We start from the raw sequence: 57,671 nt of genomic DNA, 5'->3' as shown, positions 1-57,671 counted from the left end.
CGCGGAACATCCATCAATTCGACAATTTGCCCAGCCCGGCAGCTGGCCAGCAGCGGGACCATGTCAACGCTGGATGACAATGCCGTCATCATAACCGGCGGAAGTTTCGGCATCGGGCAGGGCGGCGGTGCCAGGGGTGACCAGCCAGGTGATCGCCGTCGACGGCGGCCTTGGGCTCACGTGAGCGGCTGACTGAACACCTCTAACCAGAACTTTTGCTCTATTCGTCCGTGCCGGCCGGTTCGGTCTCCTGGCCGTTTCGCCCGTCGCTGGCCGCGCGCCCATGGTCAGGCATGCTAAACCCCGTCGGACGACGCGGGGATCGGCTCATGCCACAGTCCTCGCCCCGCCGGCCACGCGCATCGGCGCGGGCAGAGTTTCCCATGCCCGGATCAACTCACCGATGGAAGCGGCCTCCATCTTGCGCATGACGTTGCCGCGGTGCAGCTTTACCGTCACTTCACTAATGCCGAGGTCGAAGGCGATCTGCTTGTTGAGGCGCCCGCGCGCCACCTGATGCAAAACCTCGCGCTCGCGTGGCGTCAGCGTGTCAAAGCGTTCGACATTGCGCTTGACGACCGCAGCTTCCGCCCGCCGCGCGGCATCCATCGCAATGCCCGCAATAACAGCGTCAAGCAGCGTTTGGTCCCGCACCGGCTTGGTGAGAAAATCCACAGCCCCGGCCTTCATCGCCTGGACGGTCATCGGAATGTCGCCATGCCCGGTCAGGAAAATGACTGGCTTGGGATTGCCGCTTTGGGCCAGATGCCGCTGCAGATCGAGACCGCTCGCTCCCGGCATGCGCACATCGAGGATCAGACAACCGGCGCTATCCAGTACGTCGGCATCGAGCAATTCGCGGGTCGAGCTGAAACAGACATGCTGGAACCCGGCGGAGAGTATCAATTCGGACAGCGCCTCCTGAACAGACGCATCGTCATCCACAATGATTACGAGTGGCTGCTCCGCGTCGCTCCTCCGCTGCGATGACGACGGCGCCGATCTCCGTGAGTGCGGCAGCTGCTCAACTCTCATGTTCACCTCCATTTTTCGATTTGCGTAATGCATTGCCGATGGTTGCCAGCATGTCCTGCGCGTCGAAGGGCTTTCGGAAGCACCCGCTGACGCCCTGGGCTCTGTCCGCATCGGCAATCTCGTGGCGCCCGGTGATCAGGAACACCGGCAGGTCCGGGCGCACCTTCTTCACCAGACCACAAAGTTCGAAGCCGTCCATGCCGGGCATCCCGATGTCGGTTATGAGCACGTCAAGGCCGGATAGCCCGCTGATGAGCAATGATCGCCCCGACGAGAAGCTGCGGGCCACATAGCCGGCGGACTCCAGCAGATCCTCCAGCGACTCGAGTAGCCTTGGATCGTCATCGACAACGGCCACGACAGGTCTTCCCTTGGTCACGCCCGGTGCCCTCCCGCTCGGCGCGAGTGGGTGATCGGTATCTCCAGTCGCTGCGCGATACGCACGAGATCGGCGAGCGATGACGCCGCCATTTTCTGCATCACGTTCCTTCTATGGATCTGCAGCGTGACCTCGCTGATTCCGAGTTCAGCGGCTGCCTGTTTGTTGAGAAGGCCGCTCACCACGAGCGGCAGCACCTCGCGTTCGCGCGGCGTCAGGTCGAGATAGCGTTGCTTCAGCGCCACCAGTTCAGCACGCGCGGACCTCCTTTCCCGATCCTCGGCGAGCGCCGCCTGGATTGCAGCCATGAGATCCGCATCACTGAAAGGCTTGGTGAGAAAGTCCACGGCGCCATGCTTGATCGCCCGGACGGAGGACGGGATGTCCCCGTGCCCTGTTATGAAAACGATCGGCGGATGATCTCCCTTTGATATCTGCCTCTGCAGATCCAGGCCGTTGATGTCGGGCAGCTCGACGTCGAGGATGAGGCATGCCGGGATGTCCGGCTTGTTTGCACCGATGTATTCGCTGGCCGATCCGAACGCAGCGGCGCGGATACCGTACGAATCCAGCAGCTCGCTCAGCGCCTCCCGCAGGCGCGCATCGTCGTCCACGATGAAGACGATATGGTCATCTGTGGTCATGGCGCCGCTTTCACTTCAATCGGCAAGGTGAAGACGAACGTCGCCCCCTGTGGTTCGTTCTTCTCCGCCCACAGGCGTCCGCCGTGCGATTCGACGATCGAACGGCAGATCGCGAGCCCCATGCCCATTCCGTTCCCCTTCGTCGTGAAGAACGGTTCGAAGATGTTGTCGGGAAACTCGATCCCCGCGCCACGATCGCTGATCTGCGTCTGAACCACATCGCCTATGCGGCGCACACGGACCTCAAGAACCCGGTCGCCCGTAACGGCGTCCATGGCATCCATGCCGTTGCGAATGAGGTTCACCAGAACCTGCTGGATGTGTACGCGGTCCAGCGCGACGAGCGGCAGGTCGCTTTCGACATCGATATCCATGCGGACGCGCCGCCGCGCCGCTTCCTCGGCCATGAGGTTGCGCGCCTCGACGATAACGCCACTGAGCGCCGTAGAACTCCTTGCCTCGCCGGACTGTTTGAACAGAGCACGGATGCGACTCACGACGTCGGCGGCCGCATTTGCGTCACGAATAATGCGCTCCACCGTCTTCTGCGCACGCTCGAGATTTGGTGGCTCAGCCATAAGCCATCGCTGGCAGGCATGCGAGTTCGCCACCACGGCCGCCAGCGGCTGGTTCACTTCGTGCGCGATGGAAGCAGAGAGCTCGGCAAGGCTCGCGGCCTGACTCGCTCGTGCAAGGCTCTCTTGCGCCAGCCGCAGCTCTTCCTCCGCCCGAACCTCATTTTCAACGTCGAGGCAGATGACATTCCACTGCACGATAGTCCCTTCGGTATCGCGCATCGGCGCGGCGCGTGTCTCAACCCAGCGATACTCGCCGTCGAACCGCCGCAGGCGGTGCCTGCGCGCATAGGGCTCGCCGGTGGACAACGAATGAGCATATCCTCCCTTGACCCCCGCCAAGTCGTCGGGATGCACACCGGCGTCAAGCGTGCCGGCCAGCCGGGACTTTCCGGTGCCGTCCAATCGCTCAAGCTCATACCCCAGGAACTCGCGGAGCTGTTGGCTACGATAGACCGGCTCGCCATCCGGCGCCGCGCAATCGATCATTGCCGGCAGCGTTTCCACGAGTTGCCAGAGGAAGCGCTCCCGCTCTTGCAGCGCTTCCTGAGAAGTCACGAAATCATGGATATCGACGTTGGCGCCGAACCACCGGATGATGCGGCCGCTCTCGTCACGGAGTGGTTCAGCACGCCCCTCCGTCCAGCGGTATGAACCATCCCACCGGCGGTTGCGAAACTTCAGCTCAAACGGTTCGCCCGTGCTGAAGGAATGGGTCAAGGCCTGCAGCAAAGAGGCCCTGTCTTCTGGATGGACGATGGTCCGGATCGCACTGGGCAGGCCTCCGTCGGCATCAAAATCATCCAGCTTCAGGCCGATATAGTCCATCATCGTTTTGTTGATGTATGCAGGGTCCCCGCCAGGCGTGACGCACCAGATCTGCACGGGCACGGTGTCGATGAGCTGTTGAAGCTGACGTTCCCGGTCGCGCAGCGCTTCCTGCGCGCGCATCTCATCGTCGATGTCAATGGAAATGGCATACCATTGCATGATCGCGCCGCTTTGGTCCCGCACCGGTTCCCCGCGGCCGTCCACCCAACGATACGCGCCATCCGCATGACGCATCCGATACTTCATGGAGTAGGGCTCCCCGGTGGCGAAGGAGTGGCGGACGGTCTCCAGCAGACGTGCGGCATCTTCCGGATGGACGAGGGTCGTTATGGCTGCCGCCAGTCGGCTCATGTCCGGCTTGTCCAATTGGGCCAGGTCGTTCAAGCCGAAGAAGTCGAGCAAGCGCTTGTTGAAGAAGGTCGGCTCGCCTTTCGGCGTCAGACGCCTGATATGGACGGGAACCATATTTACGAGCTGCGAGAGCTCGCGCTCCCTGTCGCGCAAGGCTTCCTGCGCACGCACCTCATCGTCGACGTCGAGCGAAACGCCGTACCATTCCGCGACCTCACCGTCTTCGTTACGCCGAGGCTCTACCCTGCACTCCGCCCAGCGGTACGTGCCGTGCTGTTCGCGCCAACGAAATCGCATCGTGGACATGCCACCGGTTTCGAAGCAATTCCGTAGGGTGTTCTGTACCTCGGGAGCATCTTCGGGATGGATCAGTTCCTGCAGCAGTTGCTCGATTCGCGGCTCCCCGAGAGCTTCGAAATCCGCAATGACGGAGCGGAAATGGTCCTGGTAGCGCTTGTTGAAGTAGACCGGCCCGCCCGTAGGCTTTGCGCTCCAGATCCGGACTGGTACGGCATCGATCGTCTCCTGAAGCTGCCGCTCGCTCCGCCGCAGCGCCTCTTCGGCATGCATCTGATCGTCTATGTCGTGACAGAGCCCGTACCACTGGACAATGCGCCCGTCCTGGTCCTTCATCGGCTCGGCGCGGCTCGACATCCAGCGGTAGACCCCGTCTTGACGGCGCAAGCGATATCGCATCGCAAGGACCTCGCCGGTGGCGAGACAACGGCGGAGCGTGTCCGAGAACGCTGCTCTGTCGTCCGGATGGACGCCGGCCTCTATCATCGCCGTCATGCGGCTCATGCCCGGCTTGATCGTATCCGCCACGTCCAGGCCGAGAAAATCGACCATGCGCTTGTTGAAGAAAATCGGCTCGCCGTCGGGCGCGAGACGCCAGACGTGGCTTGGAACCATATCGACAAGCTGCGAAAGCTCCCGCTCCCGGTCGCGCGATGTGACCAGCGCCAGCTGACGCTGCCGAGATATGGCCGCTACTATGAGCGCCGAAAATGCCGAGATTGCCAGGAAAAGCTGCAGCATGACCTGCCTTTCCCTCTGGAACTCGGGAGCGCCGACAAACTGGCTGTCGCCGGATATCGTGAGCGCCATCGTGATCAGGGCGAGGAGCGTCAAGGCGACGGCGGCGCCTCTGAACTCGAAGCGCGCCGCGGCCCAAAGAAGGGGCGGCATGATGATGTAGGGGGTGGGCAGGTAGACGTCGCTCAAGGAAAGCGCGGCGACCCCCAGGAAGATCAGACCCAGGACGCCGGCTTCCACCCGCTGTGCGGGAGGGAGTTGGGTCTTGCTGCGCCAATACTGGATCACGACCAGCGCCGGTGGCGCTACGAGCAGGATTCCTGTGGCGTCACCAATCCAAAACAGCGGCCATACCGCCGTGAAAGTTTGCGATGCTATGCCAAACCACGCAAGCGTCGCGCTTCCGACCGTCGCGCTTACCAGGGGCGCAACTCCAGCGCCTAGCACGACGAATGCGAGGACTTCCTGCAAAGTTTCAAGCCGAACCGGACGCCCGCATGCCCGGTTCACCAGCGTTGCGCCGACAGCCGCTCCAAGGGCATTGCCGACATAGATCAGGAACCCCGCAGGCAGCGGACTGTGGAACCACACGAACTGCGCGAACATCTCCGCCAGGCAGGCTGCCAATATCCACCACGGCCAACTGTAAGGAGAGGTGAGGATGAGCGTCGCGATGAAAACGCCGCCCGGAGGCCAAATGGAAACCGTTATTCCGGGGACGATTGCCAGCGCCTGGGCGAACCCGCAGCCCAAGACATATGCCGCAAAAAATAGCCCCAGATGAAGGAATTGCGGGCGCGACCAGACGGACATCATCGGCTTCTCCTGCCGGGCAAAGAAGGGCTGGGGATTGTCAGCGATGGGTGTAGCACGTCTCCGCGATATCTGGGTTTGCGAACTCATGGCCCACTCTAATTCGGCGCCCCCGCGGCTGCACCTCATGGAAATCCATGAGGCGTGGCCGAAGCATACCTGGCCTAGCCCTCAGGATGATACCGCCTAGACCAGCCGAGTGGCGACATGGCCTCTCGCATGATGGCTCGGCCCGGCGCGTCCCGGCATGATTTGCAGGCGATAAATCGCCTTCAAGGAGACATTCATGAATATCACCACCAAACCGACGGCGCAGGCCGGGACCAAGCATGGGCCCCGTGTTGACTGGGCCGAGCAATCTCCGGAACTCGTGAAGAAGTTCACCGGGGTTGCCACGGCTCTCCGTGCAAGCTCGATCGAGGAGTCCATCCTCAATCTTGTCAATATTCGTGCTTCGCAGCTCAACGGCTGCTCCTTCTGCCTCGATATGCACGTCAAGCAGGCAAAGATGCACGGCGAGCGCGAACTGCGCCTCTACCACTTGGCCGCGTGGAGGGATTCGACCCTGTTCGCCCCACGCGAGCGCGCCGCACTCGCGTGGACGGAAGTCCTGACCAAGCTGCCGGACCAGGGCGTTTCCGATGAGATCTATGAGCGCGTCCGCACGCAGCTGTCGGAAAAGGAGATCTCCGATCTTAGCTTCGCTGTCATGCTGATCAACTCGTGGAACCGCCTCAACGTCGGCTTCAAGACCGTGCCGGGTTCCGCCGATGCAATGTATGGCCTGGACAAGGCGGGCTCAATTAGCCCGCTACAGACCGGCGGCGCGGCTGTCGCCGTGTCGCCGCTGATCCTTGGCTATGCGCAATGATCCGCCGGGGACGCGCTATCGACAACCATGCGTATCGCCGGATCGCTGCGGCCGGCTTCCGCCGCGTTTGACGCCACTGCCGGCCAGTGCGCCATTCCCATGCTCATTTCATGACAATCCGAGAACTCACCCAGGACTTGGCCGGACACTCGCCCTGCGAGCTAGCTGTGAGCTCGGCTGTCTCGCGTTGCATTCCATCACGCCGGCAAGTTTCGAGTTCGAATGCCAGGTCATCGGCCTCGGGCCCTTGCCCATGTCATGGCTGCCAATCGATCACACCGTACTGCGGGCATCCACGACATGGCTGGCTGGCGAGAATCTTTCCAGGGGCGTTTGTCACGCTGGCAACTGTGCGTCTTCCATTTGCCTGTGACTCCTTTCGACAAGGGCGTTCGAGGCCAAGGTTGACGGCGGCAAGCTCGGGGTCATGTCGGGCGTCGGCGCGATCGGCATCGGAACCGCCCTCCGCGCCAGGGACGACTGTTCCGCGCGCTTTCTCATGTATCGGGCGAGGCCGATCTTGATCGTGACCAGCACGGGCGCGGCAACCACGAACAGCAGCGCGACTGCGTTGAACGCAGTGTCGAAGGCGATCACGGTGGACTGACCGGCGACGGCTCTGCCCAGCAGGCCCGTCGCTGCCAGGCCGGCTGCCAGGGGATCCATTCCTTTTGCCGCGAGCATGGTTGTCGTCGTCGCCAGACGCTCGCTGACCGCGGGAATGCCAGCCGTGACGTTGGCGCCAAGCACTGCGACATTCGCTGCGACGTTATTCTCGATCAACGTCTGCAGCCAGGCGACACCCATGAGTCCGCCAAGCTGGCGACCCGTGTTGAAGAGGCCTATGCCGGATGCGATGTTTTGGTCGTTGAGCTTGGTGAAGGCGATGAGGGTGATCGACAGGAACAGGAAGCCGAGGCCGAGGCCACGCAACAGGATGGCCGGCATCATGTCATCCGCGCCGCTCTCGATGGTCGAACCGGACAGCATCCACATCGCGACCATGATCATTAGGATTCCAAAGGGCACCGTGGTGATCGGAGGAATGTGGCGGGCCTGCATCACGAATGCAGCGAGGAGGAGGGCACCGATAAAAAGCGCGCCGCTCGGCAACAAAAGCAGACCCGCCTCGGTTGGCGTGAACGCTAGGACTGACACGGCGAATGACGGAATAAGGAACGCGCTTCCGAACAAGGCGGCGCCGGCGACAAAACTGACGATGAAAGCGAAGGTGAAATCCTCCGACCGGAACAAAGTGAAATCAAGCAGGCCCTGGCCTTTGGCCATAGCCTGTTGGCCGATAAACGCCAGCAGCGCGGCCGTGCCGATCACTGTCAGCCACAGGATGCGGGATTCCTCGAACCAGTCCCATCGGCTGCCCTGGCTAAACACATAGGTGAAGCAGAAGAGTGTGGTGAAGACGAGCGAGAAGCCGATCCAGTCGAACGGTCGGCGTGCCACTTTGACGGGCGCTGGGCAGTCCGCGAGCAACAGGAAACCGGCCGCCGCCAGCGACACTGGAACGACACTGAAGAAAATCCAGATCCATGACTGGCTGTCGAGCAACCAGCCCTGAAGGGCAGGGGCGATCGTCGCGGGGGCAACGACCGAACCGATTGCGAACAGGGCCTGGAGAAACGGTTGGTGGCGTCGCCGATAGGCAAGAAAAATGATCGCCTGCCCCGCGACGAGCAGGATGCCTCCGGAGAAGCCTTGCATCACGCGGAGCAGGACGAGCAGGTCCAATCGAGCCGTGATGGCGGCAATGGCGCAGGCCGTGCCCATGACCAGGACCGAGCCGACGATCAGGCTGCGTGGGTTCATACGGTTCATCAGCCAGGCCGCGGCCATGAACCCGATCAGCTTCGGAGCGGTATATCCGACATCCAGCCAGGCGAACTCATCGGGTGTTGCATAGGTGTCGCCGATGATGTCGCCGCGCCCGAGCGACAGGACCGTGCTGGCGATCGCCTCCGTCAGGGTGGCGAGCACTATGCCCGCGACGAGAAGCGTTCCTGTCGCGGGTCGATCGCGGCATGGCGTGGCGACAAGCGCCGCGGTCACGAGCCGCTCCCGACATCGATCTCGACGCGGGCGGACAGGCCCGGGACGAGGCGGCCAGGCAGTGGGTTGCCGACAAGCCGGATCTTCACCGGAACACGCTGGACGATGCGAACGAAGTTCCCTGTCGCATTGTCGGCGGGAAGCAGGCTGAACGCTGATCCGCTGCCGGGCGAAAAGCTGTCCACCACGCCTTCAAACATCTCGTCCGGGTAGCCGTCGACGGTAACTCGCACACGCTGACCGGCCCGTATATGTTCGATCTGGGTTTCCTTGAAGTTCGCCACGACCCACAGATCGTTGACCGGAACGATATCGAGCAGGGAGGCACCCGGCGCCACAAGCCGGCCAATGCGAACCTGGCGGTTGCCGACGAGGCCGCCGATCGGCGCACGTATCACGGTGTTGTCGAGGTCGATTTGAGCGAGCTCCTCTGCGGCCCGTGCTTGCGCTACTGCGGCTACAGCGGCTTCTCGCTGGGCGTCGAGAACAGCGATGCGCTGCCGCTGTGCCTCCAGCGCTGCCGATGCCGCCGCCACCGCCGCTTCGGCTCTCGACCGCGCAGCGTCGCTTTCATCGACCTGGGCCTGGCTTACGGCGTTGGCGCGAATAAGTTCGCGGCGGCGGTCGGACGCCTTTGTCGCGAGATTCAGCTCGGCCTCGGCCGAACGCATCTGGGCTTCGGCCTGCCTGATGAGGGCGTGCTGAAGCTGGACTTCGGCATCGACATTGCCGAGGCGCGCCTGGGCGGCCTCGACATTGGCCACGGCTTGCGCCAGCCGCGCGCGGTAGTCGCGGTCGTCGATCCGGAACAGGACGTCACCGGCTTGGACGGCCTGGTTGTCCCGAACCTCTACCGCGGTGACATATCCCGCAATCTTCGGCGAAAGACCGGTCACGTCCCCGCGGACGTAGGCGTTGTCGGTCGACGTCTCGCTCGAACTGGCCCAAGCCCATCCCGCACCCAGGGCGAGCACGGCCGAGAGGCACAGTAGCAAGCCGATCGTCTTTTTCCTGCTATGTTGCGGCATGACGGCCTCCGGTAATAGGTGTTACCATTGACGTTTATGGTAATGATTGTTACCAGTCAAGGGATGCATTGGGAGTGGATGAATGGCTGCGGCTGTAAAGACCACGCGGCGCAAGGGCAGCCGGGAGGCGCTTCTTCAGGCGGCCACCGAGGTCTTTTTCGAACAAGGCTACGCCGCGACAAGCATCGACGCGATCATCGAACGTGCCGGCGGATCGAAACGCAACATCTACAATGAGTTCGGCAACAAGGAGGGCCTGTTCTCCGCAATCGTCCGGGAAAGTGCAAACAAAGTGCTGGCGCCCCTGGTGATCGAGGAAATAGAGGGCCACGATCTGCAGGCGACGCTGACGGCGTTCGGCCGTCATTCCGTGGACGCCTACATGTCGCCCACCTTGATCGGAATTTACCGAATTGCCGTCACCGAGGCCAACCGCTTCCCCGATCTCGTGAAATCGTTCTACGAACAAGGGCCCGGTCGGACTACGGTCCGGCTGGCCGAAGTGCTCGAAGCTGCCAGGGAACGAGGAGAAATCCAGGCGGATGATTGCTTGCGCCTGGCCGGGCACTTTGTAGGCATGATCCGCGACAACATTCATCTGCAGGTGGTTCTCGGCCTCCGGCCACCGCCGTCGGACAAAGAAGCGCAGGAGGCGGTCGCTTCCGCCGTGGAAGTCTTTCTGAACGGCGTTCGGCGCGGTCAGAAGTAAAAGGGCAATCGTCATCGTCAGCACCGGGCTGTTTGCCGAGAGGTCGGGCGGTGTGCTGCGTTTGACCAACAAGCCTCGACGCCGACGTGCCTCGCGGGCCTCGTGAACGATCCGCCTCACATCATCGGCGCAGACGTTGTCGCGCCTCATCAGATGCTGGACGATAGGATCGTCCAGCATCTCTTCGAGTGTTGGTTCTGGAGTCACGGGGTCCATGATCTGTTCCCTTGCCGGCTCGGGCTTGCGGGGGCGGGTTTTCACTCGCAACCCGCCGAAGCATCCCAGGGGACGGTCGCAAAAACAGCTCGCGGCGCCCCGTCCACTGGTGCCTCGCCTTCAATGACATCATCTGGCGTTGAACTTGGAAGGTATCTGCGCCTTGCGGCCGCTTGAAAGCTGGAAGATCGCGATCGTCGTGACGCAAAGCCCAACCAGGACGTGCGTCCACATCGCCGCCTGCGCCGATCCGAAGCCGAGCAGGAACGGAGCCGCTATTGCCCAGCACCCCAAGACGAGATTGGACCACTCGGCCCAGGCTCCGTAACGGTAGAGCGCCACTGCCGAGCAGCAGGCAATCAGCACGCCGACGATCCCCGCATTCCAAGCCGCGTCAGGCAGCTCGGTGAACGCGAAGGCAGCGCAGGCCAGACCTGCGCCCAGAACGAGGTTGGTCCATTCCAATCCCTTGCTCGGTACTTCACTTAACATTTTCATCTCCTTCTCCAGTCCGGCTCCGCACTCACGCCATCGATGTCGAGGGCTGCCGGATGCGAGGAGAATGACGCGGTCCTGCGCAGCGGCCTATTCTACGCAGGCATCTGTCGGGCGATGCTAAGGTCTAGTGCGGCCGAACGCGGTGTTGGCGGAGGATATCGGAGCGCTTGGGGTCACAGCGTTCTTGGGCGTAGGATTCCGCCTTGCTTACTGTCGAGCACGCTCCTGCCGAGCAGCACTGACGTTCAGGATGCCGATCACAGCCGTCCGCCGGCGAAAACAGGGCGGTCTTTCCACAGGTTCCCAGTCGCCAAGCCAGAGTATCCGAGGTCATAAACGGCCTGCATATAGCTGGTGTTGAAAGGATCGAGCATCGAATAGGGGACTTGGGCGTCAATGGTCGCCAGATGGAAACGTGCCCCGGTCAGTTTGGCGTAATTGTAGAGGATGGCCAGTTCGCTCTGTGTCTGGGACTTGAGGAGGATGGAGTATGCTCTTGCGATCACGGACAGCGTTTTATTCCGCGTGGTAGCGAACTCCGGTATGACCGCGTTGTTTACGATCACATGGAAATCAACACTCTGGCGTTTCGCCGGCACGAGAGGGTTCGTGCTTGCCAAAATTGCCTGTGGAAGTATCAAGACCTGCGACGTGGACCCACCATCGGAATGCATTTCCTGGAAGTGACGCCCTCCCGACCCGGCCTCGATCATGACCGCCGGATAAACGCCAGGAATGCTCGCCGAAGCGATCATAACGTCCTGAAACAGCTTCAACGCGTCCGGTCGGCCGCTGTTGGCGATGGCGCCCATGTTCCAGACCACGGCACGTTGGGTATCGAGATTGGTCGTGAGGACCAGGAGGCGACGGCCTTCCCGATGTTGGGCTGCAACCTGCTGCAGGACCGCTTGTGTGATGGAGTTTTCGACCATCCGCCTCATTGGCGTGGATCTCAGCAAGCTTGATCCGATCAAGCCCACGGGAAATTTGGTTGCAAGAAGGTCGTCAGCGACGCCGCTCGTAAAGAGATGCACCAGCGTGTCGTCATAAGCCGGTCCGAGGAGTGCGAATGGTGCGATCAGGGCGCCCGTGCTTACGCCCGTGACCGCATCGAATCGCGGGCGGGTTCCGGCCGCGCTCCACGCCGCAAGCACACCGACGCTGAACGCGCCTCCCGCACCGCCGCCGGAGATCATCAGGACATCGAGGCCATCCGGCTCGGTGGTTGGCGTCCAGTCGCGAACGTCTCCCGCAGCGATCCGAGCGTCGCGATATCCGGATCTCGCCATAGCCGGCGATCGAAGCCTCCTCGGCTTCCGTTGCGTCGAGGGGTCTGTCCGTCGCGGCGATCCGGGGTTCGGACCCCGGGAACCAAACGATTGTCGCAACTACTGCCGCCAGTCCAACGAGCACCGACATTTTCAAAGGGCGCAAACCGGATCTCCAACGTACCTGGTGTCGTAAACGTTGGAGCAAGTCCGCTATGCCTAATGGCCGCGGCACACTGTCAGCGCGACATGCCCAACGCATCATGCGCATGGCGTGCTCATCGCTCGACGCGGCGACGTCGTGATGAGCCGGATGGAGCAGGCTATGTGGAAGGTGCGGTCGTAGTCGATTAATTCAAGGATGATGGCGGGCCATACCACGGTATAGGTCGCCTGCTGCAGTGGCCTCGGGAGACGCTAGTTCTATGCGCTGTGATGACGATGGCTCGGTGCGTGTTTCCATCGTCTGAAGTGCGCGCCTGACCCCCGGTAGCCCCGACAGCTCCAGTCCGCCGGACTGAACCACGAAGCAGGCGGCGAGTGTGAGGACATGGAGTGTCGATGCTGCTTTCATCGCTGGTTCCGTGACAATGCCGCGATGGCGGCGGCCTAGTATCCCTTCGGCGGAACGAAGAGGCAGATGGTCCTGCTGTCGGCGGCCCCGGCCACCGAGCACCAGTGATAAACGCCGTCTGGCGAATGCTTCACCCGGCCGTCACTATAGGCGACGACCTCGCCGGTCCCCTTGATGACATAGCCTTCGGGTCGCTCGCTGATGGCCTTGTCGCTGACCTGGCGGCAGTCGATGCCGGAGCAGCACGAGTGCGGGTAGCTCCAGCCCAGCGGCTTGGCGGCTGTCGGCAATGCGTCATGCGCACTGACCGGACATGAGAACAGAATCACCGGGAACATGGAGGCGGCAAGAGAAGCGCGGTGGGACGGCATTCCGCTCGAATTGCGCATTGTTTTCCTCCATGGAGGCTTTAGCTAGTACAGAGGAGAATGCGGCGGGCCGCGGCGCCAACCTATTCTACAAGGGTCTTTGTGATGCGATGCAAAGGTACAGAATACTTGCGCTTGGAGCTCATGAAACCAGTCAGGATAGGCACTGTACAGCGGCTTCTGGCGCGATGTGATGGCGATGCGCCACTTTGAAAGCGGCGGAGGGCAGGGAGACTGGAACCCCCGGTCCAACGCACCTATACCGAAGTCTAGGTCAGCCGTTCAAATCGGTAGGTCCGATCACCCTTTGCAGTGTTGCGTTGCCCGCCGCGATACAGGTACGCAAGACCTGACGTACAGACAACGGATTGGCGGGCATGGCTGGCCATCGACGAGTTCCGGCGGCCTCGCGTGAGGCGCAGGTCCTGGTTGACGTGTGACAAATGCGCGGCTGATACTGACTGCGTGAACGCGGCCTTTCGTGTCCAGCATATCTCCCCGAGGCAGGAGTCGTGGGCGTGGCAACTTCAGGGATCGCAGACAGTCCGATAACAATTTTGGTCGACGATGACGCAACGGTTCGCGACGCGTTGGAGGAGTTGCTGAATTCTGTCGGCATAGACACGATGTCGTTTTCTTCGGGCCAGGAATTACTGGACGCAAAACTGCCGGACCGCCCAGGCTGCCTCGTTCTCGATGTGCGAATGCCGGGTCTGAGCGGCCTCGATCTTCAGCATCTCCTTGCAGCCAAAGGCATACTAACGCCGATCGTATTCTTGACGGGTCATGGTGACATCGCCATGAGTGTCGAGGCGATGAAGGCGGGGGCAGTGGATTTCCTGACCAAGCCGGTGCGTGACCAGACGTTCCTCGATGCCGTGTCCACCGCTATCGCCAAGGACGTCGCGCGAAGAGCAGCATCGACCGTGTCGCGCAAGAACTTGGCCGTTTATGAGACCCTTACGCCCCGCGAGCGGGAAGTGCTGAGGCTTGTGGTCTCCGGTGCGATGAACAAGCAGATTGCATCGGATCTCGGCATCAGCGAGATCACCGTAAAGCTCCATCGGAGTAACATGATGAAGAAGATGAACGCGAGGTCCATCTCGCATCTCTTCAACATATGGCAGTCGCTTCCGGTCGACAGCCGGTGAGCGGCTGCGGGAGAGGACAGGTGTTCAATCAGGCGTTGGGCTCCGTAACTGACTTGGATAACGGCCGCGATAGGGAGCGGGGACACAGAGGCGGTCGCTAGAGGTCTGAAATGGAGCTGACGTCAACGAAACAGCGCCGCGCCGTGGCATTGGCGATCGGAGCTGCGAGCGTTTTGCTGGCATGGCTCGTCAATGAGCCATACGTTCTGCTGGTCGCAGTTGCAGTCATATGCATCTGCATCGGCTGGGAGGCCGGCTTGGTGGCCGTTACCGCCGCCGGTCTGCTTTCATCCGTGATCCTGTTTTCGCTGGAATCGGGGGCCACAAGCGGCGTGGTCCGTTTGACGGTATTTGTCGTGGCGGCGTCAGCCCTATGGTTCGTGATAACGATTTTCAGGACCATGAGCTTCTATGACCGGGTCTACCATGACACTGGACCGAGCATCGCCGATATTCCGAGCCTCGGATGGTCGGCCTCTCCGGAAGGCCGCCTTCGCGTGGTCAATCCTGCGGCGCTCGAGTATGTAGGTGTGACAGCCGATGAGATGCGCCGGATCATGGATGGCGATGACTATCATTGGACACAGTTCATCCATCCGGACGATGTCGAGGCGAGCATGGCGCGTTGGCGTCACAGCTTACAGACGGGCGAGCCTGTTATCGACGAGCATCGTTTGCGTCGGTTCGATGGGACATATCGATGGTTTCGCGACACCGGGATTGCTTCGCGTGATGAGCACGGAACGATCACCGGCTGGCATGGCCACACGACGGATATCGACGATCAGAAGAAGGCCGAAGCCGCGTTGCGTGAGCGCGAGCGCGAACTGCGCCTGCTGGTCGATACAGTTCCCACCATGATCTGGCTGATGACGCCGGCAGGAGTACCGTACTATTTCAACAGACGGTTCGTAGATTGGGCGGGCATCAACTCGATTAAGGAGGAACCGCGAGGCACGCGGCAATTCGCCCCGCATGTAGAGTTGTTCCATCCAGATGACCGGGCGGCCGTCAAGGCTGTGTTCGAGAAGTCCTTTGCCCGTGGAGAGCCACTCCAGCACAAAGGTCGGCTGTGCCGGAAGGATGGCGAATATCGCTGGATTGATTCGCGGTTCGAACCGCTACGCGACGAAGACGGCACTATCCTTCGCTGGTACGGCGTCAACTTCGACATCGACGATGAGGTTCGCGCCCAAGAATCCCTGCGTCTGGCGGACGAACGGCTCGCGCGCGCCTTGCGCGCAGCCAGCCTGTCCGAACTATCCGTGTCCATTGCGCACGAACTCAACCAGCCGCTCCAGGCGGTCGTGGCCAACACCGGCGCCTTCCAGAGATGGCTGAACGCTGATCCGCCAAATTTCAATCACGCCAGCCGTGTCGCCCAAAAAATCATCAGAAACGCCGACGCGGCGGCACAGGTGATCACCCGCATCCGGGCCCTGTTCAACAAGACGGAAGGCGAACCGCAAGCGATCGATCTGAACGCGGTGATCCGCGAAGTGTGTGATCTCCTGGCCGACAGGCTCGCATCGAGCGGCGTCAAGCTGGAACTTCACCTCGATCCCCGCCTTCCCGCGACGGTCGCCGATCATGTCCAGATGGAGCAAGTCGTTCTCAACATCGTCCGCAACGGCATTGAAGCGATGCAGGAAGTCGACAGCAATGTGCGATGCCTGCGAATCGTTTCGCGGTCTCAGAACGACGGAACAGTTGAGGTCGAAGTGCGAGATAGCGGCCGCGGACTTAGCGATCCAGAACGGATTTTCGAAGCGTTCTACACAACCAAGCCGGATGGAATGGGGATGGGCCTGGCAATCTGCCATTCGATTGTCGAGGCGCACCGCGGACGGCTTTGGGCGGAAAATGCCGAGACCGGTGGAGCATCCATAACTTTCAGCCTCCCCGTTGCCGACTCGGCCCAGACGCCCAGCACGACTATAGGCGCCTGAGTGGCCGCTTCAGAGATTGATCCGGGAATCGGCCATCGACTGTCCGATCTCGATGAGCGTGCTGATTAGAATGTACAAAATTCCAAAGACGATTGCGACGCCCAGCACTGCCGGAAGATCGGCGCTGGCAAACGCCTGGACCGTGTAAAGACCCAGACCAGGCCACCCGAAAACGCGCTCCACGACAAGCAAATTGCCGAAGAGAATGGGAACCTGCAATCTGAGCATGGACAGTGGGGCCGTGGCGGCATTGCGCAAACCGTGGCGCAACAGCACCTCTATCTCGCTGAGACCCTTGCCACGCGCGGTCCGGATGTATGGCTGCCTCATCACCTCGTGAAGCGCACCGTTCAGGCTTCGCCCAACCGCGACGCCGATTGGCAAGGCCAGCGCAAGCGCCGGCAAGATCATGTGCAGCAGCGCGTCGATGCTGACTTCGGGCCGGCCGACCAGTAGTCCGTCGATGACGTAAAGTCCCGTTGGGCCTGAGAAGTCGCGGTAGGCAAGCCGACCCGCTCCGGGAAGCCAATCGAGACGGAACCAGAAAAAGTAAGCGAGAAGCAAGGCCGACAGAAAGATCGGCGTTGAGCCTATCCCCACTATTGCGAACCTTATCCCGCCTGATCCCGGAATCAGGAACTGAAGCGCCGCCATGACGCCGGCGAGCGCCACTCCCAAAACGATCGACGCCAGTCCAAGTTCAAGCGTAGCGGGAAGATATTCCCGTATGTCGTCAAAGACCGGCTGTCGCGTCCTTACCGACGTCCCCAGATCCGCATGCGAGAGGCGCAATAGAAAGCGCCCGTACTGAACAAGGACCGGGTCGTCCAGTCCGAGGTGCTCACGCATCGCTTCGACCGTTTGCGGCGGAGCGCTGGGCCCGGCAATGGCCCGCGCCGGATCGGCGGGAATAATGCTTTGGAGACCGAAAACAATGAAGCTCATCACCAGGAGAACGACGACGGCGCCGACGACGCTTTTGGTGAGATATGCCAGCACTACGCCCCCCTCAGCGCGGCGCGAATGCCGTCGCCCGCAAGGTTGGCGAGGAGACAGAGGAGAAAGATGATCGCCGCCGGCAGGATCGGCAGCCACCAATGGACCGTGAGACTGTCGAGGCTGCGCGCCGTCATCGCTCCGAGCTCAGGCGCCGGTGCTGGCAATCCAAGGCCAAGGAACGACATCAGCGACAAAGTCATGACGATGTTGGCCACATCCAGCGATGCCCCGATGAGCAAGGCCGGGACCACTCCCGGCAACAAGTAACGCGACAGCAGGCGCGGACGGCCGACCCCGGCGATAAGCGCCGCCTCGACATGAGGACGGGCCTTGAGGCGACGGATTTCGTCACGCGATATGCGCGCGTACCAGGGCCACCAGACAATGGCGATCGCGATCATCGTGTTGCCGAGCCCGGGGCCAAGGGAAGCCACGACAGCGAGCGCGATGAGCGTTGCCGGAAGAACCAAGAACAGGTCGACGATCCGCTGGATCACCAGATCGACCTTGTCGCCTACCAGGCCCGAAATCAGTCCGACCAGGGTGCCCACGGTGAGACTGAAGCCGATAACGGCAAGCGCTGGCAGCCACGTATATTGAGCGCCGAGGATGACGCGCGAGAACAGGTCGCGGCCGATTTCGTCGGTGCCGAACCAATGTCCTGCCGAAGGCGGCAGGTAGGCTCCGGCGACGCGCAGCTGCGGGTCGAACGGCGTAATCCAGGGCGCCAGCACGGCCACAACGGTGACGACAGGCACGCCGATGATACCGACGCTTTCAAGCCAACCGGCCCGCCGGAAGAAATCGCGCCAGTTGAATCGACGCCGCGCAGGCAGCGTGTCCGGGCTTGGCCCTCCGGTCATCGTCCGTGTCCAGGCTGAAGGGACGGCATCGCCGCGACGAGAGATCGCGTGTAGGAGGACTGCGGTGCGGCAACGATGGCATCGGGATCCGCAATCTCAACCAGTTGGCCGTCCTTCAGCACGGCGACACGGTCGGCGATGATCCTGGCGGCCGCTAGATCGTGGGTGACGAACAGCATGGCCATGTCGAGCCGCCGCCTAAGGTCGCTAAGAAGATTCAAGGTGGTGGCCGCCAGCGACACGTCCATGGCGCTGATTGGCTCATCGCATAGCAAAAGCCTTGGGGGGACGATCACTGCGCGAGCCAAAACCGCGCGCTGGCATTGACCCACCGATATCTCGGCGGGCAGCGCGTCCATTAGGACCGGGTCGAGGCCGACCAGCTTCATGGCCTCCCCGACGCGACGGCGGCCGTAATCGCTGTCCGGTGAAATGGCCCGCAGGCGCTCGCCGATCTGCTCGCCGATCGTGAGCCACGGCGTCAGCGCCGCCACGGGGTCTTGAAATACGACTTGCGGAGGAAGCTTGTCGAAGCGTGTGACAGTGCCGCTCTCGGGGACCACAAGCCCGGCAGCAATCCTCAGGAGGGTAGACTTGCCGGCGCCACTCTCGCCCACCAGGGCCACGCACTCGCCAAGCTTGATCGAGAGGTTGACCGACCTGAGAACAGGCTGCGGTTGACGCCGTCCCCAAAACGATCTGGCGCCAGTCGGGAATGTTTTTCCGATGTTAGACAGCCTCAAGGCTGCGGTTTCCTGGATTGCCTGGGCCGGCCATGATTTCGCACCAGCGCGCTGCGTTGCGAGAATTGCGGTTTGCTCGTGATGAAGGCAGGCGACTGCGCCACCATGGACAGAAGCAGGCTCCAGCGGTGGGCGGATCGCCGTGCAATCCGGCTGGGCGATCGGGCAACGTTTCGCGTAGGCGCAGGCGTTTTCAACATTTATGGAGGGCGTGTGCTCGGACGGGAGCGTGGGAAGCGGGCGCAGTCGATCGGAGTCCAGATTGAATCGAGCGGCGAGCAGGCCGGCGGAATAGGGATGCGCGGCATTGCGGGCCACATCCTGCGTGCGGCCCATTTCAACGATGCGTCCGGCATAGAGAACGAGGACGCGGTCGGCCAGTGATGCCGCCACGGTTAGATCGTGCGTAACGAACAGAATTGCCGTCTGCTGATCGCGGGCAAGATCGCGCAACAGGTCGAGAATCTGCGCCTGGATGATGACGTCGAGCGCGGTGGTAGGTTCATCGGCGATGAGAAGCTTCGGTCTTGCCATCATCGCCATGGCAATAAGCACTCGCTGACGCTGCCCCCCCGACAGGCGATGCGGAAGCGCATCGGCGATGCGTTCCGGATCAGGCAGGCCGGTTCGGCTGAGCCAGTCTTCGATCGATCTCTCGGAGCCCCCATTGGATTCGCGCATCTGGCAGCGGATCGTCATGGTGGGATTGAGCGCACCCATCGGATCTTGCGAGATGGCGCGGACGAGGTGGCGGCGGGCCGCCTGCCAAGTATGCCTTCCCGCGCCGACAAGCTCGATCCCCGCAAGCCGGATCGAGCCTGCCACCTGCGGAAGGTATTCGCGCGGCAGGAGCCCCTGAAGCGTCAACCCGATGCTTGTCTTGCCGGAACCGCTTTCCCCGACCAGCGCGGTGATCTCGCCCGGAAACATGTCGAAACTGATGCCATCGAGGATGCGGGAGGGATGGCCTTCGCGGCTAAGAATGACCGACAGGTCTTTGACCGCGAGGACGGGCTCGGTCACGGATTCGGGCATTCGGTGCGAAAGCTTGACCATAAGGGACGAGCCTGGCCTGGTTCTGGAATTCAGGGTCCCCAGCGAACGGTGGCGAAGTCGATGTTGCCGGGTGGGTTCACGGGACGGAGTCCAAGGTCCTTCAGACCCTTGGCGTGGACAACCACATCGTTAACGTCGACGAGCGGGATGACGATGCCGGCATCGAAATACATGTGCCCCGCTCTCTCGTAGAGAGCGTCGCGTTCCTTGACGTCGGTCAACTGCCCGGCCTGGTCCACGACGGCATCGGCTTGCGGCAGCACCTGCCCAAAAAAGTTGAGGGAACCGTTCTTTGTGAAGAAAGCCTTGGCCTGGCTCTCCGGATGAGCGGCGTCCGGTCCCGCGATCGTGAGTAGCAAATCGGGAGGGTTTGGGTCGTCTTTCAGGGTGTAAGCAGCGCCGGCGGGCAGCACGTAAGCAGTTGCCTTTACGCCGATCGACGCCAGTTGCGCTATCATCAGGTCGGCGATGCGGCCATAGCTTGGGGCCGCGCTGTACAGACCAATGGTCAAGTTGACCGCGCCATGTCTGGCGATCGCATCTTTCGCTGCCTCGAAGTCGGTCGGAAACCGGATCGGATTCACTGGATCGAGCATCACGTTCGGATAAACCGACCTCGACAAGCTTGCGAACTCTCCAAAGGCGTCCTTGACCCACAGCGCCGGGTTGATCGCTGTCAAAACGGCCTTGCGGACCTCCGCATCGTCGAGTTGCGAGTTCGGCTTAACGAAGAGATAATACGGTATCATGCTCGGGGCGGCGGTGATCTCCAGACCCCCCGGCAGGCTGGTGAGTTGCGCGAACGGATAGTCGATCGGCACGGCATCGATTGTACCAGCCTGCAATTGAAGTATCTGCTGGCTGATATCGGGCACGACCGAAATCTGGATCTGCCGGAAGAACGGTTTGTCGCCCCAGTAGTCGTCGTTGCGCTCGAGCACATAGCGCTGACCGCGTTTGAATTCAGCCAGTTTGAATGGACCCGTTCCGGCCGCATGCTCATTGAGCCAGGTCGTCGCGAAATCGCGGTTGTCATGCTCGGCGAGCGCTACCGGACTGATGATCTTGGGCCCCCACGGGCTGGAAAGGGTATCAAGGAACGACGGCTGAGGATGACCCAACGTGAGCACGACCGTCGAATCGTCGGGCGCCCTCATGTCCTTCACGTTGGCCAGGAAGTAGCTCAGCATAAGTCCACCATCGCGGCGGCGCTCGAACGACCGTATGACCGCCGCCGCATTGAATGGCGTGCCATCATGGAACTTGACACCGTCGACCAGGTGAAAGGTGTAGGTCAGTCCGTCGTCCGAGATCTCCCAACTCTTGGCGAGCAGACCAACAATCCTGGTCGAATCCGGCTCGTAGTCGACGAGCCCTTCATAGACATTGTTGATTGCGCTGATCCCGCCGACCTCGAACCCGTTGTCCGGATCGAAAGTGCCGATATCGGCCACGTAAGGTACGCGCAGCACCTCTTGCGCGTAGACTGGCGCAATCAGGACCAGCAAACCGAGAGCGAATCCCAGCATGCGCAGTCCGAAGCTGGGTTTGTAAGATCGTTCGGTCCGGTATGCGTCGATCTCCATCGAGGATTCCCGTTGGCCTGGTACTTCACTTGGGACTGCGGGAAGGCCACCCGCAGTCAATTCCTGGCCAACGAGGCATTCCACGCTCATGTCCAACTCATCGTCACCCGATGCCATCAAGGTCTTCTTGCGGCGCTTGGCATCGATGCGAATACCCGGACATTTTCGCCAACGCTACCTCAGCCCGCTGATCGCGGTCTATGAGCATCAAGCAGAGGTCACCCTATCCCCAGGGTATAGATCGTCGCGCCCCGGACAGGTATGTGAACGCTTGCAGACGCGCATCCGCTAAGAACGCGCTTGCAACCGACTAAGCCCAGACGGGAACGCTGGCTGCTGCAGGAATTGACCGAGTCCCTGGCAGGCCGCGTGGAGTGCTGACAGGACTGCCTATGTGTCGGTGGTCGAGTCGTAGCCGCGCTCCGGCGTGCCTCAAAAAGTCGCGGCGAACACAAAAATGCGGATGGGCGCCCAGTGCGACGAGAACTTGCCGGACCGGTATGCTCGCAATAGTGCCCGAGCAGGCCGGCAAGCTGCTGGCATTATGAGGCGGGCTGGTGGCGGTCCTCGATATAGCTTTTGACTTGCGCCATCCCATCACAGCGGCGCCGGGCTTAGCTGTCGCACCCGACCGAGCAGAGCGTCCTAGAGGGAGGTCATAGTCTCCCATACTTCGGCATCGTCCAACCGATCCTACCGTTTGATAGGCTGGTGCCGCGGGTTCCACGAACATTGGCTGCATCGGACGACGGCCCTTGCCGGATTGGCAGGGGGTGCGTCCAGCCACCCCCTTGAATCTTCCGACCACCCCGGAGGCGTCGATGAGCACCGTCTCTTTCCTCAACATCGGCATGCACGGCTACATTAACCCGACGCTCGCGGTCGTGGCAGAGCTCGCCCGGCGCGGTCACACGGTGACCTATCACACCTCCCCTGCGTTTGCGGCCCAGATTGAGACCGTTGGTGCGAAGGTCTACCTCTACTCTGGGGGCGACCTGCCCTTGCCGGATCCGCCGATCCCCCTCGCGATGCTGGAAGAACTCGCTCGGACCGCCCTCGGCCTGTTGCCCGGCGTGCTCTCGGACCTCCGCGCCATACGGCCCGACCTGATCGTGCATGGGGCGGCCTGTCCATGGGGCGCGGTGGCCGCGCGTGAGCTCGGTGTGCCGGCGGCCGCCACGTTCACCACGTTCGCCTTCAACGGGCAGGTGCCCAGCCCCACCCGCCTCTCCCGTGACTTGGTGGCCGCCGCAGCCGCCCGTCCTCGCATCGGCTGGAGCTACGTTTGCGCGCGCTGGGCCCTGCACCGCGGCTACGACACCGGCGGGCTGCCCCTGATCGACCTGATGAACGCCCGCGAGCCGCTGAACCTGGTCTTCACATCCAGCGCGTTCCAGCCTGGAGCCGACGCGTTCGACCCCTCGTACCGGTTCGTCGGGGCGAGCGTCGGATCCCGCCTGACCGATCCGGGATTCGACGCCGCCCGGCTGGAGGACCCCGTGCTGTACGCTTCGCTGGGCACGGTGTTCGATGGGGGCCCCGCCCTGCTGCGGACCTTCGCGACTGCGCTGGCACCGCTGGGCGGCACCGTTGTCGTCTCGACCGGGTCCACGGAACCGGCAGACCTGGGTCCGCTGCCAGCCAACGTGCTGGCCCGCCAATCCGTGCCGCAGCTCCAGGTGCTGGACCGGGCGGCGCTCTTCGTGACCCACGGCGGCATGAACAGTGTCAACGAGGCGATGCGGACCGGGGTGCCGACACTCGTCGTGCCACAGGGGGCGGACCAGCCAATGGTGGCGCGGCGGGTTGTAGAGCTCGGTGCCGGCCTCGAGCTCCGCACGGACGACGCCACTGCAGAGACGGTGCAGGCGCTCGCCCGGAGTCTGCTGGACGAGCGGCGCTTCCGCGAGGCGGCAGCCGCACAGGGCGCCGCACAAAAGCAGGCCGGCGGCGCCCGGCGTGCCGCCGACGAGCTCGAGCGGTATCTCGACGACGTGCTCGGAGGCATCGCGACCGATCGAGCACAGGGGCGCTGAACCATGTCGACGACGGTCGCCGTACTACTGGTCCTCGCCGGGCTTTCCGAGAGTGCCGGGCGGGTGCTGCCCCTGGTGGCGCGCAGGCCCAAGCTGTCCCCGCGCCTCGTGGCTGGTCTGATGGTGACCGGCACCGTCGTCGAGGGCACGGTGATCGCGCTGTGGCCCCTTGCCACATGGACCGTCGCCGACCTGGTGCAGCCGGTCGTGGCGCCTGACGCGGCCCCGCTGCCCAGCACGACCGGGCTGGCCTGGACACCCGCCCTGGTCGCCCCGCTGCTCCTGGCCGCCGTCCTCGCGTTCCCGCTCCTCGGGCCGTTCCTGCACATGCTGCTTATGGCCGGTGTCGGAGCAGGGCTGGCCGGCCCGCTCGCCGCGGCGTCGGGACTGGGCTGGTGGACCGCGGTCGGGTGCATCGCCGTCGCGGGGATCGGGCTCGCGGTCACGGTCGAGGTTGTCCGGCGGCTGATCGCCAGGATCATCGCCGGCGCGCGGGAGCGGGAGTCGATCGTGTGAGCGAGCACCTCCTGCTCGTCGCCCTCTTGGCGCTCGGCCCTTTCCTGCTCGCCGAGGGCCTGCTCGCCCGTTACGAACTCATGGTCTATACCATCGGCCGGCGCGCACCGGCCGCCACGCTCCCACCGGAGGTGCCCTATGCCAGGGGGGCCGATCCAGGGCGGCCGCCGGACGCCTACGTGGTCTACCTGGACGGGATCGGCAAGCGCCGCCTCACCGATACGCGCGATGGCGGCCAGCTCGTCAAGGCCATCATCGCCGGAGCACCGGAGTTGCGCGTGCTGGGCCAGGTCCAGCCCTACTCGCCCCTGGCGGACCCGCTCGTAGGGCGCCCGGTGTGGGATTGGCTACGGCGGCACGTCGGCATCACGCTGTTCCTGCACAACGTCATGCAGACCTTTGTGGCCGCCGATCGCCGATACCGCCCGCTGTACAACCGAGCAGTGGGTGCCCAGATCGCCGACCAGCTCCGGCTCGCAGGCTACGAGCCCGCCAGCGGCATACCGGTCGTCCTGCTCTGCTACAGCGGTGGTGCCCAGGTGGCCACCGGCGCGGTCGAAGAGCTGTTCGCCCAGTTCCGCGCTCCGCTGTTGCTGATCACGCTCGGCGGTTTCCACAACGGCGCCAACGACCTCACGCATGCGCGCCACCTGTACCGGCTCACCAGCGCGAACGACTGGATCGAGCGGGTGGGCATCGGACTCTTCCCCCAGCGTTGGCGCCTGTGGCGGCGCAGCCCTTGGAACCGGGCCCTGGACGCCGGGAAGATCACGGTGTGTTCGCTCGACCCGGCAACGCACGTCGGCCCGCAGAGCTACATCAGCCCTACGGCGCGGCTCGTCGACGGGCGCAGCTATCTCGATCGCGCTACCGAGATCGTGATTGAGATCATCCGGCGCGACTGCACAACGAAAATGCTCGGAGGGAGATAAAGCTACGAACCGAGGCTGAAACCTTCCTCGACGAGAGCTTGGTTGGGCCCACCATTTTTCGTTGTTATCAAAAGGTTATAATGGGTGCTGCCAAGCCGATTTGGCAGCATTTGGCAGCGCGCCGGCAGCAACGAAAAAGGGCGGCTCGCGCCGCCCCGGTTTCTTTGCTGACGATCCGCAGCGGCGGCGGCGCTGCCGCCGGCGATCATGGTAAGCCTCAAGCCGCTTTGTGCTCTCGACGGCATGCCCAGCGTCGCGATCGCCTCGACGGTCACTTCGTTGTGATGGCGTCTGGCACGAACCGATCGGTCCCCTAGCTTGGTGCTGATCCGATCACCCAAGTTTTGGTAACCGCTGTAACAAATCCGGAGGTACAGCATGGCAGAATTGAGCCGCAGTCAAGTTCCGGGATCCACGAGATCGGGCATCTCTCGTCGGACGTTCCTGAAGCACGGTGGCACCTCGGCCGTAGGGGCGGCGTTGCTGGAAGCAGGGGCAGCGCAGGCAGCCGTTGATGGTTCTATGCAGGACGATGCCAACGAAGTGCTTGGCCCTGGTCTGATCCCGATCGATCTCACGATAAATGGACGACGGGTCCCGGTGCAGGCGGAACCCGCCACCACGCTGGTCGACGTCGTCCGCAATCACCTCGGCCTGACCGGCACCAAAATCGGCTGCGATCGCGGAGCCTGTTCCGCCTGCACGGTCTGGCTCGACGGTCAGCCTGCCAGCAGTTGCATGACGCTGGCGCTCGACGCCCGGGGCAGGAACATCACCACGATCGAGGGGCTGGCCGAGGGCGGCAAGCTTCATCCGGTGCAGCAGGCGTTCATCGAGCATGACGCCCTTCAATGCGGATTCTGCACGCCCGGAATGGTAATGAGTTGCGCAGCGCTCATAGATCGTAAACCCGACGCCGGCATCGACGAAGTGAAGGCCGCGATAAGCGGTCACCTGTGCCGCTGCGGCACCTATCCGAACATCTTTGCGGCAGTGCTCGCCGTCGCCGGCGAGAATCGGAGGAGGGGCACCTGATGGCTACCGAAAATCAGGCACGGGCCGACCGGCCTTCGTTACGGTCCCAGTCCTTGCTCTACGGTATCGTCGGGCAGGAGATGAGGCAGGTGACTCGGCAGGTGCCGGACGATGAGCCGCCGCAGTTGCCAGTGAACGCCGAACTGCGCTCCATCGGCAAGTCGATCCCGCGGCTCGATGCCGTGCAGAAGGTGACGGGCGCGGCGAAATACACATTCGACGTGCAACTGCCGGGAATGCTCTACGCACGGCAGATCGTCTGCCCATGGCCGCATGCCAGGGTGATCTCGATCGACACCTCAGCGGCTGAGCGTCACCCCGGCGTCCGTGCTGTACATGTGCTCGAGACACTGCTGCAATCCGCCAGGCTTCGCGATCCGGAGGCCGAGGCCCGCAACAAATACCCCACGGTCCGCTTCGCCGGCCAGACCGTTGCCGCGGTCGCCGCCGAGACGCAGCGGATCGCCGACCAGGCGGCGAAGCTCGTCAAGGTCGAATACGAGCGCTTGCCGCATGTCACTGACCTCGATGCGGCAATGGACGATGAGGCACCGATCGTCTTTCCAGGACCGGTCGAGCAGCCATCAACGGCCGGCGGCGGCGGCGCACCGGAAGGCTTGCCGCAGAAGGGCAATGTGCGCGGTCCCAACTTCGGCATGCCGGGTATGACGCCCACGGGCGATATCGACCAGGGCCTGGCGGAGGCGGACGTGATCGTCGAGGCCGAATATCGCACGCAGGTTCAGACTCATGTGCCGATGGAAACACATGGCATCGTCGCGGATTGGCAGGATGACGGGCTGACCATTTATGCCTCCACGCAGCACACGCACAGCGTGCGCGATGAGGCCGCCGAATATTTCGATCTGCCCAAGAGCAAGATCCGGGTAATCAGCGACTTCACCGGCGGCGGGTTCGGCGCCAAATATGGGATCAACAATTTCGGCCTCCTCGCCATTCATTTGTCGCAAAAGGCCGGCGCGCCCGTGCGCATGATGCTGGACCGCCGTGAAGAGCATGTTTCGGCGGGCAATCGACCCAACAGCTTGCAGCGCGTACGGATCGGCGCCAAACAAGATGGCACCCTTACCGCCATCGACGTCATAAGCTGGGGCTCCGGCGGCATCGCTGGGGGCGCCGGCATAGGCTTCTGCTACAATGCGCTATATCCGTGCCCGAACATGCGCACCGAGCAGTATGACGTGTTCACGAATGCCGGCCCGTGCGCGGCTTTCCGCGCACCCGGACAGGTGCAGGGCATCTTCTCGCTCGAGCAGGCGATGGACGAACTCGCGGATCGGCTGCAACTCGACCCGCTGATCCTGCGCGATCGCATCGACACAAAGCCCACCGACGACATGCTTGCACGGGCACATGAACGCAAGGTCGCGGCCGAGCGGTTCGGCTGGAGCCGCCGGCGTCCGCCGAACGCCGACACCGTGCCGATCAAGCGGGGGATCGGCATGGCGCAGGCGCAGTGGGTGTATGTCGTCAGCCCTCCGACGACGGTGGAGGTGCGGGTCGCCGATGACGGGTCGGTCTCCGTCTACAACAGCACGCAGGATGTCGGCACCGGCACGCGGACTGTGCTTGCCCAGGTGGTTGCAGAGGAGTTCGGCCTCAATGCCGAGGACATCGGCGTCTTTATCGGCGACACGCGGTTCCCGTGGGGACCGCCGTCCGGCGGCAGCCGGGTGACTGCGTCGGTGACCGCGCCTGCCCGCAATGCGGCCTATGCGGCGGCACGCGACCTGGCCGCGCGCCTCGCGCCGCTTTTCGACGACGCCGATCCCGATGACATTTTTTTCGCCGACGGCAAGGTGGGCGTCCGCGGCAAGGAAGGGGCCGCAAGGCCTCTCAAGGATGCAGCCAAGGAAGCCAAATTCGGCGAAATCTCGAAACTCGCCAAGCGGCACGACGACTATGAGGGATTTGCGGTGCCGGGAGAGCTCTCCATCAGCCGGCATGGGCTGGGCGGTGTCCAATTCGCCGAGGTGGCGGTCGATGTCGAGACCGGCGTGGTCAAGGTCGAGCGCATCGTCGCTGCCAGCGATTGCGGCAGGCCGATCAACCCCAAACTGGTCGAGAGCCAGGTGATCGGCGGCATCATCCAGGGTGTCAGCTACGCGATCTACGAGGACCGCATCATGGACGCGGCGAGCGGCCATCAACTCAACGCCAATGTCGATCAATACAAGATGGTCGGATCACGCGAGACTCCGGCGATCGAGGTGCTGCTCATGGAGCAGATCGGGGCGCAGTCGTCGACCGACGCGCGAGGCATCGCCGAGGCAAGCAATGTGGCGACCAGCGCCGCGATCGCCAATGCATTCTACAACGCCACCGGAAAGCGGATTCGCACTTTGCCGATGAACCCGGCAAATGTGCTGGCGACACTCAGCGCCTGAGATCGGCCAGAAGGAGTCCATCATGGCCATGAACAGCTTCGAATGGGTGGATGCCACGACGGTCGAGCAGGCAGCAGGTCTGCTTGCCGAAAGCACCGAGCAACGCCCCGTCATCGCGAAGGCGGGCGGGATCGACCTTCTGGACTTGATGAAGGAAGGGATTCTAGCGCCGATGCGACTCGTAAATCTGAAGACCATCCGCGGTCTCGACGAAGTCGACACGGAAAACGGGCTGTCGCTCGGCGCGCTTGTGACGCTGGACCGCATCGACAGCGATCCACAGATCCGCGCGCGCTACTTGGCGCTGTCGGATGCTGCCGGACATGCGGCGACGCCGCAGGTCCGCAACGCCGCAACGATCGGGGGCAATCTGCTGCAGCGGCCGCGCTGCTGGTATTTTCGGCACGATCATTTTCATGGCGAAGGTGCAGATGAGATGGGGAGCAGGGGCGCTGACGAGAACCAGCATCACGCGATCTTCGACAACGACAAAAACGCGATGGTTCAAGCCTCGACGCCGGCGACGGCACTGGTCGCCTATGATGCAAGCGCCGAACTTGCCGGCGGCGCCAACGGCTCACGCGTCGTAAAGCTCTCGGATTTCTTCTTGCCACCCGAAATGCAGCGCGCTCACGATGCGAGGATCGAGACTGGCGAGGTTATGACGCGCGTGATCGTTCCGCCGCTGAACGCCGGGGCGAAGGCCGCCTACCGCAAGCAGACGGAGCGCGACAGCTACGACTGGCCAATCTGCGATGTGGCGGTGGTGCTGACGATGCAGGGCCAGACAGTGCAAAATGCTTCGATCGTCATGGGATGGGTCGCACCAACGCCTCGCCGTGCCGTCGAAAGCGAACGTCTCCTAATCGGCAACAGGCTTACCGACGACTTGGCGCGACAGGCGGCCCGTGCCGCGGTGGCCGGCGCTACCCCGCTGGCGAAGAACGGCTACAAGGTGCCAGTGCTGGAGACGGTTGTTCGCCGCACGATCCTGGCCGCTGCCGCGGGCTAGCGTCCTGGGGGCGTCCAAAATGGGTTCGGCAACTTCGCAGCCACACGCGGCGCCGGCAGTCTGCCGACGGTTGCGCTCCAAGGGCGCACCCGGGACAGGTTACGGGAGCGGCGTCGACTTCAACGCAGGCTACAGTTCGACCGCAACATTCTGGTGTACCGCCACGGCCGGCGTCGTCGGGCCTGATGACTCCTACGTCCATCCGCACGTATGCATAAGCGATCGGATATGCTTCCTGAGTCCTTCAGAGCAGGATCAAGCTTCATGACATTGGTGGAGAAGGCGACAGCCAACTGTTGTGGGTTTGATTGACTCAACTCTGGGTAGCGAGTCGTCTCTCTGTGAGCGCCGTGGCGACGGTTGGCACGCGGCTCACGGCAACCGGCCATTGAGCGTGCATGGTGCCACCGAGACTCAGGAACCCGCTGGTTCGGCTTCAGCCTGAATCCGGCGCCTCATCGGCTCGGCGTCTACTCGGCTGCTCCGCTCTCGGAAGCCAGGGTTGGGCCGGCTTCAGGCCGCCTGCGCCGGAATGTCCTGCGCAGAGCAACGTAGAAGACCGGCGTCAGGAAGAGGCCGAACAACGTCACGCCCAGCATGCCGGAGAACACGGCCGTGCCGAGCGATTGGCGCATTTCCGCGCCAGGCCCGCTGGCGATCACTAGTGGCACCACGCCGAGGATGAAGGCGAACGCCGTCATCAGGATCGGCCGCAGCCGCAGCCGGCAGGCCTCGACGGCCGCCTCGACGGCGTCAAGGCCGCGCTCCTCACCTTGGCGCGCGAATTCGACGATCAGGATCGCGTTCTTCGCCGCCAGGCCGATGAGCACGATCAGCCCGATCTGCACAAGGATGTTGTTGTCGAGACCGCGGAAGGCGACGCCCAAGAGGGCGGCCAGCACGCTGAGCGGGACGATAAGCACGATGGCGAAGGGCGTAATCCAGCTTTCGTATAGCGCAGCGAGCACCAGAAAGACGAACAGAACCGACAGGCCGAAGATGAAGACCGCCGTGTTGCCGGTCTGCCGCTCCTGGAAGGCGAGTTCAGTCCATTCGAAGGAAGTGCCCTGCGGCAGCGATTCGGCTGCGATCCCCTCCATCAGGTCGAGCGCCGTGCCCGTGGCGACACCAGGCGCTGCATTGCCCTGAAGCGGCACGGAGACATACATGTTGTAGCGCTGCACGAGCGAGGGACCGGTGACGTCGCGGATCTCGATCAGTGTGCCGAGCGGCACCAGGTCGCCGGCCGCCGAGCGCACCTTCAGCTTCAATATGTCGTCGCGATCGATGCGGAAAGCCTGGTCGGCTTGCGCCCGCACCTGGTAGACACGACCGAAGGCATTGAAATCGTTGACGTAGGCGGTGCCTAGATTGATCGACAGCGTCTCGAAGATGTTGGGGATCGGCACGTTCAGCATGCGCGCCTTGTCGCGGTCGATCGCCAGGAAGAATTGCGGGCTGGAGGCCGAGAAGGTGGTGAAGACGCCCATCAACCCGGGCGTTTGGTTGGCCTTGCCGGCGATTTCGTTGGCCAGCGCCAGAATCGGCCGCATGTCGGCGCTGTTACGCTCCTGGAGCATCATCTTGAAGCCGCCGGAGTTGCCGATGCCCCGCACTGGCGGCGGCGGCAGCGCGATGATGAAGGCCTCCTGGATGCTTTGCAGGCTGCCAAACAGCGTGCCGATGATCTTGTCGGAAGTATCGCCGCTCTCGAGCCGTTCCTCGAAGCTCTTGAATGGCGCGAAGATCACGCCGGAATTGCTGGCGTTGGTGAATGTCGCGCCGTTGAATCCTGCGAAGGCGACGGCGTTGGCGACACCCGGGGTCCCGCGGATGATATCCGACGCCTTCTGGATGATTGCGTCCGTTCGGGCGAGCGAAGAGCCCTCCGGCAATTGCACGACGACGATCGCATAACCCTGGTCCATGTTCGGGATGAAGCCGCGCGGCACCGTCTGCAGCATGTGATAGGTCGCGTAGAGCAGGCCTGCGAAAACGAGCAACATGGCGGCAAGCGCCAGAGTCGTGCCGACCAGTCTGTGCACCAGCCAGGCATAGCCGTCCGCCATCCTGTCGAACCCGTTGTTGAACCCGTTCGCCAGAGCGCGGCCGAACCTTGCCAGGAAGAAGTTCGAATGTTCCTCGCTGTGCGGCTTGAAAAGCACGCCGGCGAGAGCCGGCGAAAGCGTCAGCGAGTTGAATGCGGAGATCGCGGTGGAGACCGCGATGGTGATGGCGAACTGCAGGTAGAACTGGCCGGAAATCCCGGGAATGAAAGCCGCCGGAACGAAGACGGAGATCAGCACCAGCGAGATCGCGAGGACCGCGTTTCCCACTTCATCCATGGTCTTGTGCGCAGCGGCACGCGGAGCGAGCCCCAGGCGGATGTTCCGCTCGATATTTTCCACAACCACGATGGCGTCGTCGACGACGATGCCGACCGCCAGCACCAGCCCGAACAGAGTGAGCATGTTGAGCGAGAAGCCGAAGGCGAGCAGCACGGCAAGCGTGCCGATCAGCGAGACCGGTATCGCCACGATCGGCACGATCGCCATGCGCCACGACTGCAGGAACACGATGATGACGATCACCACCAGCAGGATCGCCTCGGCGATGGTGACATAGACCTCGTTGATGGATTCGGCGATGAACTCGGTCGGATTGTAGATGATCTCGTAGGCCAGCCCCTTCGGGAAATCCTTCGAAAGCTCCGCGATGGTCGCCTGGATTTCTTCCGCCGAGGCCAAGGCATTGGTGCCCGGCCGCTGGAAGATGCCGAGCGCCACCGCCGCCTTGTTGTTGAGATAGGAATTGGTGACGTAGTCCCTGGCGCCGAGCTCTATGCGCGCCACGTCCTGCAGGGAGATCAAGCGGCCGTCCTCGGCCGACTTGACTATGACGTAGCGGAAGTCGCGCGCGTCTTCAAAGCGCCCTTGCGTGGTGACCGTATACTGGAAGGCCGAGCCGTCGCCAATCGGCGGCGCGCCGATCGAGCCGCCCGACACCTGGACGTTCTGGTCGCGCAGCGCCTCGACTACGTCGCCTGCGGTCATGCCGTAGGCGGACAGTTTTTCCGGGTCGAGCCAGACGCGCAGCGAATATTCGCGCTCGCCGAAGATCTGCACGTCGCCGACGCCGTCCAGTCTCAGCAGGACGTCGCGCACGCGCGAACGCGCATAATTCGAGACGTAGAGCTGATCATATGTGTCGTCGGGCGACAGCATATGGACGACCATCATCAGGTCGGGCGAACTTTTCGCCGTGGTGATGCCGAGCCGGCGCACCTCTTCCGGCAGGCGCGCTTCGGCGATCGAGACGCGGTTCTGGACCAGCACCTGCGCCGCATCGAGATCGGTGCCGGGGCGGAAGGTGATGGTGAGCGACATCGAGCCGTCGCCGGAGGAATAGGACGACATGTAGAGCATGTGCTCGACGCCGTTGATTTCCTGTTCGATCGGCGTCGCCACGGTCGCGGCGACCGTCTCGGCGTCGGCGCCCGGATAGGAGGCGCGCACCACGATGGTCGGGGGCGCGATTTCGGGATATTGCGCGACCGGAAGCTGCGTATAGGCGATGCCGCCGACGAGCACGAGCACGATCGACAGCACCGCCGCGAAGATCGGGCGGTTGACGAAGAAATGGGCGAAGTTCATTGCGTCTGCCCTTCGGCTTCAACCTTGGGCGGCAATTTGGTCATCTCGGACTTGACGGTGACGCCCGGCCGCACTCGCACCAGCCCGTTGACTACCACGGTCTCTTCGCCGGTGAGGCCCTCGCGGATAACGCGATAGCCGTCGATGCGCGGGCCGGTGCGGACCGGCTTGGCCGAGATCAGGCCTGCCTGGTCGACAACGAAGACGATGCGGCGGTTCTGGTCGGCGCCGATCGCCTCGTCAGGCAGAAGCACGCCCGGATGCGGCAACGAGCCGGGCACGTTGATGCGGCCGAACATGCCCGGCTGCAGAACGCCGTCCTTGTTGTCGAAGCGCGCCCTGGCCCGCATCGTGCCGGTAGCTTGGTCCAGACGGTTCTCGGCGAAGTCGAGCTTGCCCTTGAACGTCGCTTCATCACGGTCGGCGACACGGACGACAACATCGACGCCGCCGGCGCCTTCCTGCATGACGCCGCCGCGCTCGCGGGCGTCGCGCGCATAAGAGAAGTAGGTCCGCTCATCGATGTCGAAATAGAAGTTGATCGGGTCGATCGAGACGATGGTGGTCAGCACGGTCTGGTCGGCCTGCACCAGATTGCCAGGCGAGATGAGCCGGCGGTCGACCCGGCCGGAAAACGGTGCCTTGATCTCGGTGAATTCGAGATCGAGACTTGCGTTTTCAAGTGCCGCCTCCGCGCCGTCCAGTTGCGCTTGGGCGGCGAGATATTCGCGGCGGCGGTCGTCCAGTGTCGAAACCGGTATGTTGCCTTCGCGCGACAGGGTCTCGGCGCGCTCGAACTGCATCTTGCTGAATTCAACCAGGGTCTTGGCCGAGTCGACCTGCGCCTGCGCCTGGTTCAGCGCCGCCTTGAACGGCCGCTGGTCGATGGTGAACAGGAGGTCGCCCTGCTTGACCAGCGTACCGTCCTGGAAATGGACCTGGTCGAGATAGCCGCCGACGCGGGAGCGCACCGAAACCTGGTCGACGGCTTCGAAACGGCCGACGAACTCATCGTCCTCGACGATATCGCGCACCAGCGGCTTGGCTACCGTGACGACGGGCGCGGGAGGCGCTTCCTGCGCCTGTGCGGCCGGGGCCGCGAGCAAGCCGAGCGCCGCGAAGGCCGCGGCGGCGAGCCATTTTGCAGGGACGTTTCTGCTGGAGGGGGCGGCCAGAGAATCGTGGCGGAGGCGTGCAGTGTGAACCATGGTTACCCCTCGTAATCGGTCCTTCATGCGAAGTCCTTAACATCTAGGCAGCTTGTGTGCCGCACAAATCAATTTTTTGAAAGCATTGACAGGAAGCGGCTAACCGGGGAGCGCGAACGCACATCTCATCTATTCGTCGAGCGCGATGCTCGCACCACGTATCGTCGATATCTTCAAATGTCACCAGCCAGCAGCTTCTCCTTCGACAGCAGCCCGGCATCTTCAAGCGCCTCGAAATCCGGCAAATCCCGCAGCGTGTCGAGGCCGAACTCCAGCAGGAATTTTTTTGTCGCAACGTAGCTGTATGGCGCGCCTGGTGTCTGGCCATTGAGCAGGCGGTCACCCGGCTCTGTGAGATATTGGGACTAAGCCTTGGGTGGTGCTTCCACTCCGGACATTGCGAGAACCGGCGGAGGGAGCCGAGCGCCTTCGATCTTGACCGCAGCCACGTCAGCATTGAGCTGGTGCAGCTCGTCCTGCGTAAAGGTGATGGCAGCGGCCGCAATGTTCTCGTCGAGGTGGGCGGCCTTCGTCGTACCGGGGATCGGCACGATGAACGGCTTCTGTGCCAGCAGCCAGGCCAGCGCCAGCTGGGCGGGTTTGACCTGCTTGCGTTGCGCCCAGGTCCGCACGACATCGACGAGCGCCATGTTTGCCGCCAAGGCATCCTCAGCCATGCGGGGAACCCAGGCGCGGAAGTCTCGCTCGGGGTCGTCGCCAAAGCGGGTTTCTGCCGTAATCGTGCCGGTCAGGAAACCATAGCCCAGCGGGGCCCAGCTGACGAAGCCGATGCCCAGTTCCTCGCACAGAGGCAGCACGTCGGCCTCGGGGCCACGCCAAACCATCGAATATTCGTTCTGGATGGCGGCGAGCGGCAGGATCGCGTGCGCGCTTCGGATGGTCTCCAGCCCCGGCTCCGAGAGCCCGAAATGCAGGACCTTGCCCTCGGCGACGAGATCCTTGACCGCGCCGGCGACGTCTTCGATTGGCACAAGCGGGTCGACGCGGTGCTGGTAGAGCACGTCGATGCGGTCGGTGCGCAGGCGTCGCAAGCTGCCTTCGACGGCGCGCTTGATATGCTCGGGCCGGCTGTTCAGGCCCTCCCCGATTTTGCCGGTCTCAAGATCGACGTTGAACCCGAACTTGCTCTCGACAACGACGGTCTCGCGCAGCCCCTGCAGCGCATCGCCAACGATCTCCTCGGAAAGGAAGGGTCCATAGACTTCCGCCGTATCGATGAGTGTGACGCCTTGGTCCACCGCGCGCCTGATAAGCGCAACGGCGGCGGCGCGATCTATGCGGCTGCCGAAATAATCCTGGGCGGTGCCGTCGTCAGGGCCAGGTTTCCACTGGCATCCGAGCCCCACCGGAAACACTTCGAGGGCGCCCACCTTGCGGCGCTGGCTCGCGGGTTGCGGGCCGGCCGTTTGCGCCGCCGCTTCGCCAAGCGAAGACAGCAGCCAGGGCGCAACGCCGAGAAAAGCTGCCGACGCCAGAAATTGCCGCCGCTGCGGGTTGTCAATGTTCGAGGGAGACTGGTTGTTGGAGGGAGACTGGTTGGTTCGGTGAGATTTCGTCATGTCACGATCCTTGGCTTGGGACAGGCCATGAGGCCGACGCGCATGCTCGGTGCGGTCGCCGGCCTCAAAGGGTGGTTTGCTGAAGATAGACACGGCCGGCGCCACGGACAGGGTCGATTCTTGCTCACTTCGTGGCTCGCCGGGTTCAGGCGAAGCTGCCGCCCGAAAGCCTATCGGTGCCGGATCGACTGAGCCCGCGCCTGCCTGCCTATGTCCGATGGCGGCACGCCGTACTGCCGCCGGAACAGTTGACGAAAATGATGCAGGTTCGAGAACCCCGCAGCCGCAGCCGCCTGCGGCACGGTTGCCTGGGTCGACCGCAGAGCGTGAAACGCTCGATCCAGCCGACTTGCAGTTACAAAGCGATGCGGCGGCATGCCGAAGGTGTTGGCAAAACTGCGCGCGAAGTGAAACGGGCTGAGTGCGGCGACCTCGGCAAGATCTCCCAAGGTCAGCGGTTTGTCGGCGGTGTCCAGCACCAGTTCCACCACACGCTGACGCCGCCGCGCGTCAAGCGTTCGTCGGATAAGATCGCGTCCACCGAAGTGCCGCCGCAGCACCTGGGCATAGGCGGCGCGAACCAGCGTCTCGGCCTCCATGTCCGACATCGGTATCCACCCGCGCAGGGCGGCGCGCAGTCTGGTCGCGACCGCCTGGATGATCGGGTCCTGCCAGCCATGCACGTCGTCGAGATCGGCGTGGCCTTCGACACGCATGTCCCGCGCCATCTCGCGGCGCAGCGCGGTCGCCCCGGTGATTTCCAGAACGTCGGAGGGAGAGTCCGTCTCCAACCAGGCGATCGGCGTGTCGCCGCCAAGCCCGATTGTCATAGCTGGCACGGGCCGTGGCCTTGCAATGCCATCGGCTACGCGCACAACGGCAGCCGCCTGGCCGGTGAAAGCCATGCCGATCGACCCGGGCGCCGACGTCGACTCGATCTCGCCGTCGCGCCATGCCGGCAAAAGGCAATGCGCCAATCGGAAGGTCTTGCGTTCCCGGCGGATGATCTCGGGTTGCGCGCGGCTCGTCATCCCTTTAGCTCCTCCCGCTGGTGTGGTGGGCGAAAACCGCCGCCTGAGCGGCACCGCGGCTAAAATACGCCGCTGATTTGCGGCATTTTTTCGTCCGCGGCCGATCGCCCTTGCGATGTCGACTGCCATCGGTTTTCCGTTGGCCTCGCGCATGTAGTCGTCAGTCATCTCATCGAGGACAGTGGTGGCTGAATTGCGAGGCGGGCGTCGCAATTCCATGGATCGTTCGGGCACCCTGTGAGTTATGCTGTCACCGAGGCGGGTGATTTTCATCAGGGAAGGAGCAAGGCGATGAAAAAAATGCTTCTCGCAGGGGTCGTTGCCGTGTCGGCGTCGACATCGCTGGCGCAGACGAGCACGGGCCCCCAGCCGACGCCGCCAGCGGTCGTTCCTGCGCCGCCCGCTGCCCAGCAGCCAGACGGGCCTGCCAATCTCTGCCAGGAGCTCCTCGCCTTCATGAAGGCGCCTGCCGAAGCGGCTAGCCCGACCGCGGCTGCCTCGGCTCAGCAGTCTGGCACATCTTCTACCAGCGCAGCCGCGCCCGCCAAGCCCGAGACCGGGACGGGCTCGGCGCAGAAAATTACCGGGCAGGCTGGGGTTGCCAGCGATGCTCCACAACCGAACAAGGAGAAGGTGGCCAGCGGATCGGCGACGAACGCGCCCCAGAAGGAAAGCAGGGCCGCGCCGGTGCCCCCCTCCGATACGTCAAGCACTCCCAAGGATTCCGTGATCAATGCCGCGAAAGCGGAGGAACTGGCCGCCGCCAATGACATTGCACAATGCCAGAAGACCGCGCGGGAAATGCGAGTGGCCGGCGTCGCCATGCCGCCGCCGTTGCTTGCACTGGCGGCGCTCGACCTGCAGTATCAGCAAAAGTCCGGTGCGGCCCCTCAGGGATCTGGCAATCCGCCTGTGACGGGGCAGGATCCGGCGCAGCAGACGCCGCCGCCACAATGAGTGACTGCGGACTTTGAGCACGTGAAAGGGAGAAGGCGGGATGGGTATGATCTTGACCGGAATTGTCGTTTCGATCGCAATTGCGTTCGGGGCCGGCTATTTTCTTCTGAGCGCGCAGCAGCAACAGCCAGCATGGCAGGTCTACAGCAGCGAGAGCACTCGCGTCGGCGATCCGGGGCACAATCTGGTCGGTCAAAACTGGACGGGCGAACCGGGCGACAACTCTACCGCAGCCGCGGAGGGCGAGGAGACACCTTCCTAAGACCTACGGTCGCTGACGTGGATTTCGAGGCCCGCGCAATGAAAGCCTGCGAGCACGCCAAAAAATGTCCGGACCTGGCCCGGGCATTTCGATTCCGCGCAGAAGCCGCTATTCAGCGGGTTCGGCCGCCGAGCGCGGCGGTATCGCACCTTTCGCCTCCTGGCTTTCGACCCAAAGCCTATGGTGCTCCTTCGCCCAGTTGATATCGACGGTGCCCGAACCCATTGCTTCATAAGCGCCTTCCATGCCGAGCGTGCCGATATAGATGTGAGCGATAATCACGGCGATCAGGATGACGCCGACAGTCGCGTGAACATATTGGGCCGTCTGCATGCCGTTTATGTCGGTGAATGCGAACGGGAACAGCATGAATATGCCCGACACCGACAGCGCAATTCCGCCGAGCACGACGGCCCAGAAGATGAGCTTCTGGCCGGTGTTGAAACGTCCGGCCGGCGGATGCGTCCTGTTGGTCTTGTCGAAAAAGCCGCCACCGACCTTGAGCCAATGCGCGTCATGGCGATCGGGAAGGTTATCCCAGACCCATGTCACCAGCATGATCAATATGCCGAGCATGAATGCCCAGGAGACGAAGTCGTGGGCGTATTTCGCCCAGATCGACCAGGTTGAAAATGCATCGGCCCCGATCAGCGGCATCAGCAGACGCTTGCCGAAGATAAAGTTCAAGCCGGTGATGGCCAGGATGATGAACGCCGTGGCAGTCATCCAGTGGGTCAGCCGCTCCAGAGCACCGAAGCGCAAGATTTTTACGCCCGATTCGGGCGCCTGTGTGCGGATGCGGCCCCTGTAGAAATAGAACAGCGCCAGCAGCAGCAAAATGCCTGTTATCGCGATGCCGCCGATCCACGGCAGCCAGCCCTCGTGGAAGCCGCGGTAATCGCGGCCTTGCGGTTGCTCGAGCAAGCCGGCGGCCGTATTGGGCAGGGTGACGCGCCCCTCGATCTTCCGCAGCTCATCAAGAAGCTGCCGTTCGTTCACCGCCTGAGCGGTCGGGTTGCTCCCGGATGGGGCTTGCGCGTACACGGGCGCCGCGACCAGCAGCGTGAGCGTCATGAACGCCGCGATAGCCTGCGGAATCAGTCGACCAAGCCTGTTGACCGGCATTTCTCCGTCCTCCCTGCTAGCTCCGTTGCGCGCGAGACGAGCCCAACTGCCTCCTACACGTCGATTGTTTCCCGATAGGCCGTTTGCCAGCCCCAGGCTCCCGAACCATAGCCACGCTGCGTCACACGCTCCTTGTAGATCGCCGCGATGATCTCCCCGTCGCCGGCCAGGAGCGACTTGGTTGAACACATTTCGGCGCAAAGCGGCAGCTTGCCTTCAGCCAGCCGGTTGGCTCCGTACTTGGCATATTCAATTTCGGTGGAATCACCTTCCGGGCCCGCGGCGCAGAAGGTGCATTTGTCCATCTTGCCGCGCGAACCGAAGTTGCCGACACGCGGATATTGCGGGGCGCCGAACGGGCAGGCGTAGAAGCAATAGCCGCACCCGATGCACAGGTCCTTGGAGTGGAGCACCACCGCGTCGGCCGTGGTGTAGAAGCAGTCGACCGGACAGACCGCCGCGCAAGGCGCGTCGGTGCAATGCATGCACGCCATCGAGACGGAGCGTTCGCCGGGCTTGCCGTCATTGATGGTGACGACGCGGCGCCGGTTGATGCCCCATGGCACGTCGTGCTCGTTCTTGCAGGCGGTGACGCAGGCATTGCACTCGATGCAACGATCAGCGTCGCAAAGGAATTTCATCCTGGCCATTTCTGTTCCTCCCGTTCACGCCGCAACGATTTGGCAGAGCGTGCACTTCGGCTCCTGCATGCCCGTCACTGGGTCGTAGCCGTAGGTGGTGATGCTGTTGACGCTCTCTCCCAGAACATATGGATCGGTGCCCTGTGGATAGTGGGCCCTGAGATCCTTGCCCTGGAACCAGCCGCCGAAGTGGAAGGGCATGAACGCGACGCCGCGGCCGACGCGCTCCGTGACCAGCGCCTTCACCCGCGCCTTCGCGTTGTTCTCCGCACCATTGACCCAAACCCAGGTCCCATCGCCGATGCCGCGTTCGGACGCGTCGGCCGGGTTGATCTCGACGAACATCTCCTGCTGCAGCTCGGCCAGCCATCTGTTCGACCGCGTTTCCTCGCCGCCACCCTCATATTCGACGAGCCGGCCGCTGGTCAGGATCAGCGGGAACGTCTTGGCGATGCCCTTTTCCACCGCCGCCTGCTGCACGCTGAAGCCTATGTTCGGCAACCGGAACTGCGTGGCGTCGGGATAGGTCGGATATTTTGCGACCAGATCCACCCTCGGCGAATAGATCGGCTCGCGATGGGTGGGTACCGGGTCGGGCAGGTTCCACGCTACTGCGCGCGCTTTGCCGTTGCCGTAGGGATGGCAGCCATGGCTGAGCACGACGCGCTGGATCCCGCCTGACAGATCCGTCGACCACGAGACCTTGTTGATGTCGTCGCCGATCTTTTCGATCACGGCGCGTTCTTGCGCCGTCAGATCCTTGTCCCAGCCGAGTTTCTTGAGCACGGCCATGGTGAACTCCGGATAGCCGTCGGTGAGTTCCGAGCCTTGCGTGTAGGAGCCTTCCGCCAATAGGGTCTGGCCGTTTCGTTCGACGCCGAAGCGGGCGCGGAACGGGCTGCCGCCGTCCATGACATGCAGGCCGGTGCTGTAAAGATTGGCCGTACCCGGGTGGCGGATCTCAGGCTTGCCCCAACATGGCCACGGCAGGCCGTAATAGTCGCCGCCGACCTCGGGATCATCCTTCGGAGCCCGCATCGTCACCAGGTCGAACTTGTGCTGGTTCTTCATATGCGCCTTGAGCCGCTCCGGCGACTGACCGCAATAGCCCGTCGACCAGCTCCCGCGGTTCATCTCGCGCAGCACGTCCTCCGGCACCGGACGGTCGCCCTCGACGGCTATCTTCTTGAACATCTTGTCGGCAAGCCCGAGCTTCTTCGACAACAGATAGATGACTTGGTAGTCGTCCTTCTGCTCGAAGCTCGGCTTTACGATCTGCTCGCCCCACTGGATGGCCCGATTCGAGGCGACCCGCGAGCCTGACGTCTCGAACTGCGTGCAGACCGGCAAGAGATAAGTGTTGTCCTTTCGCCCCGCCTCCACCGCCAGCGATGCCCAGGTGGTGGGATGGGGATCGGCGACGACAAGCAGCTCCAGGCCTGTCAGGCCTTTCATCGAATCCGGGATACGGGTGATACTGTTGCTGGCGTGGCCCTGAATGAACATGGCGCGCATGCTGTCGCGCTGCGCTATCTTGTCCTTGGGCAGCGAGACGGAATCGAACCATCTAGTCAGTGGGATGCCCGGGGTTTCCATGGCGTCCTTCGAGTCGAACTGGCTCAGCAGGTCCTCATAGGGGATCTCCCAGACGCGCGACCAGTGCTTCCAGGCGCTTTCCGTCAACCCGTAATAGAAGGGCAGGGTGACCACATCGAGCCCGATATCCGTCGCGCCCTGGACGTTGTCATGGCCGCGGAAGATGTTCGCGCCCGTCCCCGGCTTGCCGACATTGCCGGTGGCGAGACACAGTATGCAACTTGCGCGTGTATTGGCCGTGCCAACCGTGTGGTGTGTCTGGCCCATGCACCAGATCATCGTCGACGGCTTCTGCGTGGCGAACATCTCGGCGACACGCTTCACCTGATCGCCAGGCACGCCGGTGATCTGTTCAACCTCCTCCGGCGTGTATTTCGCGACTTCCTTGCGGACCTCATCCATCCCGTAGACGCGCTGCGCGATGAATTCCTTGTCCTCCCAGCCGTTCTCGAAGATGTGCCATAGCATGCCCCACAACAGCGCTATGTCAGTGCCGGACCGGAATCGGACGTACTCCGTCGCATGGGCGGCGGTGCGCGTGAAACGGGGATCGATGACGATCAGATTGGCCTGGTTGAGTTCCTTGCCTTCCAGCAGATGCTGCATCGCTATCGGATGCGCTTCAGCCGGGTTGCCGCCCATGATGATCATGGTCTTCGAATTGCGAATATCGTTGAAGGAGTTCGTCATCGCGCCGTAGCCCCAGGTGTTGGCTACGCCGGCGACGGTGGTCGAATGACAGATGCGGGCCTGGTGGTCCTGATTGTTTGTTCCCCACAGCGCCGCGAGCTTGCGGAAGAGATAGGTTCCTTCGTTGGAAAACTTGGCCGACCCCATCCAGTAGACGGATTCCGGGCCGGACTTTTCACGGATCTCGAGCAGTTTGTCGCCAATCCCATTGATTGCGTCGTCCCAGGAGACACGCTCCCACTGCCCTGCGGTGAGCTTCATCGGGTATTTCAGCCGGCGGTCGCTGTGCACGAGTTCGCGCACGCTTGCGCCCTTGGCGCAATGGGAGCCGCGGTTGATCGGGCTGTCCCACGAAGGCTCCTGACCGGTCCAAACTCCGTTCTGGACTTCGGCGGTAACGGTGCAGCCGACCGCGCAATGGGTGCAGACGCTTTTCTTCAGTTCTATAGGCACGCCTGGCTGCGGCGGACTTATGGCCGCCGCCTTCTGAACGGTGCCGAGATGGAACGACCCGAGTCCAGCCATTCCGCCGGCCGCGAGACCGGAGCGGCGAAGGAAGGTTCGCCGGTCGATGGGAGCGGAGGCGACCGTGCCCATCAATGTGTGCAATCTTGTGCGGCTCGCCTGACCGCTCTTGCGCTTGGTCAGCATGGCGCCCTCATTTCTTCAACGTCTCATAACCGTTCACACGGTAAAATGCCTTGACGTGCTCGGTCTCGCGGTAGCGAGCCCTGGTCTCCTCCTCACCGGGATCGTAAGCTTGCGCTTCTCCTGGAGTGAGCGTCACGGCGGCGGCGGCCACGGCGGTGGTGGATGCGCCGCCGAAGGCGCGAAGGAAATTGCGGCGGTTCATTGCCGTCTGTTGCTTTTCCTGCATCTGCCTTCCTCCCTATGTGTCGACGCGATCAGGTCACGAGCTTGGTCGCGCCTCCATGGCAAAGCCTTCGGCTTCGATGTCGATGAAAATCCGCCCCAACGCGCCGACTGCCCGGTAAAACCTGGCCGAGGCCGCGTTTTCCAGATCGGCCAAGAAACGGCTCGCCCACGGCGCGATGTGACGTTCAAAGAAGTCCCGCTCCTCGCCGGCGGGAACCACGAAATGGGTGGCGGCAAAGCCGCTCATGATCTCGAACAGCGTGCCGAGATGATCTTCCGGGTCAAAATGACCGTCCGCGCGTTCAAGGCCGAGGCGCCTCATGTCCCCGCGCAGGCGGGCAAGCGGCCGTTCGTTGAGAAAGCCGGTCAGGTAGTAGGAGGCGTAGGGAACGAGTTCGCCGCGCCCGACCCCGATGAAGAGCTCGAAATACTCGCGACTGACGGCAACCGGAGAGGCTGAAGAAGCGGCCTGGCCGAGTGCGGCATGAGCCTTGCCGAGCGCGGTCTCGGCGTCGCCTCGCAACCCGGAAAGCCGCGCCATGAGGTTTGCATCCGGAGCGGCTAGGAGAAGCGTGGCGAGCAGCGCGTACTCATCCGCGCGTGCGCTGTTCACGTCGTTGACGTCAGCATCTTCTACGCCGGGAACCAGAGCGTCAGCTCCGAACGACGTGCCGATTGCCTCCTCCAGGCGCAAGTCTGGGTTCATCTACTGACCTCGACCGTGCCCCTCAACGAGTGGGTAAAGTGAATACTAGTGCCCCGCCCGGCAATTGCAACAGCGACTGTGCCAAAATGGCAACAAATCCAGATCAGCGCGGCATGGCGCCGCCTTGGCGTCGCTGGCGATCGATCGGCGATGATTCCGCGGCGCCGGCGCCGGCGCCTTCGTCGCGGTCGATGGCGGTCCCGGCGCCGTCGGCCGAAGGAGATTCGGGGTTTGCCGGTTCGATCGAACTGTCCGGCGTGACAGAATCCGACCCATCGGCTGAGGCGTTCACGCCCTCGTCCGCCAAAACGGCGCTGGTCGCTGGCGCCTTCTCCGGCGCCTGCGAAGCCATGGCGGCGGGTGCCGGATCGGTCGGGTTGCCGCCGTTCGACAGGAAATCCACGACAGCTTCGCTGGATGCTTTCAAGGGGCCGAATCCCGCCATGGATCCAGGGCTGTTGAAGTCCCAGGCATATTCGGAAGGCCCGATATGATCACGAATTGCCGGATCGAGCGACCACATCTTGCGCAATGCGGCGCGCTTCAACATTTTGGGCACGCCTTTGCGCAGGAAGGCTGAAAGATCGCTTTGAGCGGTCAGATCCTCGAGGCGAGGGAGGGGCTCGGCGGGCTCGGCGGCCTCCGGCTCGACAATTGCTGGTGCAAGCTGCTCACCAGTATCGGCTGGCGCCGCAACTTCGTCAGGCGAAAGCTGATCGTTCTGCGGCCCCGCAGTCGAACTGTAACGCGCCGCCTGTTTCAGGCGCGACCAGCGGGCGAAGACATTGTCGCGTCCCGCGCTCATTCGGCATCATCCGTCGTTCCGGAACGAGGACCGCGCCTCGCCAGGGCATCAGGGTCCGCCCGATCGCGCTTGCGCTTGATGAAAGGACGCTCGACGTGATGCGTCTCGACAAAGGCGGCCAGCCATTGCTGAAGCTCGATCGGCATCGGCACGGCCTCGATGATGTCGGGGCCAGCCTCGGTCAGCGACTCGCCCTCGAAAGGGTCTGCGGTCACCAGGTGCAGCACAACTCCGGGTGGAGCATCGCTCGACCGGAGCGCGATCCACAGGCTAGGCCGCCCCGAACGGAGGTTGTCCCGGTACATGCCCGTGTCGCACCCGAAGAGCTCAAGCTTGAAAGTTCCGGCATAGAAGCGCGTCACGCCGTCTGATTCGTGCAGCACCGACCATGGCGCCGCGCTCGGCGCGCCCGCCAGCACGGCCACGGGAACCCAGACATGGTCGATCCACGGGTTGTCCAGAGTCCGTCGCTCGACGATCACCCCGACTTCCGCCGTCTCCTGCACCATGGCACCAATCCTCCTAGTTCACCGTCCCTGGGGCGCGAAACGGCAGGCCTGCGACAAGGTTCTGCGGCTTCATGCGGATCGTTCGGTCAGGGGTCATGGCCATTATGAGCCAGACGGGCCTGGCGCCCACCTGCGGCAGTACTTCGCCTGTGTCGGAGAAGGTGAGCCGGAACAGTGCAATCACGCGCTGTGCAGCCTCCGGGTCAAGTTCATCGCCGGCCCAGAGCGTGTTGCCGATGCGGGTCGCTTCGGCGTCGAGGCCGACGAACCAGGCCCAGTCCTCATCCTCGATCCGCTCCACCGGCTCGATCTCCACGTCCACCGCAAGTAGATGGCGAACCCAGATCTCCATTGCTGTAGCAAGGCCGCGCCGGGTCGGACTGCGCGCGCTGCCCAGCTTGAGCACCATATCGAAAGCGTCGCTCCTGGCGAAGTAACGCTCGGCATTGTTCTCGTCGAGTATCTCCAGTTCGGTGACGGCTGGGCCACCAAGCATGTTCAGGAGTGGCGAGGCATGGCGGTTCTGTTCATGCAGCTCTATGGTTTCGGCATCGGCGAGAAGCACGGCGCCCTCGTTAGACGTCACCCGTTGCGGCCGATAAAACAGCTCCGCGGCTCGCACGACGCAGGCGTCGTGCTGACCATCCAGCGCATTGCGCAGGACGACCTGCGCAAGCTGGTACATGAACAGCGGCGGGATAGTTTCGGCCGAGCCGCGCGCCAGCGCGAGATATGCGGCCTCGAGTGAGGGAGCGGCCAGCACATGGTCGCGAAAGGCGATCATGAACTCCCAGTTCTCGCGCGCATCCGGGTCCTCCAGGGCGGCGATCTCCTGCTTCGCGACCGGCCGGCGCGGATGATGCATCAAAAGCTCGTGATGCAGGCGCAGCTCCGCCGGGCAGGCCGTTTCGGGAGGGAGAAGCTCTGGCCGCGCAAAATATGCCTTCAGAAAGGAGTCGGTCACCAGCAGGCGCCCGGCCTCATCCCTGTCGAGAAGGTGATGACCTGAGGAAACCCAGAAATCCTTCACTTCTGCCTCCCGGCCAATGCTAGGAGATCGAACTTTTCCGTCGACTCCTCCTCGCCGTCGATTTCGACAAAGCGGAATGCCGTTGCCGGCTCCAGCCGGCTCGCCTTGCGATGCAGGGTTCGGAAACACTCGCGGGTGCCGGCCTGTTCGCTGGTGCGGTTGACCGCAATCAGCGTGTTTGGCGGGTGGTCGCACAGCGATTGCGCGAATTCTATCTCCTCTTCGGCGGCGGCGCGCGCCGTTTCGGTGTCCGGCGCACCGCATCGCACCACAAGCTGCTCGGCCAGCCGATCGACGGCTGCCGCGCGATCATGCGCGGACGCGTCGGTGACCACGACGAGGGTGGACCAGCCGAAACTGTCAATGCCGAGGAACCCGGCGCGGAACGCCTGCCGTTGCTTGCCGGAAAGCCTGGCCACATCGGCGCCGAAGAACAGGAAGGTGCCGGTCACCGCCCATTCGCCCGGTTCTGCAGCGCGCGAATAGACAAACTTATCCGATGGATCGAGGCGGATCGTTCGCGGCAGCTTCACAGCCATGGCGTGCCCGTCATCGGATCGAGCCAGGAGGGCCTGGCAAGCGCCTCGGGCAGGCTTCTTCGCTCGCGAAGCCCGTGAGAGGCCGTGTGGGAAATCAGCAGATCGCCGTTGCCGGCAAGCTCTGCATGCTCATCGCCCTTTCGGGGCAGCCGGTCGAGCCAGCGGCTGGCGATCGAACCGAAGCCGGTATCGCTCCATTCGTGGAATGCGGCCATCAGATGGCGGGAGAAGCTCGCAATGATCTCACCGGCATCGAGCGCCACGAAGCCGAGTTCGTCAAGCGCGCCAAGCAGCGGCCGCAGACCGGGCTCGCCGGCGCGGATGACGGCGGTGCGGATCATGCCGGAGAAGACGATCCAGTCGGGGATTTCGTTCTCCCGTGCCTCTTCCGGCCAGCCCAGGCGGGCGCCGCCGACGAGAACCCCGTCGACGCGAACAGTGTCGGGCCAGTCGAAGGTGATGGGCCGCGACGGCGGAGCATGGACCGCAAGCGCATCGGCAAGTGCGTTCATGCCGGCATAAATCGCGCGACGCGCATCCTCCAGCGGCTCTTCAGGCTCGAGCACCACTGCGAATTCGGCCAGATCGTAGCGGCGCACCCAGGCAAGCGTGCCTGCCCCTTCGTCTGCCGCAATCGCGCAGGCGTGCGCAAAGGCGTCACCGGCCTCTCTCAGCGGCACGAGGCTGTAAGGCGGTGGCAGTTGGAGGTCGCTGACAGAGGGCCGCATAGGCCGATCCATATTTTGATGACGGCGACTGTAATGTCTTTATAATACTTCCAGGCAAGAGGCGCTACCGCGTGGACAAGGAAGATGCCACGGGAGTCGGAATGAGCCTGGACAAACCACGCACGGTCCTGGTCTGCTCGTGCGAGCGGAGCATGCCACGCTTCGGCGCCAGCGTCGCCCGCGGATGCAAGGGCGCACGGGTCGAGGCGGGGGACCAGTTCTGCGGCGCGGAACTCGACCGGGTGCGCAGCGCCCTGAGCGGCGGCGAAGCAGTCACCATCAGCTGCACGCAGCAGGCGCCGCTTTTCGGCGACCTCGCCGAGGAACTCGGTTTCGCAGGCGATCTGGTTTTCGCAAACATTCGCGAGACGGGCGGCTGGTCGCAGGATGCTGCTGCTGCCGGCCCGAAAGCGGCGGCTCTGCTCGCCATGGCGGCCGAACCCGCTTCGCCACCCGCGCTGGTTACGCTTTCGAGCAATGGTGTCGTCCTGGTCTATGGCTGCGACGCCACGGCGATCGATGCGGGCCGGCAACTCGCCGAAAAGCTGGACGTCACTGTGTTGCTTAGCCGTCCGCGCGAAATCGCGCCGCACCGGGTCTGGGATTTTCCCGTCTTGCAGGGAACGATCCGGCAAGCGCGCGGCCATCTTGGCGCCTTCGAGCTGACAGTCGACGATTTCGCGGCGCCCAATCCATCTTCGCGCGATCGGCTTGGCTTTGGGATATCGCGGGATGGAGCGGTCTCGAACGCCGACATCATCCTTGATCTCTCCGGCGGAGCTCCGCTTTTCCCTGCTCATGAATTGCGCGACGGCTACGTGAAGGCCGATCCCGGCGATCGCGCCTCCGTCGCCGTTGCGATCGCAACGGCAGCCGATTTGGTTGGCGAGTTCGACAAGCCGCGCTTCATCGATTTCTCCGCCGATCTGTGCGCCCATTCGAGATCGCGCATCACCGGCTGCACCCGGTGCCTCGACCTGTGCCCGACTGGGGCGATAACGCCCGCCGGGAACCACGTCGCGATCGATGCGGAAGTATGCGCCGGCTGCGGCAGCTGCGCGGCGGCATGTCCCACGGGCGCTGCCGCCTACGCCGTGCCGGATGCCGCAACGCTGCTTCGGCGGCTGCGGACGCTTCTTGTCACCTATCGTGAGGCGGGCGGCCTGGATGCGATTGTGCTTTTCCATGATCTCGGCCATGGCGAGCCGCTGATCGACGCACTTGCCCGCTTCGGCGCGGGTCTGCCCGCAAATGTCCTGCCGGTCGCGGTGAACGAGATAACCCAGTTAGGAATCGAGGCGTGGACCGCGCCGGTCGCCTGGGGCGCTTGCGCCGTAAGGGCGCTGTCGTCGGCCAAGCCAAGGCATGAGCTTACCGGAATTGCCGCAAACATCGCAATCGCCAATCTTTTGAGCCGGTCTCTCGGTTATGGCGCGGAGGTCTGCGGATTGATCGAAGTGGACGATCCCGACATACTCGCCTCGGCGCTCGACCTGATTACTCCAGATGTTGCGTCGCGGCGCCCGGCGGCATTCCTGCCGCTCGGCAAGAAGCGCAGCCTGCTGACGAGCACCATGCTCGAGCTCCATCGAGCCGCGCCGACGCCGGTCGACCGGGTGGCGTTGCCTGCTGCAGCTCCGTTCGGCGGCCTGGGCGTCAATGTCGACGGCTGCACGCTCTGCCTCTCTTGTGTCTCGGCCTGTCCAACGGGGGCGCTTTCCGACAGCGAACAGCAGCCGGCTCTGTATTTTTCCGAGAGCGCCTGCGTGCAGTGCGGCCTTTGCGCCGCGACCTGCCCGGAGAAGGTCATCACCTTGACGCCGCAGGTGGATTTCCAGGCATGGGGTGCTCGCAGCCGGGTCGTGAAGCAAGAGGAGCCGTACAACTGCATCCGCTGCGCAAAGCCGTTCGGCACAAGGAGCACCGTCGAGCGGATCGTCGCCAAGCTCGAAGGCAAACACTGGATGTTTGCAGGCGAGAACGCACGGCGGCTCGACCTTGTACGGATGTGCGACAATTGCCGCGTCGATGCGGCGATGAATGAGGGCTTCGATCCTTATGCAGGCCCTGGTCGCTCGCCGCCGCGAACCACTGAAGACTATCTGCGGGAGCGCAAGGCCTCGAGCGACAAGGCGGTCTGAGCCCTCGGTCTGAGCCCTCGCTTTGGACTGCCCCTCGACATAGGTCGGGAGCACCGCCTTGCCGGCGTCAAGCGGAGAGCCGGTTTCGAGGGTTGCAATCAACACGCAAATAAACGGTTTTAGCAATCAAATCTTAGGCATAGCGTGACATGCTTGCCGCTCGGCTGACCACCGGGTGGCTCGAATGGATGTATGGGAAAGGGGGGCCTCAGGGCCCGTCGATTGGTAGATCGAACGCACCTCGACAGGCAGGACGATCCTGCCGTCACGGCGGAAGTTGAGCGACTTCTGGCGCAGCGCACGCGCGACATCCGGCTCAAAGGCGAGATCAAGCGCCTGTTTCAGGCACGTGTCTGGTCGCAAACGGCCAAGATCATCCGCGCCTGGATGACATGGGTTGCGTTCCTGGATGTCCTGACGCTGGCGCTCAACCTGGTGATGCTTCCAAGGTCGATCGCGCTATCCATGCTCTTGCCTGGCGCCATCATCCCTCCCGTCGCTGCAGCCGTGGTCCTTGTCTGGCGAAAACGGCGCCCGTCCTGGGTCCAGGGGGTTTCCCTGATCACAGGCATGTTCCTCATCCTGTTGTCGATCGTATTGGTCGGCGCAAGCGCCGGCGGCGAGTTCTACGAACGGCACTTGAACATCATGCTGTTCGTAGCGATTACCGCCATCATCATCTTCGGCGTCCCTCAGGCATGGACCGTGACGGTCGCGGCTTTGGCTCTCGGTCTCTATCTCGTCTTCCAGGTGCAGAACCCGGGCCTTGAGATTGGCAATGCGGTGGCTGCCACGTTGTTTTTTGCCAGCGGCATTCTCGCTACGGTCGCCGCGCGGCGTACGATGACAATTCTGGCTCAGAAGACTTTTCTGTTCGAGCTTCGAGACCGACACAGGGTTGCCGAACTGGCAGAAGCGAACGATCGGCTGGAGCTTCTGGCGAGAACCGATCCGCTGACTGGCGTCGACAATCGGCGCCGGATGACGGAAACGCTCGACCACGTCTGGGGCGGTGGCGGCAAATGCCCCGGCGGCGCCGCCATGCTGATGTGCGACATCGACGACTTCAAGAAGCTCAACGATCGTCTCGGTCATGCCGAGGGCGATCGTTGCCTCATCGAGGTCGCCCGCTTGATCCGGGAGAACGTGAGGCGCGATCGCGATCATGTTGCGCGCTACGGCGGTGAGGAATTTCTCGTGCTGCTTCCAAGTGTGAACGAGCAGGAGGCCGCCATTGTAGCCGAGCGAATTCGCGAGTGTGTGGAAGCTGCTCGTCTTCCTAATCCTGGATCCCGCGTGTCCCGCTATATCACCCTCAGCATCGGCGTGGCGGTCCAGGCGCCGGACCAGGCCATTTCGCCGGAGCAGCTCCAGCGCCAGGCCGATGAAGCACTCTATGTTGCCAAGCAGACCGGCCGCAATCGGGCGGTGTTCCACAGGCTGGAGTCATCGAGCCTTTTGGGCGCTCGGTCGATGCGGTGATGTCGAAGTTCAGTCGGTGCGTGTCTCGGCCTGAAGAAAGCGGATCAGGGCTGCCCGATCCTCGGCATTGCTGATCGTCTGTTCAGGCATCTTGGTGCCGGGGGTGTAGGCGTTCGGACCCAGCTCGAACAGCTCTGACACGGTTTCCGGTGTCCAGACGATGTCCATTTTCCGGAAAGCGGGCGAATAGTGGTAACCCGGCACGGACGCTATCTTGCGCCCGAAAATGCCATGCAGCGTCGGCCCGGCTCGATTGCCGTCGTTCGGGTCGAGCGTATGGCAGGCAACGCAGGCGCGAAATACTTCTGCGTCCGGATTGCCTGCGTATCTGGCCATCGGATCGGTCCTGCCTGCTGTAGCGGCTCCAAGACGCTCGCCCGTCTCGATGTTCCATTCCCGCACCAGATGGTCGGCGCCGCCAGCCAGAAGCGTCTTGCCGCCAGCCGCGAACGCAAGCGACCATACCGCCACGCCGGACGTGTCGAACGTGCGGATGGTGGAGAGGCTGATAGCGTCCAGCAACAGGATTCCATCACCGATGCCGGCGATGGCGAGATAGTTCGCGTCTGGCGTGGCGGCGAGAGCAGTCACCGGTTTGCCCAAGACCGGAACTTCCAGCTGCACTTTGCCGCGCCGGTCGAGCAGCCGCAGCTGCCCGTCAGCACCTGCGACGAACAGGCGGTCGCCGGACGCTCTTGCTAGCGCGTTGAGCGGCGTCGGCATGATGGCCCGAAGCGGAGCCGCCCCAGCCTGGCTCGGCCAAAAGATGACTGTCGCGTCATAGCCGGCGCTGACGAGGGTTGCGTCCGCCAGGAAGGCGAGCGCATTGACGTTTGCACGATGGCCTTCCAGGACGCGCGCTGGCCCACCGGCAAGCGGCCAGAGCCGGACGGTGGTGTCCCAGGACGCCGAAGCCAGCATCGATCCGTCGGGTGACAGTTCGAGGTCGGCGACAGGCCCGGTGTGACCCTCCAGGATGCGGGCCGGCTCGCCTCGACCGATTTGCCAGATCGCGATGCGACCATCCGCACCGGCGCTGACAAAGCGCCCGTTCGGCAATGCAGCGACGGCAGTTACCTCACCTTCATGAAAGAGCAGCACGTCGCGTGCTTCGCCGGTCTCAAGCGACCAGATGATTGCCTTGGTATCAAAACTGCCGGTTGCCACCGTTTTTCCGTCCGGTGCCACTGAAATCGCCCGCACCGGACCGCCATGCCCGCGCAGTTCCGCACCATGTGCCGTCGCGCCGGCGAGGAAAACCGCAGCGAGCAAAGCTGTTGCGAGCGTCTTATGCATTGCGCATCATACGTTTCCGTGTTCCGCTGGCGGGCAGCGTCTTTGCCGGGGAACAGCATGCGATCGCGACCCGACCAGCCGCACAGTCCAAGCTATTAGAGGCAATCCTATGACTCAAAACATGGAAACCGATGCCTTCAACGTGTCGATGCGCAAGTTCCTGAAGCAAGTCGGCGTCACCTCGCAGCAGGCGATCGAAAAGGCCGTGGCGGATGCGGGACTGAAAGGGCAGGGGCGCCTGACCGTGAGGGCCGTGATCACGGCCGAACGCGCCGGTCTGCACCACGTCGTCGAAGGCGACATCGACCTTGGCTGAACAGGTTCGGCGGTGCGCCCGGCGCTCCATCGACACCCCACATCAATGGAAGAATCGGACCTGCCCGGCCGGGTCGGTGTCATAGCCCGTGAGTTCTGCGGCGCGCTGAGTGAAGCTGTCCTCGGCCATGAGGCGGATCAGCGCCTGGATCGAAGGCTGGAAATAGGTTCGCTGCCGCATCAGCAGATCGAAATTCTCCCACGCCAATGACACGAATTTGAGGCCGGCGGCGCGCGCGGCGGCGCGTGTGGCAATGCCGCAATCGGCCCTGCCGGTCCGGATCGCGGCAGCGAGTTCCGGCCCTGTCAGGCATGGCGGCTCGAGCCGGTTCAACCGCCTCTGGCTGGCGCCGGCGCGGGCGACCAGGACATCCAGCAGCATTTGGGCTCCGGCCCCGACCTGGCGCATCGCGATCTTGGCGCCGCTTTCTAGGACATCGGCCAGGCTGTTGAGCGATCGGGGGTTGCCCGGCGGCAGCAGCAGCCCTTGTTCGCGCCGCGTGAAACCGATCAGCACCGCATCGTGCAGCCGCGGCATGGCGCGCGCGGCCTCCACATTCGGGTCGGCGGCATCACCGTGGAAATGGATCGCCGCAGCGGCAATCTCGCCACGCAAAAGACGCGCAACGCCGCCTGCCGTCCCCTCGGTCAGCGAGGCGAGGCCGGAGCCCGCCTGACGAAGGCTCCATTCAAGCAGGTCGTCCTGGCTGCCGCCGACTATGGGCGGCGGCTCGGGCGCAATCATTCCGTCGGGACGCGCCAATCCCGACAGAACCCACCGGTCGAGCTCGTTACGCGGAAACAGCCATTTGCCCGTCACTTTGCTGCACGGGATGCCGTTTTTGGCGACCAGCTCGTAAAGCTTGCGTTCGCCAAGGCGCAAATAGTCTGCGGCTTCTGCAGTCGTCAGCAAATCCATTCTGCAATCTTATGCATATTCCTGCGCAGGTTCAATTGTTTGACGAATGCGGAGTAAATGCAGCAGAAATAGCAGGACGACGCAGCGCAGGTGAAAGGGTATGTCAGAAGGCCTAAATGCATGGCAGCTTATCGCGAGTGGCGACGCGACGCTGATCTCGATAGTGCGGCTTTCGCTGACCATTACCCTGGCCGCCGTTGCAGTTGCGGCCGTCGTGGGGCTGCCGCTCGGGGCGTTGCTGGCACTGACCCGTTTTCCGGGACGTTCCGCGCTCGTCGTGCTTGTCAACGGCTTCATGGGCCTGCCGCCCGTAGTCGTCGGCCTGACCGTTTACCTGCTGTTGTCGCGATCAGGGCCGCTCGGCGCGTTCGGCCTGCTGTTCACACCGGCCGCCATGGTCATCGCGCAGGCGCTTCTCGTCCTGCCGATTATCGCGGCTCTGACGCGCCAGACCATCGAGGATTTGTGGCGCGAATATCGCGACGAACTGACGGCGATGGGCGTCGGCCCGACAGGCCGGGTGGCGACGCTCTTGTGGGACAGCCGTTTCAGCCTGATCACCGCAATGCTCGCCGGCTTCGGCCGGGCGGCCGCCGAAGTCGGCACGGTCATGATCGTCGGCGGCAATATCGAGGGCTTTACCCGAACCATGACCACCACGATCGCGCTCGAAACATCAAAGGGAGACCTGCCGCTCGCGATCGGGCTCGGCGTCATCCTGATCGGCCTCATTCTTGCCATCAATGCCGCTGCCTGGGGCCTGCGATTGTGGTCGGAGCAACGGGTGGCTTGATGATGCGGGCCGCGCTGACCGACCTTCCTCTCGTTCTGGACCGGGTCTCGCTCAGCGCCGGCGCCACGACCATGCTCGACCGCCTGAACCTGGCGATTGCTCCCGGTGCGCCGACACTGGTGCTCGGTCCCAATGGCGCGGGCAAGACGTCACTGCTTCGGGTTTGCATGGGACTTGCCGCGCCTTCCGCAGGAACTGTGAGCTGGGGTGGGCGCACCGATCGCGGCCTCGGCCGCCGGGCAATGCTGCTCCAGAAACCGGTGATGCTGCGCCGCTCCGTCGCCGCCAACGTGGCTTACGGACTGGCGCAAGCTGGCTGTCCGCGCCATCGTCGCGCGACACGCACCGAGGAACTTCTCGATCGTGTGGGCCTTCTGGGCCTGGCGGCGCGACCTGCGCGGCGCTTGTCCGGCGGCGAGCAACAGCGCGTGGCGCTTGCCCGCGCACTGGCGCGCGAACCCGAGGTCCTGCTGCTTGATGAGCCCACCGCCAGCCTTGATCCCGCTGCAACCCGCCATGTCGAGGAGATCATCCTCATGGCCTCCCAATCGGGCACCAAGATCGTCATGGCTTCGCACGATCTCGGTCAGGTGCGACGGCTCGCGGGAGATGTCGTCTTCCTCGTTCGCGGCCGACTGTGCGAGCACGCCAGCGCCGGTGATTTTTTCGATCGCCCCGCATCCGCAGAAGCTGCAGCCTTTATCCATGGGGAACTCGTTCTTTGACTGCGGAAATGGAGCTTCCAGTGCTGAACCGTCGGCAGTTTACCGCAATTGCGGTAATTTTGACCTTCCTCGCCTCCAGCGGCGCATCGGCCAGCGCACAGGAACAGTCGATCGTGGTGGCCTCGACGACGTCGACGCGGGATGCCGGCCTTTTCGACCACATACTGCCGTTGTTCACCACAAGGACCGGTATCGAGGTGAGGGTGGTCGCGCAGGGAACCGGCCAGGCGCTCGACGCCGGCCGCCGGGGAGACGCAGACGTCGTCTTCGTCCATGCCAGGGCGCAGGAGGAGAAATTCGTCCAGCAAGGTTTTGGCGTGAGACGCTTCGATGTGATGTACAATGATTTCGTCCTGATTGGGCCCAGAAGCGACCCGGCCGGCATCAAGGGTTCGCCGGATATCGCAGTCGCCTTGACATCGATCCAGAGCAAAAAAGCTGTTTTTGTTTCCCGCGGCGACAAATCCGGAACCCACTTTGCTGAACTCGGACTCTGGAAGGCGGCAGGTGTCGATATCGCGGCGGTGGGGGACCCCTGGTACAAGGAGATAGGGCAGGGCATGGGCGCTGCGCTCAACACAGCCAGCGCTATGGACGCCTATGTGCTTTCCGATCGCGCCACATGGCTGGCGTTCAAGAACCGCGGCGAACTGGAGATCGTGGTCGAAGGCGACAAAAGGCTGTTCAACCAGTACGGCGTCATCCTGGTGAACCCCGCGAGGCATCCGAACGTCAAGGCCGAACCCGGCCAACGCTTCATAGATTGGCTGATCTCGCCGGAAGGACAGCAGGCGATCGGCGAGTACACCATTGACGGCCAGCAACTCTTCTTCCCGAACGCTGAGCAGCAGCGCTCCTGAAGTCGGTTGCAAAGCGGTTCGCATCTGCCCCATCATCGGACATGATGAGAATGCAGCCTTCCGTCGGCGCGCTGACCGGTCTCGAAGCGGCTCTCGCCGCACTCCTCGACGGAGTGGAGCCGGTTGCGCCCACTCTTTTGCCGCTTGACCAGACGCTTGGGAAGATCGGCGCCGCCATGCCGCCCCGGGCACGCGCGCAGCCCATCCGCGACACGGCAAGGACAGACGGCTGGGCGTGCCGCGCGCTCGATCTTGCTGGTGCGTCGGCCTATTCGCCGCTGCCGCTGATGGCATTTCCGGTCTGGATAGAAGCAGGCGGCGCCATGCCGGAGGGATGCGATTGCGTTCTCGATGCCGATCTCATCGATTGCAGCGGCCCGATGCCCCAGGCGCTCGATGAAGCAGCTCCGGGCCAGGGCGTGCGACGCGCTGGCGAGGACATGGCGGCGGGCCGACCGCTGATCATTGCTGGGCACAGGCTGTCGGCCGCGGATCTCCTGACCGTGCGAAGTGCAGGGATTGGTGAAATTGCGGTGCGGATGCCGCAGGTGCGCCTGATCGATGTCGCCGCCCCAACGAGCGATACTTTCACGGGCCATCTTGTCGCCGACCTCGCAAGAGCTTCTGGCGCGACGGTGTTCGATATCGAAACGGTTTCGCGCGACGCCAAATCCGTCGCCCAGGCGCTTGGCAATGCAGCCGGCGATCTGATCATCCTGATTGGAGGCACTGGTGCGGGGCGCGCCGACGCTACAGCCGACGCGCTTGCCGCGCGTGGGGCGCTCATCGCCCACAACATAGCGCTACAGCCCGGCCGAACCGCGGCGATCGGACGGCGCGATGCGGTCCCGATCATTGCTCTCCCCGGCGCGCCCGATCAGGCTCTTGCCGCCTTTCTGGCGCTGGTTCAACCGGCTATCGATCGCCTGACGGACAGGAGCGCCCGGCGACAGACGGTCCTGGCGCTGGAGCGGAAAATCTCGTCCACGGTCGGACTGGCCGAGATCGTCCTGCTGAACCAGCAACAAGACAGATGGCGGCCGCTTGCGATAGGAGATTTTTCGCTGGAGGCGATCCGCCTGGCGGATGCATGGCTTGCCATTCCAGGCGGCAGTGAGGGTTGGGCCGCGGGAACACCTGTCGGCGCCTTTGTGTTCGACGATCCCAGATGAGTCGGTGATGACCAGATCCACCCGCCCAGATACCGGCCAGGAGCATACCGGCCAGGAGCAGTTCCTGACGGTCCTGTCGCGCGACGAGGCGCTCGCCCGTTTCGAGGCGGTGCTATTTCCCAGGACGACCCCGACCGAAGAACTGATGCTGGCGGATGCGCTTGGGCTGCCGCTTGCCGATGATGTCACGGCTCCGATCGACGTGCCGCCCTTCGACCGTTCGAACGTCGATGGTTTTGCCGTGCGCGCCGCCGACATGGCCACCGCGTCGGAGGCGCTTCCTGCCAGGCTCCTGCTCAACCGCGAAACCATCGCCTGCGGTGTCGCCCCGCAAATCCCTGTGCTCGCAGGCACCGCTACCTCGATCGCGACGGGCGGGCCGGTGCCGCGCGGCGCTGATGCCATCGTCATGGTGGAGCACACACACCCAGCCGAAGGCGATGCCATCGAGGTCAGGCGCGGAGCCTCGCCCGGCCAGTTCATCTCG

At 63.3% G+C, this 57,671-nt stretch carries 47 protein-coding genes and 4 pseudogenes; 20 read left to right on the top strand and 31 right to left on the bottom strand.

Annotated features, from left to right (window positions below; translation table 11 throughout):
* Positions 1-327: 327 nt before the first annotated feature.
* From AC0L3H_RS18955 to AC0L3H_RS18940, 4 genes are read right to left on the bottom strand one after another with little or no spacing between them, the layout of a single operon-like run.
* Positions 328-1,035 carry a response regulator transcription factor gene (locus AC0L3H_RS18955; protein ID WP_473586525.1) on the bottom strand — a complete coding sequence of 236 codons (708 nt, stop codon included), beginning with the start codon at positions 1,033-1,035 and terminating at the stop codon, positions 328-330.
* The gene (locus AC0L3H_RS18950) at positions 1,025-1,414 is read right to left on the bottom strand and encodes a response regulator (protein WP_473586472.1); all 390 of its coding nucleotides are present in this window, start codon (positions 1,412-1,414) and stop codon (positions 1,025-1,027) included. The genes AC0L3H_RS18955 and AC0L3H_RS18950 overlap by 11 nt, the downstream gene beginning before the upstream one ends.
* Positions 1,411-2,058 carry a response regulator transcription factor gene (locus AC0L3H_RS18945; protein ID WP_473586471.1) on the bottom strand — a complete coding sequence of 216 codons (648 nt, stop codon included), beginning with the start codon at positions 2,056-2,058 and terminating at the stop codon, positions 1,411-1,413. The genes AC0L3H_RS18950 and AC0L3H_RS18945 overlap by 4 nt, the downstream gene beginning before the upstream one ends.
* Positions 2,055-5,666 carry a PAS domain-containing protein gene (locus AC0L3H_RS18940; protein ID WP_473586470.1) on the bottom strand — a complete coding sequence of 1,204 codons (3,612 nt, stop codon included), beginning with the start codon at positions 5,664-5,666 and terminating at the stop codon, positions 2,055-2,057. The genes AC0L3H_RS18945 and AC0L3H_RS18940 overlap by 4 nt, the downstream gene beginning before the upstream one ends.
* A 283-nt stretch (positions 5,667-5,949) precedes the next feature.
* Here AC0L3H_RS18940 and AC0L3H_RS18935 point away from each other — a divergent pair.
* A pseudogene (locus AC0L3H_RS18935) lies at positions 5,950-6,462 on the top strand (carboxymuconolactone decarboxylase family protein); the annotation flags it as partial.
* 408 nt (positions 6,463-6,870) lie between these two features.
* Here the strand turns inward: AC0L3H_RS18935 and AC0L3H_RS18930 are convergent.
* Positions 6,871-8,598, bottom strand: coding sequence for a DHA2 family efflux MFS transporter permease subunit (locus tag AC0L3H_RS18930; RefSeq protein ID WP_473586469.1), 1,728 nt, complete (start codon positions 8,596-8,598; stop codon positions 6,871-6,873).
* Positions 8,595-9,626, bottom strand: a complete 1,032-nt coding sequence (locus AC0L3H_RS18925; protein WP_473586468.1) for an HlyD family secretion protein — start codon at positions 9,624-9,626, stop codon at positions 8,595-8,597. Before AC0L3H_RS18925 ends, AC0L3H_RS18930 begins: the two co-directional genes overlap by 4 nt.
* 82 nt (positions 9,627-9,708) lie before the next feature.
* On the opposite strand from AC0L3H_RS18925, the gene AC0L3H_RS18920 reads away from it, so the two are divergent.
* Positions 9,709-10,335 (top strand): TetR/AcrR family transcriptional regulator C-terminal domain-containing protein, encoded by a 627-nt coding sequence (locus AC0L3H_RS18920; protein WP_473490904.1) that lies wholly within the window; start codon positions 9,709-9,711, stop codon positions 10,333-10,335.
* A 345-nt stretch (positions 10,336-10,680) separates the two neighbouring features.
* Here AC0L3H_RS18920 and AC0L3H_RS18915 read toward each other — a convergent pair whose 3' ends face one another.
* The 3 genes and pseudogenes from AC0L3H_RS18915 to AC0L3H_RS18905 all read right to left on the bottom strand — a co-directional run bounded on the left by AC0L3H_RS18915 (position 10,681) and on the right by AC0L3H_RS18905 (position 13,280).
* Positions 10,681-11,049 (bottom strand): SPW repeat protein, encoded by a 369-nt coding sequence (locus AC0L3H_RS18915; protein ID WP_473586467.1) that lies wholly within the window; start codon positions 11,047-11,049, stop codon positions 10,681-10,683.
* A 257-nt stretch (positions 11,050-11,306) separates the two neighbouring features.
* Positions 11,307-12,483 (bottom strand): annotated as a pseudogene (locus tag AC0L3H_RS18910) (patatin-like phospholipase family protein).
* A 443-nt stretch (positions 12,484-12,926) separates the two neighbouring features.
* Positions 12,927-13,280, bottom strand: a complete 354-nt coding sequence (locus AC0L3H_RS18905; protein ID WP_473586466.1) for a cupin domain-containing protein — start codon at positions 13,278-13,280, stop codon at positions 12,927-12,929.
* A 491-nt stretch (positions 13,281-13,771) separates the two neighbouring features.
* Here AC0L3H_RS18905 and AC0L3H_RS18900 point away from each other — a divergent pair, with 491 nt between their 5' ends.
* Positions 13,772-14,410, top strand: coding sequence for a response regulator transcription factor (locus AC0L3H_RS18900; protein ID WP_473490901.1), 639 nt, complete (start codon positions 13,772-13,774; stop codon positions 14,408-14,410).
* 110 nt (positions 14,411-14,520) lie between these two features.
* Positions 14,521-16,359, top strand: a complete 1,839-nt coding sequence (locus AC0L3H_RS18895) for a PAS domain-containing sensor histidine kinase (RefSeq protein ID WP_473586465.1) — start codon at positions 14,521-14,523, stop codon at positions 16,357-16,359.
* A gap of 9 nt (positions 16,360-16,368) precedes the next feature.
* Here the strand turns inward: AC0L3H_RS18895 and AC0L3H_RS18890 are convergent, their stop codons facing one another.
* Genes AC0L3H_RS18890 through AC0L3H_RS18875 form a run of 4 tightly spaced genes read right to left on the bottom strand, consistent with a single transcriptional unit; the run spans position 16,369 to position 21,606 of the window.
* Positions 16,369-17,358 carry an ABC transporter permease gene (locus AC0L3H_RS18890; RefSeq protein WP_473586464.1) on the bottom strand — a complete coding sequence of 330 codons (990 nt, stop codon included), beginning with the start codon at positions 17,356-17,358 and terminating at the stop codon, positions 16,369-16,371.
* A complete protein-coding gene (locus tag AC0L3H_RS18885; protein WP_473586463.1) occupies positions 17,358-18,221 on the bottom strand; it encodes an ABC transporter permease in 864 nt (287 codons plus the stop codon). The genes AC0L3H_RS18890 and AC0L3H_RS18885 overlap by 1 nt, the downstream gene beginning before the upstream one ends.
* Positions 18,218-20,020, bottom strand: a complete 1,803-nt coding sequence (locus AC0L3H_RS18880; protein ID WP_473586462.1) for an oligopeptide/dipeptide ABC transporter ATP-binding protein — start codon at positions 20,018-20,020, stop codon at positions 18,218-18,220. The genes AC0L3H_RS18885 and AC0L3H_RS18880 overlap by 4 nt, the downstream gene beginning before the upstream one ends.
* A 29-nt stretch (positions 20,021-20,049) precedes the next feature.
* Complete coding sequence (locus AC0L3H_RS18875) at positions 20,050-21,606, bottom strand: ABC transporter substrate-binding protein (RefSeq protein WP_473586461.1); 1,557 nt, start codon at positions 21,604-21,606, stop codon at positions 20,050-20,052.
* Between the two features lie 821 nt (positions 21,607-22,427).
* Between AC0L3H_RS18875 and AC0L3H_RS18870 the strand changes: the two genes are divergently transcribed.
* Genes AC0L3H_RS18870 through AC0L3H_RS18860 form a run of 3 tightly spaced genes read left to right on the top strand, consistent with a single transcriptional unit; the run spans position 22,428 to position 25,090 of the window.
* Positions 22,428-23,642 carry a macrolide family glycosyltransferase gene (locus AC0L3H_RS18870; RefSeq protein ID WP_473586460.1) on the top strand — a complete coding sequence of 405 codons (1,215 nt, stop codon included), beginning with the start codon at positions 22,428-22,430 and terminating at the stop codon, positions 23,640-23,642.
* A gap of 3 nt (positions 23,643-23,645) precedes the next feature.
* A complete protein-coding gene (locus tag AC0L3H_RS18865) occupies positions 23,646-24,158 on the top strand; it encodes a hypothetical protein (protein WP_473586459.1) in 513 nt (170 codons plus the stop codon).
* Positions 24,155-25,090, top strand: coding sequence for a hypothetical protein (locus AC0L3H_RS18860; protein ID WP_473586458.1), 936 nt, complete (start codon positions 24,155-24,157; stop codon positions 25,088-25,090). Before AC0L3H_RS18865 ends, AC0L3H_RS18860 begins: the two co-directional genes overlap by 4 nt.
* Before the next feature lie 2 nt (positions 25,091-25,092).
* Here AC0L3H_RS18860 and AC0L3H_RS18855 read toward each other — a convergent pair whose 3' ends face one another.
* On the bottom strand, positions 25,093-25,470 hold the full coding sequence (locus tag AC0L3H_RS18855) for a hypothetical protein (RefSeq protein WP_473586457.1): 378 nt from the start codon (positions 25,468-25,470) through the stop codon (positions 25,093-25,095).
* Here AC0L3H_RS18855 and AC0L3H_RS18850 point away from each other — a divergent pair.
* The 3 genes from AC0L3H_RS18850 to AC0L3H_RS18840 are packed head-to-tail and all read left to right on the top strand — an operon-like array spanning position 25,469 to position 29,545.
* Complete coding sequence (locus AC0L3H_RS18850) at positions 25,469-26,125, top strand: (2Fe-2S)-binding protein (RefSeq protein ID WP_128173412.1); 657 nt, start codon at positions 25,469-25,471, stop codon at positions 26,123-26,125. The two genes, AC0L3H_RS18855 and AC0L3H_RS18850, sit on opposite strands and share 2 nt — an antisense overlap.
* A complete protein-coding gene (locus AC0L3H_RS18845) occupies positions 26,125-28,533 on the top strand; it encodes a xanthine dehydrogenase family protein molybdopterin-binding subunit (protein WP_473586456.1) in 2,409 nt (802 codons plus the stop codon). Before AC0L3H_RS18850 ends, AC0L3H_RS18845 begins: the two co-directional genes overlap by 1 nt.
* Positions 28,534-28,555: 22 nt before the next feature.
* Positions 28,556-29,545 (top strand): FAD binding domain-containing protein, encoded by a 990-nt coding sequence (locus tag AC0L3H_RS18840; protein WP_473586455.1) that lies wholly within the window; start codon positions 28,556-28,558, stop codon positions 29,543-29,545.
* Between the two features lie 470 nt (positions 29,546-30,015).
* Here AC0L3H_RS18840 and AC0L3H_RS18835 read toward each other — a convergent pair whose 3' ends face one another.
* From AC0L3H_RS18835 to AC0L3H_RS18815, 5 genes and pseudogenes are all read right to left on the bottom strand, one after another.
* Complete coding sequence (locus tag AC0L3H_RS18835; RefSeq protein WP_473490885.1) at positions 30,016-33,198, bottom strand: efflux RND transporter permease subunit; 3,183 nt, start codon at positions 33,196-33,198, stop codon at positions 30,016-30,018.
* Positions 33,195-34,406 (bottom strand): efflux RND transporter periplasmic adaptor subunit, encoded by a 1,212-nt coding sequence (locus AC0L3H_RS18830; RefSeq protein WP_473586454.1) that lies wholly within the window; start codon positions 34,404-34,406, stop codon positions 33,195-33,197. Before AC0L3H_RS18830 ends, AC0L3H_RS18835 begins: the two co-directional genes overlap by 4 nt.
* A gap of 173 nt (positions 34,407-34,579) precedes the next feature.
* Positions 34,580-34,726 (bottom strand): annotated as a pseudogene (locus AC0L3H_RS18825) (SMC-Scp complex subunit ScpB); the annotation flags it as partial.
* Between the two features lie 45 nt (positions 34,727-34,771).
* Positions 34,772-35,986 carry an aldo/keto reductase gene (locus AC0L3H_RS18820; RefSeq protein WP_473586453.1) on the bottom strand — a complete coding sequence of 405 codons (1,215 nt, stop codon included), beginning with the start codon at positions 35,984-35,986 and terminating at the stop codon, positions 34,772-34,774.
* A gap of 170 nt (positions 35,987-36,156) precedes the next feature.
* Positions 36,157-37,017 (bottom strand): helix-turn-helix domain-containing protein, encoded by an 861-nt coding sequence (locus tag AC0L3H_RS18815; RefSeq protein ID WP_473586452.1) that lies wholly within the window; start codon positions 37,015-37,017, stop codon positions 36,157-36,159.
* Positions 37,018-37,473: 456 nt separating this feature from the next.
* Here AC0L3H_RS18815 and AC0L3H_RS18810 point away from each other — a divergent pair, with 456 nt between their 5' ends.
* Both AC0L3H_RS18810 and AC0L3H_RS18805 read left to right on the top strand, forming a co-directional pair.
* A complete protein-coding gene (locus tag AC0L3H_RS18810; protein WP_473586451.1) occupies positions 37,474-37,974 on the top strand; it encodes a hypothetical protein in 501 nt (166 codons plus the stop codon).
* A 46-nt stretch (positions 37,975-38,020) separates the two neighbouring features.
* Positions 38,021-38,236 carry a hypothetical protein gene (locus tag AC0L3H_RS18805; protein WP_287180486.1) on the top strand — a complete coding sequence of 72 codons (216 nt, stop codon included), beginning with the start codon at positions 38,021-38,023 and terminating at the stop codon, positions 38,234-38,236.
* A 108-nt stretch (positions 38,237-38,344) separates the two neighbouring features.
* On the opposite strand, the gene AC0L3H_RS18800 is transcribed toward AC0L3H_RS18805, so the two are convergent.
* The 10 genes from AC0L3H_RS18800 to AC0L3H_RS18755 all read right to left on the bottom strand — a co-directional run bounded on the left by AC0L3H_RS18800 (position 38,345) and on the right by AC0L3H_RS18755 (position 47,481).
* On the bottom strand, positions 38,345-39,361 hold the full coding sequence (locus AC0L3H_RS18800) for a formate dehydrogenase subunit gamma (RefSeq protein WP_473586450.1): 1,017 nt from the start codon (positions 39,359-39,361) through the stop codon (positions 38,345-38,347).
* 53 nt (positions 39,362-39,414) lie between these two features.
* Positions 39,415-40,011 carry a formate dehydrogenase FDH3 subunit beta gene (gene fdh3B / locus AC0L3H_RS18795; RefSeq protein WP_027151217.1) on the bottom strand — a complete coding sequence of 199 codons (597 nt, stop codon included), beginning with the start codon at positions 40,009-40,011 and terminating at the stop codon, positions 39,415-39,417.
* 15 nt (positions 40,012-40,026) lie between these two features.
* On the bottom strand, positions 40,027-42,939 hold the full coding sequence (locus AC0L3H_RS18790; RefSeq protein ID WP_473586449.1) for a formate dehydrogenase subunit alpha: 2,913 nt from the start codon (positions 42,937-42,939) through the stop codon (positions 40,027-40,029).
* A gap of 7 nt (positions 42,940-42,946) precedes the next feature.
* Entirely contained in the window at positions 42,947-43,165 is a 219-nt protein-coding gene (locus AC0L3H_RS18785; protein WP_029350210.1) for a formate dehydrogenase, read from the bottom strand.
* 33 nt (positions 43,166-43,198) lie between these two features.
* The gene (locus AC0L3H_RS18780; protein ID WP_473586448.1) at positions 43,199-43,858 is read right to left on the bottom strand and encodes a TorD/DmsD family molecular chaperone; all 660 of its coding nucleotides are present in this window, start codon (positions 43,856-43,858) and stop codon (positions 43,199-43,201) included.
* A 115-nt stretch (positions 43,859-43,973) separates the two neighbouring features.
* Complete coding sequence (locus tag AC0L3H_RS18775; RefSeq protein ID WP_473586447.1) at positions 43,974-44,675, bottom strand: DUF3306 domain-containing protein; 702 nt, start codon at positions 44,673-44,675, stop codon at positions 43,974-43,976.
* Positions 44,672-45,184: a DUF3305 domain-containing protein gene (locus AC0L3H_RS18770; protein ID WP_473586446.1), complete on the bottom strand. Its 513-nt coding sequence runs from the start codon at positions 45,182-45,184 to the stop codon at positions 44,672-44,674. The genes AC0L3H_RS18775 and AC0L3H_RS18770 overlap by 4 nt, the downstream gene beginning before the upstream one ends.
* Positions 45,185-45,197: 13 nt before the next feature.
* A complete protein-coding gene (locus AC0L3H_RS18765) occupies positions 45,198-46,214 on the bottom strand; it encodes a DUF6352 family protein (protein ID WP_473586445.1) in 1,017 nt (338 codons plus the stop codon).
* Complete coding sequence (locus tag AC0L3H_RS18760; protein WP_473586444.1) at positions 46,211-46,753, bottom strand: DUF6505 family protein; 543 nt, start codon at positions 46,751-46,753, stop codon at positions 46,211-46,213. Before AC0L3H_RS18760 ends, AC0L3H_RS18765 begins: the two co-directional genes overlap by 4 nt.
* Positions 46,744-47,481, bottom strand: a complete 738-nt coding sequence (locus AC0L3H_RS18755) for a biotin/lipoate--protein ligase family protein (protein WP_473586443.1) — start codon at positions 47,479-47,481, stop codon at positions 46,744-46,746. The genes AC0L3H_RS18760 and AC0L3H_RS18755 overlap by 10 nt, the downstream gene beginning before the upstream one ends.
* A gap of 101 nt (positions 47,482-47,582) precedes the next feature.
* Between AC0L3H_RS18755 and AC0L3H_RS18750 the strand changes: the two genes are divergently transcribed.
* A complete protein-coding gene (locus tag AC0L3H_RS18750) occupies positions 47,583-49,622 on the top strand; it encodes a 4Fe-4S binding protein (protein ID WP_473586442.1) in 2,040 nt (679 codons plus the stop codon).
* A 222-nt stretch (positions 49,623-49,844) separates the two neighbouring features.
* Positions 49,845-51,104: a GGDEF domain-containing protein gene (locus AC0L3H_RS18745; RefSeq protein ID WP_236473696.1), complete on the top strand. Its 1,260-nt coding sequence runs from the start codon at positions 49,845-49,847 to the stop codon at positions 51,102-51,104.
* 9 nt (positions 51,105-51,113) lie between these two features.
* On the opposite strand, the gene AC0L3H_RS18740 is transcribed toward AC0L3H_RS18745, so the two are convergent.
* Entirely contained in the window at positions 51,114-52,400 is a 1,287-nt protein-coding gene (locus tag AC0L3H_RS18740; protein ID WP_473490873.1) for a hypothetical protein, read from the bottom strand.
* Between the two features lie 109 nt (positions 52,401-52,509).
* On the opposite strand from AC0L3H_RS18740, the gene AC0L3H_RS18735 reads away from it, so the two are divergent.
* A complete protein-coding gene (locus AC0L3H_RS18735) occupies positions 52,510-52,716 on the top strand; it encodes a DUF6494 family protein (protein ID WP_031254328.1) in 207 nt (68 codons plus the stop codon).
* Between the two features lie 42 nt (positions 52,717-52,758).
* Here AC0L3H_RS18735 and AC0L3H_RS18730 read toward each other — a convergent pair whose 3' ends face one another.
* A complete protein-coding gene (locus AC0L3H_RS18730; RefSeq protein ID WP_473586441.1) occupies positions 52,759-53,634 on the bottom strand; it encodes a substrate-binding domain-containing protein in 876 nt (291 codons plus the stop codon).
* A 100-nt stretch (positions 53,635-53,734) separates the two neighbouring features.
* Here AC0L3H_RS18730 and AC0L3H_RS18725 point away from each other — a divergent pair, with 100 nt between their 5' ends.
* The 5 genes and pseudogenes from AC0L3H_RS18725 to AC0L3H_RS18705 all read left to right on the top strand — a co-directional run.
* Positions 53,735-54,427, top strand: a complete 693-nt coding sequence (locus AC0L3H_RS18725; protein WP_128173391.1) for an ABC transporter permease — start codon at positions 53,735-53,737, stop codon at positions 54,425-54,427.
* A 2-nt stretch (positions 54,428-54,429) separates the two neighbouring features.
* Complete coding sequence (locus AC0L3H_RS18720; RefSeq protein ID WP_128166679.1) at positions 54,430-55,152, top strand: ATP-binding cassette domain-containing protein; 723 nt, start codon at positions 54,430-54,432, stop codon at positions 55,150-55,152.
* A 47-nt stretch (positions 55,153-55,199) separates the two neighbouring features.
* Positions 55,200-56,012: an ABC transporter substrate-binding protein gene (locus AC0L3H_RS18715; RefSeq protein WP_287171348.1), complete on the top strand. Its 813-nt coding sequence runs from the start codon at positions 55,200-55,202 to the stop codon at positions 56,010-56,012.
* Positions 56,013-56,062: 50 nt separating this feature from the next.
* Complete coding sequence (locus AC0L3H_RS18710; protein ID WP_473586440.1) at positions 56,063-57,184, top strand: molybdopterin-binding protein; 1,122 nt, start codon at positions 56,063-56,065, stop codon at positions 57,182-57,184.
* Between the two features lie 7 nt (positions 57,185-57,191).
* Positions 57,192-57,671: pseudogene (locus AC0L3H_RS18705) on the top strand (molybdopterin biosynthesis protein); the annotation flags it as partial.

The organism is Mesorhizobium sp. WSM4816, assembly GCF_055811535.1.
The sequence above is the reverse complement of the archived record's forward strand: the minus strand, read 5'-3'. Positions and strand labels throughout refer to the sequence as shown.

Bases quoted from the DNA above. Each gene is read 5' to 3' on its own strand.
- AC0L3H_RS18880 (WP_473586462.1), bottom strand. From the start codon at position 20,020: ATGGTCAAGCTTTCGCACCGAATGCCCGAATCCGTGACCGAGCCCGTC.
- AC0L3H_RS18740 (WP_473490873.1), bottom strand. From the start codon at position 52,400: ATGCATAAGACGCTCGCAACAGCTTTGCTCGCTGCGGTTTTCCTCGCC.
- AC0L3H_RS18845 (WP_473586456.1), top strand. From the start codon at position 26,125: ATGGCTACCGAAAATCAGGCACGGGCCGACCGGCCTTCGTTACGGTCC.
- AC0L3H_RS18800 (WP_473586450.1), bottom strand. From the start codon at position 39,361: ATGCCGGTCAACAGGCTTGGTCGACTGATTCCGCAGGCTATCGCGGCG.
- AC0L3H_RS18905 (WP_473586466.1), bottom strand. From the start codon at position 13,280: ATGCGCAATTCGAGCGGAATGCCGTCCCACCGCGCTTCTCTTGCCGCC.
- AC0L3H_RS18735 (WP_031254328.1), top strand. From the start codon at position 52,510: ATGACTCAAAACATGGAAACCGATGCCTTCAACGTGTCGATGCGCAAG.
- AC0L3H_RS18810 (WP_473586451.1), top strand. From the start codon at position 37,474: ATGAAGGCGCCTGCCGAAGCGGCTAGCCCGACCGCGGCTGCCTCGGCT.
- AC0L3H_RS18835 (WP_473490885.1), bottom strand. From the start codon at position 33,198: ATGAACTTCGCCCATTTCTTCGTCAACCGCCCGATCTTCGCGGCGGTG.
- AC0L3H_RS18920 (WP_473490904.1), top strand. From the start codon at position 9,709: ATGGCTGCGGCTGTAAAGACCACGCGGCGCAAGGGCAGCCGGGAGGCG.
- AC0L3H_RS18875 (WP_473586461.1), bottom strand. From the start codon at position 21,606: ATGGAGATCGACGCATACCGGACCGAACGATCTTACAAACCCAGCTTC.
- AC0L3H_RS18815 (WP_473586452.1), bottom strand. From the start codon at position 37,017: ATGACGAGCCGCGCGCAACCCGAGATCATCCGCCGGGAACGCAAGACC.
- AC0L3H_RS18775 (WP_473586447.1), bottom strand. From the start codon at position 44,675: ATGAGCGCGGGACGCGACAATGTCTTCGCCCGCTGGTCGCGCCTGAAA.
- AC0L3H_RS18895 (WP_473586465.1), top strand. From the start codon at position 14,521: ATGGAGCTGACGTCAACGAAACAGCGCCGCGCCGTGGCATTGGCGATC.
- AC0L3H_RS18865 (WP_473586459.1), top strand. From the start codon at position 23,646: ATGTCGACGACGGTCGCCGTACTACTGGTCCTCGCCGGGCTTTCCGAG.
- AC0L3H_RS18955 (WP_473586525.1), bottom strand. From the start codon at position 1,035: ATGAGAGTTGAGCAGCTGCCGCACTCACGGAGATCGGCGCCGTCGTCA.
- AC0L3H_RS18870 (WP_473586460.1), top strand. From the start codon at position 22,428: ATGAGCACCGTCTCTTTCCTCAACATCGGCATGCACGGCTACATTAAC.
- AC0L3H_RS18925 (WP_473586468.1), bottom strand. From the start codon at position 9,626: ATGCCGCAACATAGCAGGAAAAAGACGATCGGCTTGCTACTGTGCCTC.
- AC0L3H_RS18820 (WP_473586453.1), bottom strand. From the start codon at position 35,986: ATGACGAAATCTCACCGAACCAACCAGTCTCCCTCCAACAACCAGTCT.
- AC0L3H_RS18790 (WP_473586449.1), bottom strand. From the start codon at position 42,939: ATGCTGACCAAGCGCAAGAGCGGTCAGGCGAGCCGCACAAGATTGCAC.
- AC0L3H_RS18945 (WP_473586471.1), bottom strand. From the start codon at position 2,058: ATGACCACAGATGACCATATCGTCTTCATCGTGGACGACGATGCGCGC.
- AC0L3H_RS18855 (WP_473586457.1), bottom strand. From the start codon at position 25,470: ATGCTGTACCTCCGGATTTGTTACAGCGGTTACCAAAACTTGGGTGAT.
- AC0L3H_RS18850 (WP_128173412.1), top strand. From the start codon at position 25,469: ATGGCAGAATTGAGCCGCAGTCAAGTTCCGGGATCCACGAGATCGGGC.
- AC0L3H_RS18915 (WP_473586467.1), bottom strand. From the start codon at position 11,049: ATGAAAATGTTAAGTGAAGTACCGAGCAAGGGATTGGAATGGACCAAC.
- AC0L3H_RS18770 (WP_473586446.1), bottom strand. From the start codon at position 45,184: ATGGTGCAGGAGACGGCGGAAGTCGGGGTGATCGTCGAGCGACGGACT.
- AC0L3H_RS18805 (WP_287180486.1), top strand. From the start codon at position 38,021: ATGATCTTGACCGGAATTGTCGTTTCGATCGCAATTGCGTTCGGGGCC.
- AC0L3H_RS18750 (WP_473586442.1), top strand. From the start codon at position 47,583: ATGAGCCTGGACAAACCACGCACGGTCCTGGTCTGCTCGTGCGAGCGG.
- AC0L3H_RS18885 (WP_473586463.1), bottom strand. From the start codon at position 18,221: ATGACCGGAGGGCCAAGCCCGGACACGCTGCCTGCGCGGCGTCGATTC.
- AC0L3H_RS18830 (WP_473586454.1), bottom strand. From the start codon at position 34,406: ATGGTTCACACTGCACGCCTCCGCCACGATTCTCTGGCCGCCCCCTCC.
- AC0L3H_RS18725 (WP_128173391.1), top strand. From the start codon at position 53,735: ATGTCAGAAGGCCTAAATGCATGGCAGCTTATCGCGAGTGGCGACGCG.
- AC0L3H_RS18720 (WP_128166679.1), top strand. From the start codon at position 54,430: ATGCGGGCCGCGCTGACCGACCTTCCTCTCGTTCTGGACCGGGTCTCG.
- AC0L3H_RS18785 (WP_029350210.1), bottom strand. From the start codon at position 43,165: ATGCAGGAAAAGCAACAGACGGCAATGAACCGCCGCAATTTCCTTCGC.
- AC0L3H_RS18755 (WP_473586443.1), bottom strand. From the start codon at position 47,481: ATGCGGCCCTCTGTCAGCGACCTCCAACTGCCACCGCCTTACAGCCTC.
- AC0L3H_RS18760 (WP_473586444.1), bottom strand. From the start codon at position 46,753: ATGGCTGTGAAGCTGCCGCGAACGATCCGCCTCGATCCATCGGATAAG.
- fdh3B (WP_027151217.1), bottom strand. From the start codon at position 40,011: ATGGCCAGGATGAAATTCCTTTGCGACGCTGATCGTTGCATCGAGTGC.
- AC0L3H_RS18840 (WP_473586455.1), top strand. From the start codon at position 28,556: ATGGCCATGAACAGCTTCGAATGGGTGGATGCCACGACGGTCGAGCAG.
- AC0L3H_RS18710 (WP_473586440.1), top strand. From the start codon at position 56,063: ATGCAGCCTTCCGTCGGCGCGCTGACCGGTCTCGAAGCGGCTCTCGCC.
- AC0L3H_RS18940 (WP_473586470.1), bottom strand. From the start codon at position 5,666: ATGATGTCCGTCTGGTCGCGCCCGCAATTCCTTCATCTGGGGCTATTT.
- AC0L3H_RS18730 (WP_473586441.1), bottom strand. From the start codon at position 53,634: ATGGATTTGCTGACGACTGCAGAAGCCGCAGACTATTTGCGCCTTGGC.